47 protein-coding genes and 1 pseudogene are annotated in these 55,277 nt (G+C 69.4%); 20 read left to right on the top strand and 28 right to left on the bottom strand.

Annotation, left to right across the window (positions count from 1 at the left end):
* The first annotated feature begins 266 nt into the window (after positions 1-266).
* The 4 genes from LJE69_RS20290 to LJE69_RS20275 all read left to right on the top strand — a co-directional run bounded on the left by LJE69_RS20290 (position 267) and on the right by LJE69_RS20275 (position 5,217).
* A complete protein-coding gene (locus LJE69_RS20290; protein WP_296927883.1) occupies positions 267-1,271 on the top strand; it encodes a DUF72 domain-containing protein in 1,005 nt (334 codons plus the stop codon).
* Between the two features lie 179 nt (positions 1,272-1,450).
* A complete protein-coding gene (locus tag LJE69_RS20285; protein WP_296927882.1) occupies positions 1,451-2,497 on the top strand; it encodes a thioredoxin fold domain-containing protein in 1,047 nt (348 codons plus the stop codon).
* Positions 2,498-2,725: 228 nt separating this feature from the next.
* On the top strand, positions 2,726-4,720 hold the full coding sequence (gene ftsH / locus LJE69_RS20280; RefSeq protein ID WP_367114722.1) for an ATP-dependent zinc metalloprotease FtsH: 1,995 nt from the start codon (positions 2,726-2,728) through the stop codon (positions 4,718-4,720).
* A gap of 323 nt (positions 4,721-5,043) precedes the next feature.
* Positions 5,044-5,217: a hypothetical protein gene (locus tag LJE69_RS20275; RefSeq protein ID WP_296927881.1), complete on the top strand. Its 174-nt coding sequence runs from the start codon at positions 5,044-5,046 to the stop codon at positions 5,215-5,217.
* 114 nt (positions 5,218-5,331) lie between these two features.
* Here the strand turns inward: LJE69_RS20275 and LJE69_RS20270 are convergent, their stop codons facing one another.
* Entirely contained in the window at positions 5,332-5,583 is a 252-nt protein-coding gene (locus LJE69_RS20270) for an amidohydrolase family protein (protein ID WP_296927880.1), read from the bottom strand.
* A gap of 80 nt (positions 5,584-5,663) precedes the next feature.
* On the opposite strand from LJE69_RS20270, the gene LJE69_RS20265 reads away from it, so the two are divergent.
* From LJE69_RS20265 to LJE69_RS20250, 4 genes are all read left to right on the top strand, one after another.
* Positions 5,664-6,749: a mechanosensitive ion channel domain-containing protein gene (locus LJE69_RS20265; RefSeq protein ID WP_296927879.1), complete on the top strand. Its 1,086-nt coding sequence runs from the start codon at positions 5,664-5,666 to the stop codon at positions 6,747-6,749.
* A gap of 164 nt (positions 6,750-6,913) precedes the next feature.
* Entirely contained in the window at positions 6,914-7,606 is a 693-nt protein-coding gene (murU, locus tag LJE69_RS20260; protein ID WP_296927878.1) for an N-acetylmuramate alpha-1-phosphate uridylyltransferase MurU, read from the top strand.
* Positions 7,607-7,644: 38 nt separating this feature from the next.
* Positions 7,645-9,084: a glutamate-cysteine ligase family protein gene (locus tag LJE69_RS20255; protein ID WP_296927877.1), complete on the top strand. Its 1,440-nt coding sequence runs from the start codon at positions 7,645-7,647 to the stop codon at positions 9,082-9,084.
* Positions 9,085-9,462: 378 nt separating this feature from the next.
* Positions 9,463-10,536: a M14 family metallopeptidase gene (locus tag LJE69_RS20250; protein ID WP_367114721.1), complete on the top strand. Its 1,074-nt coding sequence runs from the start codon at positions 9,463-9,465 to the stop codon at positions 10,534-10,536.
* Here the strand turns inward: LJE69_RS20250 and LJE69_RS20245 are convergent.
* The 18 genes from LJE69_RS20245 to LJE69_RS20160 all read right to left on the bottom strand — a co-directional run bounded on the left by LJE69_RS20245 (position 10,469) and on the right by LJE69_RS20160 (position 30,522).
* Positions 10,469-10,942, bottom strand: coding sequence for a VanZ family protein (locus tag LJE69_RS20245; RefSeq protein WP_296927876.1), 474 nt, complete (start codon positions 10,940-10,942; stop codon positions 10,469-10,471). The two genes, LJE69_RS20250 and LJE69_RS20245, sit on opposite strands and share 68 nt — an antisense overlap.
* The gene (locus LJE69_RS20240) at positions 10,939-11,388 is read right to left on the bottom strand and encodes a YqaA family protein (RefSeq protein WP_296927875.1); all 450 of its coding nucleotides are present in this window, start codon (positions 11,386-11,388) and stop codon (positions 10,939-10,941) included. The genes LJE69_RS20245 and LJE69_RS20240 overlap by 4 nt, the downstream gene beginning before the upstream one ends.
* A gap of 51 nt (positions 11,389-11,439) precedes the next feature.
* A complete protein-coding gene (locus LJE69_RS20235) occupies positions 11,440-12,138 on the bottom strand; it encodes a gamma-glutamyl-gamma-aminobutyrate hydrolase family protein (protein WP_296927874.1) in 699 nt (232 codons plus the stop codon).
* On the bottom strand, positions 12,111-13,103 hold the full coding sequence (locus LJE69_RS20230; RefSeq protein WP_296927873.1) for an amidoligase family protein: 993 nt from the start codon (positions 13,101-13,103) through the stop codon (positions 12,111-12,113). The genes LJE69_RS20235 and LJE69_RS20230 overlap by 28 nt, the downstream gene beginning before the upstream one ends.
* Positions 13,104-13,200: 97 nt before the next feature.
* Positions 13,201-13,569, bottom strand: coding sequence for a DUF2237 domain-containing protein (locus tag LJE69_RS20225; RefSeq protein ID WP_296927872.1), 369 nt, complete (start codon positions 13,567-13,569; stop codon positions 13,201-13,203).
* A 104-nt stretch (positions 13,570-13,673) separates the two neighbouring features.
* The gene (locus tag LJE69_RS20220; protein ID WP_296927871.1) at positions 13,674-14,471 is read right to left on the bottom strand and encodes a 20S proteasome subunit A/B; all 798 of its coding nucleotides are present in this window, start codon (positions 14,469-14,471) and stop codon (positions 13,674-13,676) included.
* Between the two features lie 54 nt (positions 14,472-14,525).
* On the bottom strand, positions 14,526-14,915 hold the full coding sequence (locus tag LJE69_RS20215) for a DUF302 domain-containing protein (protein ID WP_296927870.1): 390 nt from the start codon (positions 14,913-14,915) through the stop codon (positions 14,526-14,528).
* A 418-nt stretch (positions 14,916-15,333) separates the two neighbouring features.
* On the bottom strand, positions 15,334-15,666 hold the full coding sequence (locus LJE69_RS20210) for a hypothetical protein (protein WP_296927869.1): 333 nt from the start codon (positions 15,664-15,666) through the stop codon (positions 15,334-15,336).
* A gap of 113 nt (positions 15,667-15,779) precedes the next feature.
* Positions 15,780-17,510: a nickel-dependent hydrogenase large subunit gene (locus tag LJE69_RS20205; RefSeq protein ID WP_296927868.1), complete on the bottom strand. Its 1,731-nt coding sequence runs from the start codon at positions 17,508-17,510 to the stop codon at positions 15,780-15,782.
* Positions 17,507-18,904 (bottom strand): (Fe-S)-binding protein, encoded by a 1,398-nt coding sequence (locus LJE69_RS20200; RefSeq protein ID WP_296927867.1) that lies wholly within the window; start codon positions 18,902-18,904, stop codon positions 17,507-17,509. Before LJE69_RS20200 ends, LJE69_RS20205 begins: the two co-directional genes overlap by 4 nt.
* The gene (locus LJE69_RS20195; protein ID WP_296927866.1) at positions 18,901-19,551 is read right to left on the bottom strand and encodes a nitrate reductase; all 651 of its coding nucleotides are present in this window, start codon (positions 19,549-19,551) and stop codon (positions 18,901-18,903) included. The genes LJE69_RS20200 and LJE69_RS20195 overlap by 4 nt, the downstream gene beginning before the upstream one ends.
* 156 nt (positions 19,552-19,707) lie before the next feature.
* On the bottom strand, positions 19,708-20,766 hold the full coding sequence (locus LJE69_RS20190; protein WP_296927865.1) for a hydrogenase small subunit: 1,059 nt from the start codon (positions 20,764-20,766) through the stop codon (positions 19,708-19,710).
* 1,408 nt (positions 20,767-22,174) lie between these two features.
* Positions 22,175-22,969, bottom strand: coding sequence for an ABC transporter ATP-binding protein (locus LJE69_RS20185; protein WP_296927864.1), 795 nt, complete (start codon positions 22,967-22,969; stop codon positions 22,175-22,177).
* The gene (locus LJE69_RS20180; RefSeq protein WP_296927863.1) at positions 22,966-24,855 is read right to left on the bottom strand and encodes a dipeptide/oligopeptide/nickel ABC transporter permease/ATP-binding protein; all 1,890 of its coding nucleotides are present in this window, start codon (positions 24,853-24,855) and stop codon (positions 22,966-22,968) included. The genes LJE69_RS20185 and LJE69_RS20180 overlap by 4 nt, the downstream gene beginning before the upstream one ends.
* Complete coding sequence (locus LJE69_RS20175) at positions 24,852-25,823, bottom strand: ABC transporter permease (RefSeq protein ID WP_296927862.1); 972 nt, start codon at positions 25,821-25,823, stop codon at positions 24,852-24,854. Before LJE69_RS20175 ends, LJE69_RS20180 begins: the two co-directional genes overlap by 4 nt.
* 21 nt (positions 25,824-25,844) lie before the next feature.
* Positions 25,845-27,131, bottom strand: coding sequence for an MFS transporter (locus tag LJE69_RS20170; RefSeq protein WP_296927861.1), 1,287 nt, complete (start codon positions 27,129-27,131; stop codon positions 25,845-25,847).
* 152 nt (positions 27,132-27,283) lie between these two features.
* On the bottom strand, positions 27,284-27,901 hold the full coding sequence (gene fixJ / locus LJE69_RS20165) for a response regulator FixJ (protein WP_296927860.1): 618 nt from the start codon (positions 27,899-27,901) through the stop codon (positions 27,284-27,286).
* Positions 27,898-30,522: an ATP-binding protein gene (locus LJE69_RS20160; protein ID WP_367114720.1), complete on the bottom strand. Its 2,625-nt coding sequence runs from the start codon at positions 30,520-30,522 to the stop codon at positions 27,898-27,900. Before LJE69_RS20160 ends, fixJ begins: the two co-directional genes overlap by 4 nt.
* Before the next feature lie 204 nt (positions 30,523-30,726).
* Here LJE69_RS20160 and LJE69_RS20155 point away from each other — a divergent pair, with 204 nt between their 5' ends.
* The 4 genes from LJE69_RS20155 (at position 30,727) to LJE69_RS20140 (ending at position 36,103) form a co-directional block, all read left to right on the top strand.
* Positions 30,727-31,260, top strand: coding sequence for an RDD family protein (locus LJE69_RS20155; protein WP_296927859.1), 534 nt, complete (start codon positions 30,727-30,729; stop codon positions 31,258-31,260).
* A 14-nt stretch (positions 31,261-31,274) separates the two neighbouring features.
* Complete coding sequence (locus LJE69_RS20150) at positions 31,275-31,913, top strand: MBL fold metallo-hydrolase (RefSeq protein ID WP_296927858.1); 639 nt, start codon at positions 31,275-31,277, stop codon at positions 31,911-31,913.
* Between the two features lie 106 nt (positions 31,914-32,019).
* A complete protein-coding gene (locus tag LJE69_RS20145) occupies positions 32,020-32,922 on the top strand; it encodes a hypothetical protein (protein WP_296927857.1) in 903 nt (300 codons plus the stop codon).
* A 322-nt stretch (positions 32,923-33,244) separates the two neighbouring features.
* Entirely contained in the window at positions 33,245-36,103 is a 2,859-nt protein-coding gene (locus LJE69_RS20140; RefSeq protein ID WP_296927856.1) for a DUF349 domain-containing protein, read from the top strand.
* A gap of 283 nt (positions 36,104-36,386) precedes the next feature.
* On the opposite strand, the gene LJE69_RS20135 is transcribed toward LJE69_RS20140, so the two are convergent.
* The 3 genes from LJE69_RS20135 to LJE69_RS20125 form a co-directional block, all read right to left on the bottom strand.
* Positions 36,387-36,662: a hypothetical protein gene (locus tag LJE69_RS20135; RefSeq protein ID WP_296927855.1), complete on the bottom strand. Its 276-nt coding sequence runs from the start codon at positions 36,660-36,662 to the stop codon at positions 36,387-36,389.
* 175 nt (positions 36,663-36,837) lie between these two features.
* A complete protein-coding gene (locus LJE69_RS20130; RefSeq protein WP_296927854.1) occupies positions 36,838-37,449 on the bottom strand; it encodes a thioredoxin family protein in 612 nt (203 codons plus the stop codon).
* 55 nt (positions 37,450-37,504) lie between these two features.
* Entirely contained in the window at positions 37,505-39,688 is a 2,184-nt protein-coding gene (locus tag LJE69_RS20125; protein ID WP_296927853.1) for a thioredoxin family protein, read from the bottom strand.
* Between the two features lie 860 nt (positions 39,689-40,548).
* On the opposite strand from LJE69_RS20125, the gene LJE69_RS20120 reads away from it, so the two are divergent.
* From LJE69_RS20120 to LJE69_RS20090, 7 genes are all read left to right on the top strand, one after another.
* Positions 40,549-41,340 (top strand): DUF2189 domain-containing protein, encoded by a 792-nt coding sequence (locus tag LJE69_RS20120; protein ID WP_296927852.1) that lies wholly within the window; start codon positions 40,549-40,551, stop codon positions 41,338-41,340.
* A 127-nt stretch (positions 41,341-41,467) separates the two neighbouring features.
* Positions 41,468-41,617: a hypothetical protein gene (locus tag LJE69_RS20115; RefSeq protein WP_296927851.1), complete on the top strand. Its 150-nt coding sequence runs from the start codon at positions 41,468-41,470 to the stop codon at positions 41,615-41,617.
* A gap of 68 nt (positions 41,618-41,685) precedes the next feature.
* The gene (locus tag LJE69_RS20110) at positions 41,686-41,937 is read left to right on the top strand and encodes a cysteine-rich CWC family protein (RefSeq protein ID WP_296927850.1); all 252 of its coding nucleotides are present in this window, start codon (positions 41,686-41,688) and stop codon (positions 41,935-41,937) included.
* A 268-nt stretch (positions 41,938-42,205) separates the two neighbouring features.
* Positions 42,206-43,603 (top strand): Si-specific NAD(P)(+) transhydrogenase, encoded by a 1,398-nt coding sequence (gene sthA, locus LJE69_RS20105; RefSeq protein WP_296927849.1) that lies wholly within the window; start codon positions 42,206-42,208, stop codon positions 43,601-43,603.
* Between the two features lie 50 nt (positions 43,604-43,653).
* Positions 43,654-44,004, top strand: coding sequence for a hypothetical protein (locus LJE69_RS20100; RefSeq protein ID WP_296927848.1), 351 nt, complete (start codon positions 43,654-43,656; stop codon positions 44,002-44,004).
* Positions 43,995-44,276, top strand: coding sequence for a type II toxin-antitoxin system RelE/ParE family toxin (locus tag LJE69_RS20095; protein WP_296927847.1), 282 nt, complete (start codon positions 43,995-43,997; stop codon positions 44,274-44,276). The genes LJE69_RS20100 and LJE69_RS20095 overlap by 10 nt, the downstream gene beginning before the upstream one ends.
* A gap of 194 nt (positions 44,277-44,470) precedes the next feature.
* Positions 44,471-50,581 (top strand): DUF3320 domain-containing protein, encoded by a 6,111-nt coding sequence (locus LJE69_RS20090; protein WP_296927846.1) that lies wholly within the window; start codon positions 44,471-44,473, stop codon positions 50,579-50,581.
* A gap of 990 nt (positions 50,582-51,571) precedes the next feature.
* Here the strand turns inward: LJE69_RS20090 and LJE69_RS20085 are convergent.
* Positions 51,572-51,874 (bottom strand): histidine kinase, encoded by a 303-nt coding sequence (locus tag LJE69_RS20085; protein ID WP_296927845.1) that lies wholly within the window; start codon positions 51,872-51,874, stop codon positions 51,572-51,574.
* A gap of 85 nt (positions 51,875-51,959) precedes the next feature.
* Here LJE69_RS20085 and LJE69_RS20080 point away from each other — a divergent pair, with 85 nt between their 5' ends.
* Positions 51,960-52,244, top strand: coding sequence for a hypothetical protein (locus LJE69_RS20080; RefSeq protein ID WP_296927844.1), 285 nt, complete (start codon positions 51,960-51,962; stop codon positions 52,242-52,244).
* A gap of 175 nt (positions 52,245-52,419) precedes the next feature.
* Here LJE69_RS20080 and LJE69_RS20075 read toward each other — a convergent pair whose 3' ends face one another.
* The 5 genes and pseudogenes from LJE69_RS20075 to LJE69_RS20060 all read right to left on the bottom strand — a co-directional run bounded on the left by LJE69_RS20075 (position 52,420) and on the right by LJE69_RS20060 (position 55,160).
* Positions 52,420-52,908, bottom strand: coding sequence for a formylglycine-generating enzyme family protein (locus LJE69_RS20075; RefSeq protein ID WP_296927843.1), 489 nt, complete (start codon positions 52,906-52,908; stop codon positions 52,420-52,422).
* Between the two features lie 73 nt (positions 52,909-52,981).
* Positions 52,982-53,206: pseudogene (locus tag LJE69_RS21045) on the bottom strand (formylglycine-generating enzyme family protein); the annotation flags it as partial.
* A complete protein-coding gene (locus LJE69_RS20070) occupies positions 53,203-53,601 on the bottom strand; it encodes an SUMF1/EgtB/PvdO family nonheme iron enzyme (RefSeq protein ID WP_296927842.1) in 399 nt (132 codons plus the stop codon). The gene LJE69_RS20070 and the pseudogene LJE69_RS21045, both read right to left, overlap by 4 nt.
* Before the next feature lie 10 nt (positions 53,602-53,611).
* Positions 53,612-54,661, bottom strand: coding sequence for a reverse transcriptase domain-containing protein (locus LJE69_RS20065; RefSeq protein ID WP_296927841.1), 1,050 nt, complete (start codon positions 54,659-54,661; stop codon positions 53,612-53,614).
* A complete protein-coding gene (locus LJE69_RS20060; RefSeq protein WP_296927840.1) occupies positions 54,651-55,160 on the bottom strand; it encodes an HRDC domain-containing protein in 510 nt (169 codons plus the stop codon). Before LJE69_RS20060 ends, LJE69_RS20065 begins: the two co-directional genes overlap by 11 nt.
* Positions 55,161-55,277 lie beyond the last annotated feature (117 nt).

Genomic DNA, 55,277 nt, shown 5'->3' with positions numbered 1-55,277 from the left:
CCGGCATCTTGCCGGCCACCGGGAGCGCCGACGTCTCGCCGGCATAGTCGATCGGCAGCGTACCGCTGGTTTAGGAGCATCGGGGTGCATTCGCGGTTTGGGGCGACTGAACAGGATGTTCCCGTCCCAGGGGCGAGACGCCCCTGGTCCCAGTTGCCGGCAGGATGCCGGCGCTCCCAGATGCCGGCGCTCCCGGTTGCGGCGCCGGGGCGGGGGAACAATCTCCGTGAGAAGCCCCCGCACCCGCGAGACTTCGAGCACCGCCCATGCCCTCTCAGCTCAGCCTGTTCGACACGGCCCTGCCTGCGCCCGCGGTGGATGACAATACTGGCGTTCGGCCCGGGCCATCCGCCGGCACGGTCGAGCCGGCAACCGCGCCGGCCGAGCTGGCCGCGCTCGCGGCGCAGTTGCCGCCGGGCCTCAGGCTCGGTACTTCCAGCTGGTCGTTCCCTGGCTGGGCCGGGCTGATCTACGCCGGCACAGCCACCAAGACCGTGCTGTCGCGGGACGGGCTGACGGCCTATGCACACCATCCCCTGCTCGGCACCGTCGGCGTGGACAGCGGCTTCTATGCACCGCTGGATGCCCGCCGGCTCGCCCGCTGGGCGCTGCAAGTGCCGGCGGATTTTCGCTTTCTGGTGAAGGCGCCGGCCGTGGTCACCCAGCGGTTCGTGCGCGAGCGCGACGGCCGTTGGCGGCACAATCCAACCTTCCTGGACGTGGAGACCGCGCTGCGGCAGGCGGTGGAACCCTACACGGCGGCATTGGGCGAGCGCGCCGGCGTGCTGTTGTTCCAGTTTCCGCCGCAAGGACGCAACACCAATCCACGGCGCTTCGCCGAGGACCTGTACCGCTTCCTGAAGCGCCTGCCCGCGGGGCCGGTGTATGCGGTGGAACCGCGCGATGCGGACCTGCTGACACCGGACCTCGCCGCCGCGCTGCATCACGGCGGCGCGGTGCCCTCCCTCGCCTGCCATCCGCGCCTGCCGGAGTTGACCGCGCAACGGGAGCTCTTCGCGGTGCAGCCGGCGACAGACCCGCTGGTGATCCGCTGGCTGCTGCGCCGCAACCGCGGTTACGACGAGGCGCGCGACCTGTACGACCCCTTCGACCGGCTTGCGGAGCCGGACCCGGACACCCGCCAGGCCATCGCCGCGCTCGTGTCCGCCGCGCTCGCCCAGGGACGGGAGGTCTTCGTCATCGTCAACAACAAGGCCGAGGGTTCCTCGCCGCTCAGCGTGATCGAGCTGGCGCAGGCGCTAGTGCGCTAGTGCTTCGACGCGGAAATTCCGAGACCCGGCTCCCTCGTTGTCGTTGTCGTTGTCGTTGTCGTAATCGGAGCCCTAAGGAACGATTTAAAAACGACTGAAACGTTGCGGAAGTAGGACACAACTTTCCCTGCGTTTAGTAACCTGCCCTGCCTGCAAGCTGCCCTGTTGGAGTTGATCCGATGCCCAACACGCTGCAAACCGTGCTTGGCTGCGCCCTCGCGCTCACCATCACCCTCGCCTCACCCATCGCCCTCGCTGCCGAGCCCGGCTTCGACGACACGACCATTGAGCAGATCCACTACCCGGACTGGTTCAAGGACAGCTTCCTCGATCTCCCGGACGATGCGGCCATGGCCGCGGACGCCAGCAAGCAGGGGCTGTTCCTGTTCTTTGCCACCCAGGGCTGCTCCTACTGCCACCTGTTCCTCGAAAAGAGCCTGGGCGATCCGGCCATCGCCGCGCGGCTGCGCGAGCACTTCGACGCGATCGGGCTGGAGATCTTCTCCGATGCCGAGCTGACGGACTTCGCGGGCAACTCGACACGAGTGAAAGCCTTTGCGGTGGCCGAGGGCGTGGAGTTCGCGCCGACCCTGCTGTTCTACGACACCTCGGGCGAGCCGTTGCTGAAGCTCACCGGCTATTACGGCCCGGAGCGCTTCCGGCAGGTACTGAGATATCTCATCGACGGCCATGACAAGGAGATGAGCCTGCACGACTACCTCCAGCAGCATAGCGGCGCCGCCGGCAACGCAGCGGCGGCCTGGAGCCTGCCGAAAGACCCGCTGTTCGAGCCGCCGCCCTACGCACTGGCCCGCAACCGGATGCCCGCGGAGCGACCCCTGCTGGTGATCTTCGAGGGGAAGGACTGCGGCGGCTGCGGACGCTTCCACCGTGAGGTGTTGGGGGACGACACCATTCGGGAGCGGCTCGCCGGCTTCGACGTCGTGCGCCTCGACGCCGACGACACCACCGCCCCGGTGCTGACACCCGCCGGCGCACGCACCACGCCCGGCGACTGGTACGCCGAGCTCGGGTTCACACAGCTCCCGGCGCTGGCCTTCTTCGCCGAGAACGGCCGCCAGGTGCTCACCACCGACGCCCTCGTGCTCCAGGGCCGCATGCAAAACAGCCTCGGCTTCGTCAGCGAGCGCGCCTATGAAAAGGGCTGGAACTACCAGCGCTACGCCCGCAGCCAGGCGCTGGCGCGCGCCCGCGCGGCGGAGTAGCCCGGCCCGCAGCCGTCGCGGCGGGGACGCCGCTCCCACATCAGCGCGGCGAGATGCGGCGGGCGCGTCGTGGGAGCGCCGTCCCCGGCGCGATAATACGCGCCCGATCGCGGCGGGGACGCCGCTTTGCCCTGATAGCGGGGCCGCCGCGGCGTCCTATGCTTTCGGTAAGGGCGCGCGCCGCCGCATGCCGCGCGCGCCACGCCACCGAACCGCGGGGACCCAGCTATGCCCGACCCCAAGCCGCCCGACGATCAACGGTCCTTATCCCAATTGACGGCCGACGGCGGCCCGCCGTGGCTCAAGTACGTCCTCGCCGGCATCGCGCTGCTGGTGATGGCGAGCGTGCTGGATCAATTCGCACCGCCACCGCCCAGGGCGCTCAGCTATACGGCCTTCAAGCAGGCGGTGCGCGAGGACCGGGTGGCGGAGGTGACCTTCACCGGCGATCAGATTCAGGGCCGTTTCCTGCCGGGCAAGGCGCCGGCGCCGCAGGTGGAGCCGGGTGAGGTTTCGGCGCCGGAGCCGATGGCGGAGCGCAGCCCCGACACCGGCGGAAGTGAGCCCGCCGGCGGCGTGGCATTCACCAGCCTCAAGCCGCAGGTGAGCGACCCGAAGCTGCTGGAACTGCTGGAGCAGCACCACGTCGAAGTCACCGCGGCACCGGCCGGCGAGGGCGACCTCGGCCACGCCCTGATCGCGATCATCCCGTGGATCCTGATCCTCGGCCTCTTCCTCTTCGTCAGCTACCGTATGCAGCAGAAGCTCATGGGCGGGGAGTCGGGCGGCCCGTTCGGCTTCGGCAAGTCCGGCGCCAAGCGCTTCCGCACCGAGGACGTCAAGGTGCGTCTCAACGACGTCGCCGGCCTCGCCAACGCCAAGGCGGACTTGGCCGAGATCATCGGCCACCTGGCCGACCCGCAGCGCTTCCACGCCCTCGGCGCCACGATCCCCAAGGGCGTGCTGCTGATCGGCCCGCCCGGCACCGGCAAGACGCTGCTCGCCCGCGCCGTGGCCGGCGAGGCGGGCGTGCCCTTCTTCAGCATCTCGGGGTCGGAGTTCGTGGAGATGTTCGTCGGCGTCGGCGCCGCCCGCGTGCGCGACCTGTTCGACTCCGCCAAGAAGTCCGCGCCCTGTGTGATCTTCATCGACGAGATCGACGCCGTCGGCCGCTCCCGCGGCGCCGGCCTTGGCGGCGGCCACGACGAGCGCGAGCAGACCCTGAACCAGATCCTGAGCGAGATGGACGGCTTCGAGCCCCACGAGGACGTGGTGGTGCTCGCCGCCACCAACCGCCCGGACGTGCTGGACGCGGCGCTGCTGCGCCCCGGGCGCTTCGACCGCAAGGTCTACCTGGAGCTGCCGGACCGTAAGGCGCGCCGCGCCATCCTGGACATCCACGCCCGCAAGATCCCGCTGGCGGACGACGTGGATCTGGACCTGGTCGCCGGGCGCACCATCGGCTTCTCGGGTGCCGACCTCGCCAACCTGGTCAACGAGGCGGCGCTCCTCGCCGGGCGCCGGCAGCAGCGGCAAGTGACCATGGATCTGTTCGCCGAGGCACGCGACAAGATCGTGCTGGGCGCCGAGCGCGAGCAGGCCATCGGCGACGACGAGCGCCGGCTCATCGCCGTACACGAGTCCGGCCATGCGCTCATGGCCTGGCTGCTGCCGCATACCGATCCGTTGGACAAGGTCACCATCATCCCCCGCGGCCAGGCGCTGGGCGTCACGGAGCAGATCCCGGAAGAGGAGCGCCACACCTACACGCAGAGCTACCTGCGCGATCGCATCGGCGTCATGCTCGGCGGGCGCATCGCCGAGCAGCTCGTGTTCGGCGAGGTCACCACCGGCGCCGAGTCGGACCTGGAAGAGGCCACCAAGCTCGCCCGGCACATGGTGAGCCGCTGGGGCATGAGCGAGGCCATCGGCCCGGTCGCCTTCCCGCGCGGGCACGAGCACGTGTTCCTCGGCCGCGAGCTGGCCGAGGCACCCGAGTTCAGCGACACCACGGCGCTGCGCATCGACGAAGAGATCAAGGCCCTGATCGTCGCCGTCGAGGCCGAGGCCACCGCGCTCATGCGCAAGCACCGCCCGGCGCTGGAGCGCCTGGCCGAGCGGCTGTTGGAGGCCGAAACCCTGGACCGCACCGAGATCGAGGCGCTGCTAAAGCAGGCCACCCAGGCGAACAGCAAAGCGCTGCGCGCCGCGGCCGTGTCATGACCCCACCGCCGTGAGCCCTACCGGTGAGGCGCAAGCCGAAGGCCCCGGAGCCCGCCGCCCCGGTGTGCCGGCTTCGGTGGTGATTTGGACTTCGCGCTGGGCCGCCGAAAGATGGAGACCGCCCTGCTGCCGCTGTGCTGCCGGCACCGGGGGCTGCGCATATTCCCTCGCCGGCCAACAGGTGCCGGAGGCGAGCGGGCTGATGGCGCCGCCAACCCTGCGCCGCGACCTCCCGCCGGACCCTCGACATCGCCGAGCAGCTCGCCGAACGCGACCCGGAGTCCGCGCAAGCGGTGCGGGGCGTCTGGATCGGATATCAGCGCATGGCCGTGATCGCCGAGCAGCGCGGCCAACCCGAGGCGGCCGACTGGTGGCAACGGGCGCTGGACCAGGCGCCCCGGATGCAGCGCGACGGCACCCTGGCCGAGCGGTACCAGGCACTCATCGACCACGCCCGCCGCGCCCTCGCCCGCGTCAAGGGCAAGGACCAGGGCTGACGCCGGCCCTCGACTGGCTTCCAGGCTCCAAAGACCGGGCAGACATTCGTCGACCGCCAGCCGGAGCGCGTCTCGGCGCAGGATGGGCAAAGCGCAACGTGCCCATCTTTCAGGCTAAGGCGCAACGGTGTTCTTATGGACTTTGCCGTCTTTCATGATCACCAGGAAGTTCCTGGCCGCATCCGCCACCAGCGACAGGTCGTCGAGGGGATTTCCGTCCACCAGCAGGAGATCAGCCAGCGCGCCCTCCTCGACCACGCCGAGCCTGCCGCAGTAGGGGCTGCGCGGACCCGAGAGCGCAAGCAGCTCGGCATTGTCCGCGGTGGCCATGCGCAGCGCCTTGGCCGGCGCATACCAGCGCGTCATGGCGGCGAGCTTGCGCCCTGGCGGGCGGCGTTCTTGGCATTGAACAGGATGTCGGTGCCCCAGGCCGTCTTGATGCCGAGTTGCTTGGCGAGTTGATAGGCGCGATCCGTACCGGCGTACATTTCCAGCTCCTTGCGTCGACTCGCCGAGCCGTCGGGAAAGGCCGAGGGCTGGTCGTCGATGAACGGCTGCAGGCTCCACCAGAGCAAGGGCACCGTGCCGGGGAGTTCCTGTTCAGCCCCGAAACCATCGCTGCCGCCCGCAACTACGCCGAGCTGGCGCGCGCGCTGCCGTACCTGCGCCCGCCGCGCATCGATGACGTACGCGATCTGACCGCGACCGCGCTCGGGTTCTCGGGCTGGATGCTGCCGCCGCGCTTGATGGAGCGGCTGCCGGCGTGGGCGCAGCAACCCGTCGCCGGACAGGTCGTTTGGAAATGGGGCATGCTGGTGGCGAGCCTTGCACTGGCGCTCACCGTGCTGAACCTGTTCGCCGACCGGCCCGTCCGCATCGGCGATCTGATCCGCTTCGATGAGCGCCATGGCGAGGGCTGGAATCCCGTCGGCCGGGTCGAGGCCATCGGCTTGCGCTCCACCAAGATCCGTCAGTTCGACCGCTCGCTGATCACCATCCCGAATGCCGATCTGGCCGAGCGCAATATCGTCAATCTCAGTGCCTGCGAGCGCTTCCTGCTGCACCAGCGCTTGGCGCTGCGCCACGAGACCAGCGCCGACCAGCTGCGCTGGCTGCTCGTCCAGCTGCGCGAGCTCTTGCACGGCCACCCGATGACCATCCACACCGCCGACGACCCGATCCGGGTGCGCTTTATCGGCTTTCGCGACCATGCCCTCAGCGTCGATCTGCGCGCCTATATCCGCACCACCGCCTATTCGGAATTCCTCGCCATTCAGGAAGACATCATGCTGCGGGTGATGGCGTGCGTGAAGCAGGCGGGCACAGCCTTTGCCTTGCCGGCACAGACGCTGTACATGACCCGCGACAACGCGCTCGATACGCCTGGGCGCGATGCCGCCGAGCAAAGCGTGCGCGAATGGGCGGCGGCCCACGCGCTGCCCTTTCCGGACATGGACGAGGCACACCGCAAGCGCATCACCGACACACTCGACTATCCGCCGGAGGGATCGCCGAGCGCAAAACGGGGGTAACGGTTGTGTTTGCGGCGGTTCGATGGCGCGTGTGAGGAGACACAGAACCGAGACGCGGCGCGGGTTGGAACGGGCTTCAGGCCGCCGTACGGGTCCGACGGCGCCGCGCGGTTCTGGTATGTTCCCTTTCACAGGGCCAGCGACTGACGGGGACGACCGCACCCATGAAGGCCATGATCCTCGCCGCCGGGCGCGGCAACCGCATGCGACCGCTGACGGACCACACGCCGAAGCCGCTGCTGATGGCGGGCGGACGGACGCTGATCGAGCACCAGATCGTGACGCTCGCCGCGGCAGGCTTCACCGAGCTGGTCATCAACCACGCGCACCTGGGCGAGCAGATCGAGGCGCACCTGGGCGATGGATCGCGGCACGGTGTCTCGATCCGGTACTCCGCGGAGGGCCATGGGAAGGCATTGGAAACGGGCGGCGGCATCTTCAAGGCGCTGCCGCTGCTCACCGACGGCAGCGCGCCCTTCCTGGTCACCAACGGCGATGTCTGGTGCGACTTCGACTACAGCCTGCTGTCCAACGGACAGGCCATCGCCGACGGCGACCTCGCGACCGTCGTGCTGGTGGACAACCCGGGCCACAACGCGACCGGCGACTTCGCGCTGGGGGCTGGCCGCGTCTCACGGGACGGGCTGCACAAGCACACCTTCGCCGGCATCGGCGTCTACCATCCGGACCTGTTCAGCAGCTGCGAGCCCGGCGCCTTTCCGCTGGCACCGTTGTTGTTCCGGGCCATGGACGCGGGCCGCGTCGGCGGGCTGCACCACGCCGGGCGCTGGCTCGACGTGGGGACGCCGGAGCGGCTCGCGGCCCTGGATCGACTGCTTTGCGAGGGGGCCGGCTGATGGCCGGTTGAACACCAACTGCGCGTTGGGGGCACGCCATGGGCCAGGACATCACCGACACCCGCTTCACCAGCGCCGACTTCGACGAGTTCGAGGCGCGGCTCAACGCGGAAACGGAGCTGCTCGCCAGATGGTTCGAGGACGACTGCTTCGCCGACACGCCGCGGGAGGGCGGCTTCGAGTTGGAGGCCTGGCTGGTGGATCGCCGCCACACGGCACCGGCGCCGGTCATCGAGGAGTTGCTCGCGGCTATAGACGACCCGCTGGTGGTGCCGGAGCTGGCGCAGTTCAACCTGGAGCTGAACGGCACCCCGGTGCGCCTGGCGGGCGACGCCCTGAGCCAGCTCGCCGCGGAGCTGACGAAAACGCTGATCCGGGTACGCGCCGCCGCTGCCAAGCTCGGCGCCAACGTGGTCACCTGCGGCATCCTGCCGACGCTGCGCCCGGAGCATCTCGTCGTGGCGCGGATGACGCCGCGCGAGCGCTACCGGGCGCTCAACGAGCAGATCCTGAGGCTGCGCGAGGGCGCGCCCATCTGGCTCGAGATCCACGGCGAGCAGCCGCTCACCATCGAGCAACAGGACGTGATGCTGGAGGCGGCGGCGACCTCGTTCCAGATCCATCTCAAGATGGGCGCCCGCGAGTCGGGGCGCATCTTCAACGCCGCCAAAATCCTGTCCGCGCCCATGGTGGCGCTCGCCGCCAACTCGCCCTTCCTGTTCGGCCGCGAGCTCTGGTGCGAGACCCGCATTCCGCTGTTCGAGCAGGCCGTCTCGGTGGGCGGCAGCCCGTTGCGCGAGCGGGTCAGCTTCGGCATCAACTATGCGCAGCAGACGGTGCTGGATGCCTTCCGCGCCAACATCCGCCGCTACCCGGTGCTGCTGCCGGACCTGATGGACGAGCCCATCGAGCGACTGGCGCACCTACGCCTGCACAACGGGACGATTTGGCGCTGGAACCGGCCGCTGATCGGCTTCGACGAACGCCCGGGGCATGACCCGGTCCCGCACCTGCGCCTGGAGCACCGCGTCGCCGCCGCGGGACCGAGCGTCGCGGACAACGTCGCCAACGCCGCCTTCTTCTTCGGCGCGGTGCATACCCTCGCCGCCGCCGAGGAGCCGCCGGAGCGGCGTATTTCCTTCCCGCAGGCGCGCACCAACTTCTACCTGGCAGCCGAGTATGGGCTGGATGCCGAGATCCGCTGGGACGACGTGCAGCGCGTGCCGCTGCCGGAGCTGATCCTCGAGCGCCTGCTGCCGCTCGCCCACGCCGGGCTCGAAGACCTCGGCATCGATCGTGCCGAGCGCGAGCACTGGCTCGGCATCATCGAGCAGCGCGTGCGTGTCAAGCGCACCGCCGCGCTCTGGCAGCGCGCCTGGGTGGCCCGCTACGGTCCGGACTGGGAGGGCCTCACAGAGGCCTACCTGGCGCGCCAGGCCACGGGTGTGCCGGTGCACGAATGGACGCTCGATCAATGAGGGGCTGGAGGCTAGTGCTTTGCTGCGGAAATTCCGAGACCGGGCTCCCTCGTGGTCGTGGTCGTAATCGAATATCCGGACGGTTGAAATCACGATTACGACAACGACAACGACAACGACCTGAGACGATCTCGGAACTTGTGCACTGGTGCACTAGCGCGTAGGTCGGGCCGACGCCAGGAAGCCCGACGATTGGGTGGTCGGGCGAGCGCGATGTCGGGCTTTGCTATCGCTCAGCCCGACTTACGGCGGATTCCTGCCCTGTCGCCAACCCGCGCCGCAACCGGCAGCCGGTCAATCCGAGTACCATCGACAGCGATCACCATCGCCCGCCGGCCTCCGCCCCGGGAGCCCGCACCACCACCAGAGAGCCAAGCCTTGTCTTTCGACGCCGACATGCCCGCCACCGCAGCCCCCGATTCACTCATCGAGCTGGACCACCTGCCGCCCGGCCTGCTCGACTGCGACGCCGCGACGCTGATCCGCCACCTGAACGGTCCGACCCTCATCCACCTGCCGGGCCAGCGTGAGCCGGCGCTGTTTCTGTCGGTGCTGATGCACGGCAACGAGACCGTGGGCTGGGAGGCAGTCCGCCGGCTGCTGCCGGACTTCGACGTGGGCGGCGGCGACCGCCCGCTGCCGCGGGCGCTGACCATCTTCATCGGCAACGTGCGCGCGGCCGCCGCCGGCGCGCGCCACCTGCCGGAGCAACCGGACTTCAACCGCGTCTGGCCGGGCTCGGAGCTGCCCGAGACGCCGATGCACGGCCTCATGCGGCAGGTGGTGGAGCGCATGGCCACGCGCGGGCTCTTCGCCAGCATCGATCTGCACAACAACACCGGCACCAATCCGCACTATGCCTGCGTCAACGTCGTCGACAATCGCTATCTGCACCTGGCGACGCTGTTCTCCCGCACCGTGGTTTATTTCACCCGCCCGCCCGGCGTGCAGTCCCTGGCCATGGCCCGGCTGTGCCCCGCGATCACCGTGGAGTGCGGCAAGGTCCGGGACCAGCGCGGCGTGGACCACGCGCTGGAGCTCATCGACGCCTGCCTGCACCTGGCGGACATACCCGAGACGCCGGTGCCGGCGCACGACATCGACCTCTTCCACACCGTGGCGCAGATGAAGGTGCCGGCGGACGTGGACTTTGCCTTCCCGCCGGCGCAGGCGCCGCTGGTGCTCTCGCCGACGCTGGATCACCTCAACTTCCGCGAGCTGCCGCCGGGTACCGCCTTCGCAAGCTGCCAAAGCGAGCAGCCGCCGCTCGATGTGCGCGACGAATGGGGCCGGGACGTGACCCGGCGCTACTTCGTCTGCGAGGACGGCGAGCTGCGCCTGCGGCTGCCGGTGATGCCCTCCATGCTCACCTGCGATGTGGACGTCATCCGCCAGGACTGCGTCGGCTATCTGCTGGAGCGCTACGACCAACACCTGCCCCCCCGCCGCTGAGTCCCGGCCCGCCCAAGCGAGCCCACAGCCAGAGCGCGGCGCGCTTGCCGGCCAGGTAGAGCGCCACGCCCAGCGCGTCGGCGGCGAAGTCCAGCACCGAGCCCTGCCGGTACGCGAGCTGCGCCTGCACCAGCTCGATCAATACCCCGTAGCCCAGCACCAGCGCGAGGCGCCAGGGCCTGGCGGCAGGCCCCGGCCAGCCCAGCTCCGACAGAACCGCCAGGACCGCAAAGGCCATTAGGTGGTTGGCCTTGTCCCAGCCGAAGCCCGTGGGGTCCGGCAGCGGGGCGAAGGCGAGGTAGGCGATGGCGAGCACGCAGGCCAGCAGGCCGAGCCGTGCGGCGCGCTGCACCAAGCGGACGATGGACAGCCGATACTTGGTCAATCCAGCATGCACGGCGCTCACGCAGACACCTCCTCCATCCCGGCCGCACCGAGGGTGTAGAGCACCAGCACCAGCGCATAGCGCCCGCCTTTGCCGGCAGCGGTCAGCAAAAAGAACAGCCAGAAGGGCGCGCGCATGAGTCCGGCGATGAAGGTGAGCGCATCGCCGCCCACGGGCAGCCAGGCCATGAGCAACGACCAGATGCCCCAGCGCGCGTACCAGCGCCGCGCCGGGCCGAGCTGCTCCGGCTTGAACGGAAACCATGGCCGGTCCTGCCAATGCATGAGCCAGCGGCCGAGCACGTAGTTGACCGCGGCGCCAAGCGTATTGCCGGCGGTGGCCCAGAGCCAGAGCAGCCAGGGATCATAACCGGCCGCCAAGAGCCCCACCAGCGCCAGCTCCGAATAGAACGGCAGGAGCGTCGCGGCGACGAAGGCCGCGGTGAAGAGACCGAGATAGCCTTCCATGATCACCCGGATCGCATGCCAGCCACGCGCCAGCGGCCGGCAGCGGCCATGTCACTCCGCCAGCGTCGCCCGCCGTACCCGCGCGGCCTCCACCAGCGCCCGGAACAGGCGCAACTGTGAGGGCTTGTAGAGCAGGAACTCCGGGTGCCACTGCACGCCGAGCAGGAAGGGGTGGCTCGGTTGCTCGACGGCCTGGACGATGTCGTCCAGATCACGCCCGGCCACTGCGAGGCCCTCGCCCAGCCGGTCGATGCCCTGGTTGTGCAGGCTGTTGATGCGGGTCTGGCGGGTGCGCAGCAGCACCTCCAGCCCGCTGCCGGCGGCGACGCACAGGGTCTTGAGGGGGAAGATGGTCCAGCGATTGGAGGTGCGCCGACGGCGCGAGCGCAGCTCCTGATAGAGCGAACCGCCGAGGCGCACGTTCAGCAACTGCGCGCCGCGGCAGATGCCCAGCAGCGGCAGGCCGAGTGCCAGGGCGCGGTCGATGACGTCGCTCTCCAGCCGATCGCGCGCGCGGTCGTAGCGCGGCTGCACCTCGGGCGCGGCGGCGTAGAGCACGGGGTCGACGTCGTGGCCGCCGGTGACGACCACGGCGTCCGGCTCCAGCTCCGGGCGCGGACGCGAGGGCGTGACGCTGACGGTGCGCGCTCCGGCGAGCCACAGCGCCAGCGTCACCAACCGCCGCGGCGCGTGCCCGCTGCGGTCGCCGCCGGTGACCGCGATCAGCGGAGCCGGTTGCGGTCCAGCCATTGCGCCGTTTCCGCAGCCCAGTCACCCACCAGCCGTTCGATGGGCTGCGCCAGAAAGGCAGCGTAGTCCTGGCACAGCGCATCCAGCAGCACCGGGTCAGCGGCCAGACGCTCCACCACCAGCCAGTCGACCCACGCGGTGCCGAGGTCCCAGCCGGGAACGTCGATCTCGCTGTTGGGCAGCCGGTAATGCAGCGTCGGGCGCGGCTTCACGCGGGCATCATCCACCTTGGCACGCACGCGCTCCGGGTCCAGATGCAGGAACAGCGGCAACAGGTCGAGGGCGCGGTTGCGGGTCGGGTTGTCCCGCAGGTAGTCATCGATGAGCGCGTCCAGGTTCGGCGCATAGCCGGCCGCCACCACCTTGCGCACGTAGCCCTTCGGGAAGGGCTCGGCGAAGAGCGTGAGCCGCCGGGTCAGGTCCACGCGGGCACGCTCGCGCAGCCACTCCTCCGCGCACAGGAAGGCCTGGAGGTACTTGCGGATGGTGTCGGCGTCCGTGTCCGGCAGCTCGGGGTTGAGCTGGAGGCCGAAGGCGTAGGCCAGTTCCCCACCCGTGCCGCGGGCACCGGCATCGCGCAAGCGCCCGATGAGGCCGTTGACGACGTCGAGCCGGTCCAGCGGCAGCGGCGGGCTCACCACCTCCACCGGCACGATGCGCTCGGCGATCATGCGCAGCACGTCCTCGGCGAGCTCCTCGGCCGCGTCCACCAACTCGCCGCCGTCGCGCTCGCGCCGGCCCAGCGTCTTCAGGAGCGTGAAGTCCAGCTCCACCTGCCAGTCGCCGGCCATGGCGCCGGCCACGTCGCCAGCAACGCTGCGCTCATAGCGGCTGATCGACCGGACGCTGCCGGACACGGCTTCCGCCACCAGGGCGGCGGTCTGGTCCAAGTCGAGACCACTGAGCTCGATCTCGACCCCCACCTGGCGCAGTCCGCCATCGGCACGTCGCGTGATCGGGGGCATGGGGAGGCTTTGACTCATTGCGATGTGCACTCGGCTGGCGAGCGCCCGGCCAGGCGTGCGGGCATCTCCGGCCCGCCCGCGCCGAGCGCCCGGACGGTCAGGAAAGGTCCACCGCGTGGCGTTTCAGGTCCGCCATGTCGCAGACGTCCAGCGCCCGCGCGTGTGTCGCCCGCAGGACCACCCGCGGCGCGCAGCCGGCCTCCAGGGCCTCCTGCCAGCGGGCGGCACAGAGACACCAGCGATCACCGGGCTTGAGACCGGGGAAATCGAACTCGGGCAGGGGCGTGATCAGGTCGTTGCCCCGAGCGTGGGAGTAGTCCAGGAACTCCTGGGTCACTCGCGCGCAGACGGTGTGCGAGCCCAGGTCCTGCGGACCCGTCTCGCAACGGCCGTTGCGGGTAAAGCCTGTGCGTGGATAGTCGGAACAGAGCTCCAGGGGCTCGCCGAGGACATTTTTTGCGGTCATGATTCGATGGCTGGGGGCGTTTGGCGTCTTTTCCAGATCGTCTCTTCCAAATGGGGTCCGGTCGCCGTTGGTCCAGCACCCGAACGGCACGCCGTACCCAGCACTCAGGTCGGACCCTGACTGCCGGAACCGTTCTCCCAGTCGAAGCGCGGAAGACCCTCAAAGGCCCGTTGGAGCCCCTGATCCCAGCTCTTCGACGCGGCGGCGAGCAGCGGCGCCTCCGTCTCCAGCTTGAGCCGATGGCTCAGGGCCAGCGCGTCGCGCGGATACAACGCCAGCTCGTACGGCGGGCCGACGGTGACATTGGAGCGCGCGGTGGCATCCAGCGACACCAGGCAGAGTCTGGCCGCGTCCTCCAGGCTCATCTCCGCGCGGGCGAGCCGGTCCAGCACGGGCTTGCCGTACTTGTTCTCGCCGATCTGCAGGTAGGGCGTCTCGGGCGAGGCCGCGAAGTAGTTGCCTTGCGGATAGATCATGTAGAGGCCCGGCGGCTGGCCTGCGATCTGCCCGCCGAGGATCAGCGTGGCCTGCGCGCTGATGCCCTGCTGCGCCAGCGCCGGGCCGTGCTGGCTCTGCACCGCGAGGCTGACCCGGCCCAGATAATCCGCAGCCTCGAACAGGTAGCTCACGTTGGCGAGCGTCGGATTGGCAAGCGCCGGCGCCTGGAACTGGTCTTGTTGGAACCCCTGCTGGGCGCGCGCCAAGTCCCGGCGGACGCGGTTCATGATCTCCTGCGTCGTCGCCAGATTGCCGGCGGAAAGCAGCACGAAGAGCCGGTCCGGCGCGGGCGTGAACAGGTGCAGCTTGGAATAGCTGGTGACGTAGTCGATGCCGGCGTTGGTCCGAGAATCCGACGCCAGCACGAGGCCGGCGTCGACGGCGACACCCAGGCAGTAGGTCATGTCCGGGCGTCCGGCCGGGACAGGCGCGCGGGCGCCGCTCGCGTTAGCGCCATGTCAGTCCTGAATCGCCTCCATGACGCGGTCCAGCTTCTCGCGCACGAAGGAAGCGAGTCCCGGCACCTGCGGATTCTCCACCAGGTCCAGCACGGACAGCGGGTTCATGAACAGCACGTGCACCGCGCCGTCGTCGTCCTCGCGGACGACGAAGTTGCAGGGCAGCAGTACCCCGATGTCGGGCTCGGCGATGATGGCCTTGTGGGCAAATTCAGGGTTGCAGGCGCCCAGGATACGGTAGGGCCGGTGGTCGACGCCGAGCTTGTTCTTCAGCGTCGCGGCAACGTCGATGTCACTCAGCACGCCGAAGCCCTCGGTCTTGAGTGCCGCGGTGACGCGCTCGATGGTCTCGTCGAAGCCGGTGCTTACTTTCGTCGAAACGCCATACATATTCACATCTCCTCTGGTTCCGGTTGATTGCTGTCGTGGCCGCGGCAATTCTACTGCCGTGGACCGCGCTCGGCGCGAGCCTATGATGGGTTGCCGGTGAGTTTGGATGGATAGGCGGGGCGCCGGTTCCTCGGCAGCGCCCGTATCGGATGGGGCCAGTGGATGAGGGGCGCAAAAATGCGTTCGGGGCAGCCGTAGCTGCCCCGAACGGCACTGCCGCGGTCGGAGGAGCGCGCCCGGGGCACACAACCCGGACGGAGCCCCTGCCTCCGCCAGCGCGGAACCGTGAGCCCCGGTGGCCAAGACGGCACCGCCGGAGCAATGGATTGGCCTCAGGGAGTCGACCTCAGGGTGCTGACCGCTGGGGGTTAACCTCAGCGGGCTTGCCGCCGGAAGGCCTGACCTCTGTCGATCGCCATCAGGCCATGGTCATATCGGCCGGCCGCCCGAAATACGGTCGGCGCTCTATGGCGTCGTCGCGGGCCTTCGGCTTGTCCTGGAGGTCGCAGCGCGGGGCATGCTCGAACAGCTCCAACCAGCTCTCCTCCGCCTGGCCGACGGCGTCGAGCAGGCACAAGGGCCCGGCGCAATTGATGGCGCCCTGTTGCCAGTCGCCAAGGTGCTTGCGTTGGCGCTTGAGATCGTTCGCACTGCGCCGGGCACAGTCCTCCGCGTTGATTTCATCCTGGTGCTTCTGCCGACACACGAACTCGCGCACGTGCAGCTCGGCCAAAATGGAAAGTGAAGTCATGGCGTTGAGTCCTCCTTTGGACGGTCGATCTGGATCGGGGTGGGCGGGCATTTGGTGTGTGTTGTACGCCCGCCCTGCTCCCGGCCCCGAGTCAGGGCACGTGATAGCGCCCGTTACTGGACATTCAGCGTCAGCACCTCCTCGCCGTTCGGGTCGGTCAGATGCACGGCACAGGCAATGCAGGGGTCGAAGCTGTGCACCGTGCGCAGGATCTCCAGCGGCTGTGCCGGGTCATGCAGCGTATGCCCGGCCAGCGCCGCCTCGTACGCCCCCTGCTGGTTCTGTGCGTCTCGAGGACCTGCATTCCAGGTGGTGGGCACCACCGCCTGGTAGTTGGCCACCTTGCCGTCTTCGATGACGATCCAGTGTCCGAGGGCACCGCGAGGGGCCTCCATGCGCCCGACACCCTGCGCCTTGCGCGGCCAGGTGGACGGGTCCCACAGCGCCTCGTTGAAGGTCTTGACGTCGCCCGACTTGATGTTGGCCTGCAGGTTGTCGTACCAGTCCTGCATGGCGTCCACCATGATGGACGTTTCCAGCGTGCGCGCGGCGGTGCGGCCCATGGTGGAGTACAGGGCATCCAGTGGCAGCTCCAGCTGTGCCAGGGTACCGTCCACCACCTCCTTGGTACGCGCATCACCGCTGGCGTAGAGCATCAGTACACGTGCCAGTGGGCCGACCTCCATAGGCTTGCCCTGCCAGCGCGGCGACTTGAGCCACGAGTACTGGTTGTCAACATCCAGCTCCGTGTATGGCGGCTCGGGCCCGGTGTAGGCGAGCTTGGTCTCGCCCTGGTAGGGATGCAGCCCTGCCTCCTTGCCGGCACCGTAGTCGTACCAGGCGTGGGCGACGAACTCCTGCACTTGGTCTTCCGCATCCAGGTCCACGGGCTCGATATGGCTCAGGTCCCGGTTCAGGATGACGCCGGCCGGGACCATGTAGGAGTCGCGGTCGCCATAGCCCTTGGCGGGGAAATCGCCGTAGGTCAGGAAGTTGCCGAGCCCCTCGCCCTGCTTGAACCAGTCCTTGTAGAAGCCGGCGATGGCGATGGTGTCCGGCACGTACACCTGGTGCACGAACTCCTGCATCTGCCCGATGATGTTGCGCACCCGCTCCAGGCCCACCACGTCCAGCGCGGTGCCGGCCTGGTTGCCGGACTCCAGGCTGATGGCGCAGGGCATGCCGCCGACGCAGAGGTTCGGATGCGGGTTCTTGCCGCCGAACACGGCGTGCAGCTCCGCCACGTCGCGCTGCCAGGCGAGCGCGTCCAGGTAGTGCGCCGTGGCCAGCAGGTTCACCTCCGGCGGCAGCTGGTAGCCGGGATGGCCCCAGTAGCCGTTGGCGAAGATGCCGAGTTGGCCGCCCTCGACGAAACCCTTGAGCTTCTTCTGCACGTCGGCGAAGTAGCCGGGCGAGGACTTGGCGTAGCTGCTGATGGACTGCGCCAGCTCCGAGGTCGCCTTCGGGTCCGCTTGCAGGGCCGAGACCACGTCCACCCAGTCCAGCGCGTGCAGGTGATAGAAGTGCATCACGTGGTCGTGCACGTACTGGGCGCCGATCATCAGGTTGCGGATCAGCTCCGCGTTGGGCGGAATCTCGTAGTTGAGCGCGGCCTCCACCGCGCGCACGCCGGCCATGCCATGCACGAGGGTGCACACCCCGCAGATGCGCTGCACTAGGGCCCAGACCTCGCGCGGGTCGCGGTCGAGGACGATGACCTCGAGGCCGCGCACGCTGGTGCCGGAAGAGTAGGCCTGCTCGATGGCGGGACCGTTCATCTTCGCCTCGATGCGAAGATGGCCCTCGATGCGGGTGACGGGATCGACTACAACACGTGCACTCATCGGGCGGCTCCTCTCGCGCTGGCATCAGCGCCCTTGGCATCATCGAGGTGGGCTGCAGTCAGCTCCACCAGGCTCTCGACCCGCTTGTCCCAGTGGTTCTTCTGGCGGCCGGACTCGAAGTTGAGCCGACAGCTCGCGCAGCTCACCACCACCGCCTCGGCACCGGTCTCGTTGACCTCCCGGATCTTGATCTTGAAGGACTCATCGCGGAGCTTGGTGGCGTCCTCGAGCAGGAAGATGCCCGCACCGCCACCGCAGCACCAGTTATATTCCTTGTTGTTGGGCATCTCCACGACATCGGCGTTCATGGCATTCAGTACCGCACGCGGCTCGTCGAACGCGCCGCCGCGGCGGCCGGTCTTGCACGGGTCGTGGAAGGTCACCCTGGCATCCAGGGGCGTCAGGTGCAGCTTGCCGGCCTTGGCCTGTTTGCCGAGGAACTCCGACATGTACATCATCTCGAACGGCAGGTCGCCGCTGCGTAGCATCGGATTCCAGCGCAGCGCCGGGTAGGCGTGGCCGCACTCGGCGATGACCATGGTCTTCGCCTTGATGCGCTCGGCAGCGGCGACGATCGGCTCCACCTGCTTGGCCCACAGGGACATGTCGCCTGAGAGCAGACCGAAGTTGGCGCTCTCGAAGCCGTCGGAGCAGATGGTCCAGTCCGCACCGATGTGGTTCATGATGCGGGCGGTGGCCAAGAGCCCGTTGCCGTTGGCCACCAGGTCCACGGCGGAGCTCAGCACCATGATCTCGGCGCTCTCCTTGTCCAGCGGGATGTCCACCCCGGTCTTCTCGCGGATGGTGTCGATCATCTTCCGCAGCGCCTCCGGCGAGGAGCCGAAGACCGTGCCATGATGCAGCTGCTCCATGCGCAGCGCGGCCAGCTCCGGCGGCACCAACTCGGCCTCGACCATGGCCGTGCGCATATGGTGCACCAGCGATGCGGTGTCGATGCCCATGGGGCAGACCATGGTGCAGCGCCCACACTCCGTGCAGGAGTCGTAGATGAGCTCGCGGGCCTCTTCGAAGTCCTTGAGCTTCACTGGCTTGCTGATCAGCTTGTACCACCAGCGCAGCGGGCTGATCTCGCGCTGATACACACGCCGGTAGAGGTCCATCTTGCGCATGGGCGCGTACTTGGCGTCCTGCATGGACTGGAAGTAATGGCAGGCGTTGGTGCACTGCCCGCAGTGGATGCAGCTCTCCAGCCACACCGCCTCGTCGGCATTGGTCTCTTCGATCAGCTTGTCGATGGCGCCCTTGAGGCGGCGGTCCTCCGACTTGGTGGGCTGCGGCGCCATCTCGCGCAGCATGCCGATCTGCGCCGCCAGGCCCTGGTAGACCTCCGCGAAGCTCGGAAAGACGGACGGCGTTGCGGTGGTGGCGCTCATATCCGGACCCCCTTGTGGGCGTAGGCCAGCCCGCTCTGGGCGCGGGAGAAGATGAACCAGAAGGCGTGCATCAGCTTGCTGAACGGCATGTAGGCGAACAGCAGCGCTGCGCTCAGGATGTGCAGCGCCAGCATGGTCTCGTAGCGCAGCCCCACGTGAGCGAAGGCCATCAGGCCAGTGAGCAGCGGCAGCGCGACGATGATCCAGGTCACGTAGTCGCCCAGGGTGGAGTTGTAGACCGCAGGGTTGCTCAGCCGGCGCAGAATGAGCGCGATCAGCGACGCCAGCGCGATAGTGCCGAGCGCCACACCGATGAAGTTCGGCAGACCGGGCCACGAGAGCCCCGTCAGGCTGGTGATGAACTCGATGTGCGGCACGATGGCGACTACCACCAACAAGGTTGAGATGTGGAAGACGTAGGCCATCACCGTCTGGTAGATGGTGGTGGTGGTGAACTCGCTGCTCGGCCACGCGCGGCTGAAGACCGTGCGATAGCCCTTGAAGTTGCCGAAGGCGTCACGCGGCCGTGACAGGTCTGCACCGCGGGTGAGCACCAGAACGCCCAGCAAGCGCAGGAAGATGCCAGCGACGAGGATGATCAGCGAGGCGTGTATCGCCGGGCCGCGGGCGAATTCGAGGAGACTCATCTGTTGTATTCCTCCGGTGGATGGCTTGTGTTTTGTCGTGTTGGCTCGTGTTCTGTTCTTGAGCTCTAACCCCTTGCTCTGACCCCTTGCCGTGCTCGCTTTGATCGCTTGCCGTGCCGCTTCCTCGGCCGGCAAGCCGAACGGCGCGCGCCCGCCTCAGCCCGCATCCTCCTCGTGCACATGCGCCTTCTTGCGCCGCGCCAGCACCGCGGCACCCGCACCGAGGGCCGCGCCAGCGAGGGCCGCCGCACCGAGCCTGGTGCCGTCGCCGAACTTGCCGGTGGCCACCGACTCGTAGACGCCGCCCATGTCCCAGAAGCCGGGCTCCGAGCAGCCGAGGCAGCCGTGGCCGGACTGGATCGGGAAGCTGACGCCATTGTTCCACTTCAGGTGCGCGCAGGCGTTGTAGGTCACCGGCGCCTTGCAGCCGAGCTTGTACAGGCACCAGCCCTTGCGCGCGCCCTCGTCGTCGAAGGTCTCGGCGAACTGGCCGCGGTCGTAGAACGGCCGGCGGTAGCAGCGGTCGTGGATGTTCTCGCCGAAGAAGGCGACGGGCCGGCCGAGGTGGTCGAGCTCCGGCAGCTTGCCGAGGGTCAGGTACTGGGCGATGACGCCGGTGATGGCGAGCGGCATTGGCGGGCAGCCCGGCACGTTGACGATGGGCTTGTCCTTGATGATGTGACCCACCGGCACCGCCTGGGTGGGATTCGGCTTGGCTACCGGGATGCCGCCGTAGGCGGAGCAGGTGCCGATGTTGATGACCGCGGCGGCGTTGGTGCAGGCATCTTCCAGCATCGCCTTGTTGCTGATGCCGGCCACGGTCGAGCAGTACTCCAGCATGGGCACGGAGCCGTCCACCAGCACCAGGTACTTGCCCGCATTCTCGCGCTCGGCCTCCTCGCGAGCGTGCTCGGCGGCTTCACCCGCGGCCGCCTGCAGGGTGTGGTGATAATCGAGCGAGATGAAATTGAACATCAGGTTCTCGATGGTCGGCGCATGCGAGCGCGTCAGCGCCTCGGTACACCCCGTGCACTCCTGGAAAGAGAGCCAGATCACCGACGGCCTGCGCGTCTCCGACAGGGCCTCTGCCATGGCCGTGGCGGTCCCGGCGGGCAGCGCCAGCAGAGACGCCGTGGTCGAGCAGAACTTCAGGAATGCTCGACGACTCACCCCCTGGCTGCGCAATACGTCGCCAAAGGTCGCTTCATAGGCCATCGGAGATCCTCCGCAATTGGTGTTGTCGTGTTCGGCCCCGTGCACACTCCGCAGACGGGGTTCTTGGGGCCGGTTTTCTTGGCGGCCACGCGTGTGCGCAAAGGCCGGCGCCGGTCTGACTTTTCGCAGTAAAAACAGACCGAAACGATCTACTAATTCGGTCATCCATGCCTTGCAAATAAATGTAAATGCAAACGAGCCATCGAATGTTGGCGTCCAAGAGACCTCTTGACGTACGTCAATCAGGGCAATGAAACGCGGCACCGGGCCGTCCCGCTTTTCCCACAAAACCTCGGTACTTTCAACTAGGAAAAACAGCAATGTACCGGGCGATTGACAATTGTCAATCGGGGTTTTTCATTAATTGGCAGTCCTGCTATTTAATTAATGAGGTAATTGGGCAATTAAGCAATTTACCAATTACCTGGGAATATGAGCAGGGGCGGCACGACCAAGCGAAACGGCGCTCGGTACGACCGGTATAATTCGCCCTTTTGCCTATTCGGCTTCATGAAAACCATGAGGGAGCCGCTTCGCCGCAACCGCCGGAGCGTTGCGGATCGTCGCGCTGGAGCAGATGAGACGACGGGCCGGCCGGCCCATCGGCGTTAAACGATGCCGCGGGGAAGGTGTTGGGCGGCCCGAGGAAGCGCTGAAATAGCTGATGTTTCCCACCGGCCGGTATGTCTAACCACGCTCAGTGCCGGTGAGACACGGCAAGTGCGGGCCTTCGGAAGCCGCGTTTTCGAGCGCCGCGCCGCGGATGGCCAGGATGGCCAATCAACGGTGTCTGCCCAAGGAATGCCGATTGTTGGGCGGGGGGAAGGGTCGGAGCTGGGGTCTGCGGGCTCCTGTCCGCAACGAAGAAACGCGAAACGCCGCCCCGGTTGCCCGGCGGCGGCGCTTCGTGGGCACGAAGGCCCCTGCCTGAACTGGTTGCCGGCCGCGAGCGGCCGCCGGCGCAGGCCGTGCGTCAGCTCAGCACGCCATACACGACGCCGAGAGCCACGGCGACGAGGACGAAGATGGAGATCATCTCACCAGCGTTCAGTTCTTTGAGGGCGGTCAGGTACTTCACAGCAAGCCTCCTAGGTCATCATGCGTTGCGACCAGGCGCCTCTTTAAGACGACTGACGGCAACATTGACATTGGTCACCACCCCGCGCCGACATCTACCACACCACCAGCCGGCGCCGGGCCGTTGATGCGGCTCGCGTCCCTGCAACAGGACCGTCTCCGCACCATGGCAAGTATTTTAGAATATGCGAATGTACCGCGCCATGAGAATTATCATGGGTCCAGGGGTTGTTTTGGGATCGAGTTCGGGTTTTCCGGAATAGATGTCCGCGGAATACGCACAACTCCGGCAAATCGACCGCCCACCTGACACGCCGCAGGATGGCCGGGCTCAGCCGATTCGCGGAACGGCGGCCAGCAGCCGCCGGGTGTAGGGCGCCTCGGGCCGACGCAGCAGTACGTCGCGCGGACCGGACTCGACAATGCGCCCGGCCTGCATGACGTGGATCTGCTCGCACAGCCGTTCCATGACGGCGAGGTCGTGGGAGATGAAGAGATAGGCGAGCCCATGGCGGGCACGCAAATCCGCCAGCAGATTCAGGATCTGCGCCTGCAGCGACACGTCCAGCGCCGACACCGGCTCGTCCAGGATCACCAGCCGGGGTGCACCGAGCAGCGCCCGAGCGATGGCAACCCGCTGCGCCTGCCCGCCGGAGAGTTGGTGCGGGAAGCGCCCGAGCAGCGCCGCCCCCACCCCGGTCTGCGCGCCGATCTCCTCGATGCGCGCACGCCGCCGGGCCCTGTCCATCCGGGTGAGCCCTTGCAGCGTGTCGTCCAGCGCAGCCCCTACCCTGCGGTGTGGATTCAGCGCGGTCATCGGATTCTGAAAGATGTACTGCACACCGCGCCGGTACTCCGCCCGCTCGGCACGGGAAAGCTGCATCAACGCCCGGCCGCACCAGCGAAGCCCACCCGCGCTGGCCGGCAACAGTCCGGCGGCGATGCGCGCGAGGGTGGTCTTACCGCTGCCGGACTCCCCAACCAGGCCAACGGCGGCGCCGGACTCGATGACGAGATCAACGCCGGCGACGGCGGTGAAACCTGCCCGATGCCCGAACGGCCACAGACGGTATCCGCCACCGTAGGTCTTGGAGACCGCCTCCAGGGCCAGCAGCGGCTCGCTCACGACGCCTCCTGAATCGGGAACAGGCAGCGCACCAGGCGATGCTCCCCCAGCGCGTCCAGTGCCGGCTCCACGGCCCGGCATTCCCGCTGTGCCCGCGGACAGCGCGGCGCGAAGCGGCAGCCGTCCACCCGCTCCCCGGGGGCCGGCGGCTCGCCCGCCAGCACCGCCAGCGGCTTGTCCGGGCGGCCCAGCTCCGGCGTCGCACCCAGCAGCGCGGCGCTGTAGGGGTGAGCCGGGCGATGCAGCAGGGCTGCCGCCGGCGCGTCCTCGACGATGCGCCCGGCGTACATCACCAGCACCCGCTCGCAGAGCTCCGCCACGAGTGCCAGATCGTGGCTGACGAACAGCAGCGCCCGCGCCTGCTCGTCACAGAGCCGGCGCAGCAGCGCGAGGATCTCCCGCTGCACGGTGACGTCCAGCGCCGTGGTGGCCTCGTCCGCGATGAGCAGGTCCGGGCCGTGCGCCAGGGCCAGCGCGATGGCGACGCGCTGGCGCTGGCCGCCGGAGAACTCGTGCGGGTAGCGCCGCATCAGGCCCGGCACGCCGTCGAGACCCACCATCCTGATCAGCTCGGCGGCCGTGTAGGCGGGTCCGGCGCCGTGGGCGCGCAGCGTCTCGTCCATCTGCACGCCGACGCGGAACAGCGGGTCCAGTGCCGTCAGTGGCTCCTGGGGCACATAGGCGATGCGCCGGCCGCGCAGATCGCGCAGGGCGGCGCCATCCAGAGCCATCAGCTCCCGCCCGGCGAGGCGGACCGATCCGACTTGCGAGGCCCCCTCCGGCAGCAGCCCCAGCAGCGACAGCGCCGTCAGCGTCTTACCGCAGCCGGACTCCCCCACGACGGCGACGCACTCGCCGGCATTCAGCCGGAAGCTCACGCCTGCCACCGCCGGCACCGGCCCCGCCGCACCGGCAAAGCGCACACCCAGATCCTGCACCGCCAGCAGTGAAGCGCCGCCTTCCAGTTGGCTCTGCAAACGGGCATCGGCGGGCGCCGGCGCCGAAAAGGACCGTCGCGGCGACCAGCGCGGGTCCAGCACGTCCCGGAGCCCATCGCCGAGCAGGTTGATGCTCACCACCAACAGCAGGATCAACAACCCCGGCAGCACCGCCACCAGTGGATAGGTGGTGAGAAACTCCCGCCCTTCGCCGAGCATGCTGCCGAGGTCGGCCGCGGGTGGCTGTGCGCCGAGGCCCAGGAAGCTCAGGCCCGCGGTCTCCAGCACCATCCAGCCGAGCGTGGTGGTCATCAGCAGCAACAGCGTCGGCGCCAGGTTCGGCAGCACCTCCCGCAGCACGATGCGCGGCTCGCCGTGCCCCGCCAAGCGGGCGGCGGCGATGTAGTCGCAATGGCGGATGTCCAACACCGTGCCGCGCACCGCGCGCGCGAAGAAGGGCACGTTGGCCACCGCGATGGCCAGCATCGCGTTGGCGAGCCCCGGCCCCAGCGCCGCGACAATGGCCAGCGCCAGCAACAGGTAGGGGAAGGCCATCAACACGTCGACGCCGCGCATCAGCAACCCGTCCAAGCGCCGCCCGCCCCAGGCCGCCGCCAGCCCCAGCACCGAGCCCACGGCCGCCGCCGTCAACGTCGCCAGCGCGCCCACGGCGATGCTGGTACGCGCCCCCCAGAGCAGGCGTGCGAGCAGGTCACGGCCCAGGTGATCGGTGCCAAGCAGGTGGCCGATGGCGAGCGGTGGCAGCATGCGCCGGGCCGGGTCGGTGAGCGCCGGGTCCGGCAGCGACAGCAGCGGCGCGGCGAGCACCGGCAACAACACCAGCGCCAATAGCGCGAGTCCGGCCAGGGCAGCGGGATGCCGACGCAGCCGGCGCGTCGCCACCGCCAGCGCCCCGGTGCCCGGCAGTGGCTGCGCGCCGCCGCTCACGCCGCCGCCGTGCGCCGATCCAGCGCGTGCTGGGCCAGGTCCGCGGCCAGGTTCACCATCACGTAAGCCGTCGCCAGCACCAGTACCCCGCCCTGCACCAGCAGCAGGTCCCGCGCGGCAATGGCGTCCACCAGCAGGCGGCCGAGCCCGGGCCACTGGAAGATGGTCTCGATGTAGACGGCGCCGCCCAGCACGAAGCCGGCCTGTAGGCCGATTACCGGCATCACCCGCGCCAGCACACCCTTGAGCACGTGCACCAGCAGGATGCGCCGCTCGGACAGGCCCCGTGCCCGGCACAGCCGGATGTGGTCCGCCGCCAGCACGTCCAGCGCCGCGCCCCGGCCAATGCGGCCGATGACGCCGGCGGCCACCAGCGCCAGGCTCAGGCTCGGCAGCAGCAGGTGGCGCAGCACGTCGAGCCACATGACGGCCGGCGCCGCATCGGTACCCACCAGCCAGGCCGTGGCCATGCCGCTCACCGGCAGCCAGCCGAGCCAAACCCCGAACAGCAGGATCAGCAGCAGGCCGAGCCAGAACGGCGGCAACGAGATACCGAGCAGCACCGCCAGGGTCACCAGCCGGTCCGTCGCGCGGTTGTGCCGAAGCGCCGCCACGAGCCCCGCGGCGAGCCCCAGCAGCGCCCCCAGCAGCAGCGCGGCGCCGGCCAGCAGCAGCGTCGGGCCGAGGCGCTCGAAGACCGCGTCCGCCACCGGCCGCTCCAACGACACGGAGCGGCCCATGTCGCCGTGCAACAGGCCGCCGAGCCAGCCGAGCCAGCGCAGCGGCCAGGGCTGGTCCAGATGCAGCGTCGCGCGCAGATCAGCCAGGCGCTCCGGCGTCGCATAGGGACCGAGGATGGCCAGCGCCGGGTCGCCCGGCACCAGGCTCATCACCGCGAACACCACCAGCGACACGCCCAGCAGCACCGGCACGAGCAGCAGCAGCCGCTTGGCGATGTAGCCGCTCATGCCGGCGGAGTTGGCCGGGGCTCAGGCTGCGTCGGTCGCGCCGGCCACCGCGGCTGCATCCGCATCCCGCCTGCCGCCGGCCACGTCCACCCGCCACAGCAGCAGGCCGCCCAGCAGGAACAACAGCAGGATCGGCAACAGCGACAGCCGCGGGTCACCGACCAGCACCGCCGTGGTGCCCACCAGGAACGGCCCCAGCACCGCCGCGAACTTGCCGACCATGTTGTAGAAGCCGAACAGCTCCGCCGTCTGTCCCGCCGGAATCAGACTCGCGAACAACGCCCGGCTCAGGGCCTGGATGCCGCCCTGCACCAGGCCGATGGCAACGGCGAGCGCATAGAAGTGCTCCACCCGAGTCATCTGCGTCGCCGCCAGCACCACCAGTGCATACACGCCGATCGCGCCGAGAATGGCCGGCTTCGGCCCGAAGCGCGTGCCGAGGCGGCCGAACACCAGCGCCGCCGGGAAGCCGACGAACTGGGTGATCAACAGCGCCGTCATCAGGCTCGAGGAAGGGAAGCCCAGGTCCAGCCCGTACTTGACGGCCATGAACACGATCGTGTCCACACCATCGATGTAGAACCAGTACGCCAGCAGGAACAGAAAGGTGTTGGGCAGGTGCCGGATGCGGCGGAACAGACTCGCGAGCTCGCGGAAGGCGCCGCGCACGGCCGGCCCCAGCGCGCGCCGCCCCAGCCCGGGACTCTCCGGCACCAGCAGTGCCAGCGGCAGCGTGAACACCGCCCACCAGAGCGCCGTGGCAAGGAAGGCCGCCTGCACCGCCGCACCCTGGTCGGCGAAGCCGAAGGTCGCAGGCGATAGCACCGTGGCCACGTTGCAGCCGAACAGCAGCCCACCCCCGAGGTAGCCCAGCGCATAGGCGAGCGACGAGGCGCGCTCGTAGTCTCCGGGGGCGGCGACGTCGGTGATCAGCGCATCGTTGAAGATGTTGCCGCCGAAGAATCCGAGCAGCCCGGCGAGGTACAGCAGCAAGGCCGCCTGCCAGTGGCCCGCGGCGAGCCAGTGGAGCGCGGCGGTGGCCAGCACGCCGACGAGTGTGAAACCGAGCAAAAAGCGCTTCTTGGCGCCGATCTGGTCCGCGAGCGCCCCGAGCGCCGGCGCCGACAGCACCAGGATCAGACTCGCGGCGCTGGAGGTGTAGCCGAGCCACTGCGTGCTCTGTGCCGCCGGCAGGTCCTTGGCCCAGAACTCGGCGAAGAACACCGGAAAGAAGCCCGCGATGACGACGGTGGCAAAAGCCGAGTTGGCCCAGTCGTAGAAGGACCAGGCAAGGGTTTGGCGGCGCATGATCGCGAATTGGTGCTATCAGGAGATCACCGATCTCGTTGCCCGGCAGCAAGCTCGAAGGGCCGAGCGCCAAAGGGCCAAGGGCCGGCGAGCGCCCTCGGAGCGCCCGGCGCTTGGCCCTAACCCCTCGGTCCGTCTCTGGTTGGCCTTTCTTATGGCGCCCCGCCTCCAGCAATCATCACCATCCGCACCAACTCCGCCAGCGAGTCCGCGCGCATCTTGTCCATGACGCGGGCGCGGTGCACCTCGACGGTCTTGGCGCTGACGCCGAGGGTCGTGGCGATCTCCTTGTTGGATCTGCCGTCGGTGACCATGCTCATCACCTGGTGCTCGCGCGGCGTCAGCTCCGCCATGCGCGCGGCGATGTCGGCGCGCTGGGCACGCAGCGCGCGCTGCTTCTCATCGTGCTGGAGCGCGTTGCGGATGCTGACGATGAGCGCCTCGTCGTCGAAGGGCTTTTCGATGAAGTCCACGGCGCCGTTCTTCATCGCCTTGACGGCCATGGAGACATCGCCGTGACCCGTGATGATGATCACCGGGATGCGGTACTCGCGCCGCGCCAGGTAGGCTTGCAGCTCCAGGCCGCTCATGCCGGGCATGCGCACGTCGAGCAGCAGGCAGCCGGCGCGGCCCGGGTAGTAGGCGTCCAGGAAGGCCTGCGCGGAATCATAGGTCTCCACCCGCATGCCCATGGACTCGATGAGCCACTGCAGGGAGCTGCGCATGGCCTGGTCGTCGTCGACGACGAAGACGGTCTCCTCCCGGCTCATCGGCCCGCCCCCGCCGCCAGCGGCGGCTCGATGGCTTCAGGCAGCTCGGCGCCGTTGAACGACGCCGCCCCCGCCAGCGGCAGGTGCACGTGGAACACGGTGCCCCTGCCCACCTCCGAATCGGCGCGGATCATGCCGTTGTGGTCGTCGACGATGGTCTGACTGATGGCGAGCCCCATGCCCATGCCGGTCTCCTTCGTGGTGTAGAACGGATTGAACAGGTGCGCCATGCGCTCCGGCGGGATGCCGGGGCCGTTGTCCGCGACCCCGACGATGGCCTCGCCCGCGCGCACCCGAGTGAAGATGGCCAGGTGGCGGTCGGCGGCGGAGCAGTCCTCGAGTGCATCCAGGGCGTTGCGCACCAGGTTCAGCAGCACCTGCTCGATCTGCACCAGGTCGACGTTCACCGGGATCTCGCCCTCGGTGAGGTCCAGCTCAATGCGCAGTTCCAGCTTGCTGGTCTCGAACTCCAGGAAGCCGCACACCTCCCGCACCAGATAATTGAGGTCCACGACGCTGCGGATGGGCGCCTGCTTACCCACCAGCGCGCGCAGCCGGCGGATGATCTCGCCGGCGCGCTGCGCCTGGGCGGAGATCTGCCGCATCGCCTCCACCAGCGGCGGTGTGTCGAGCATGCCGCCCTGCAGCCGCCGGCTCGCGCCTTTGGCGTAGTTGACGATGGCCGCGAGCGGCTGGTTCAGCTCGTGCGCCATGCCGGTGGCCACCTCGCCCATGGTGCTGAGCCGGCAGACGTGCACCAGCTCCGACTGGTGCTGGCGCGACTCCTGCTCTGCCCGGCGCACCGCGGTAATGTCGCGGGCATAGATGTTTACATAGGCGAGGTCCGTAATGGGCACGAACAACAGCGAGTAGATCTGCTCGCCCTGGTCGTCCTCGCGCTCGTGGTTCTGCCCCTCGGACAGCGCCGCCTGCACCTCGTCGATCCAGGCCGCCGGCAAGAACTGCCCGGGGCCGCTGGCCCAGGCGCCGGTGAGCAGCCGACTGGCCGGATTCGCGTAGACGATCAGCCCCTCCGCATTGACGCGGAGAATCGGGTTCGGGCTCTCGCTGGCGAAGCGCGCCAGGCTCTTGATCTCGCGCTCGGCCGCCTTGCGCTGCGTGGCATCGTGGATGTATAGGGTATATACGCGCTCGTCGTCGATATCGATGGGCACGATCGACATCTCCACCGGAAAGCGCCGGCCATCCACACGCCGCGCGCGCAGTTCACCACGCGCGTGCGGATGGTGGTCGAGCTGCCGCCGCGAGCGGGCCAACATGCCGACAAAGGCCGCGTGGTCCTCCGGGTCCAGGAAGCGCCGCGCGAAATCGCCGCCCGCCGCATCCTGCGGCACCAGGCCCAGCATGGCCTCGGCCGTGGGGTTGTAGTCGATGATGCGCCCGGACCCGTTCAAGGTCACGATGGCGTCCAGGGATGCCTCCATGATGGCCGCCTTCAGCGCCTCGGTCTCGCGCATCTCGTGGGCGTGGCGGCGGCTCATCTCCTCGCGCGCCTTGATCACCAGATTGGTGAAGTGCTGAATCCAGTCCTCCAGCAGCAGCAGCTGGTTGCCGCCGCGCTTGAAGTTGGGCTCCTCGATGTTGAGCGCCCGCTGCGAGAAGCGCGTCATGCGCGACAGCACCCGGTTCAGCCGCGCGGAGACAAGGTAGATCACCAGCGTGAACATCAGGATGAACACCAGTGCCGCGATGAGCCGCTGCCGGCGCTCGAAGCCCACCACCCGATCGGCCATCTTCTCGACGCTCGAGTTCGGGATGAAGGTGGCGAACAGCATGTTCCAGTTGGAGCCCTCGTACTCCGGCAGCGACGAGGATGTGACCACGTACCGGCGCTCCCACTGGTCGAGCTGGGTGCCCGGGATCAGCTCCGCGGGCTTATCGCTGGCGAGGATGCGCTGCTCGTCGGCGTCCACCAGCGCGACCGCCGAGTTGTCCGCCGACACACTGCCCTCGGAGGCGGCGAGGAAGTCGGCGTCGATGGGCACCACCACCACCAGGTGCCCCATGCCGTAGCCGCCGGAGTCCTCGACCCGGTCGCTCACCACCAGATAGGGTTGATCGCCGACGCGGGCGAACACGGTATGGACCTCGTCCCCGTCACCGATCCAACCCGGGCTCTCGGCCAGCAGCTCGTCCGGCAACGGGGCGTCGCCGGCCTGATAGATTTCGCGCACCTGGCCGCGGGTATCCATCAGGAGCACGTGACTGGGGGCGAGCAGCGCGTTGCGGCCGAAGAAATCCGGCAGCCAGAAGGGCCGGAACTTCTGGTACACGACGGGCTTGACGTTGTCCTCGGGGAACCAGAACAGTGGCTCCAGGTATTGCGCGAGCCGCCGGTGGTTGGCCAGCAGCTGCGCGGTTGCGGCATAGTTGGCCATGTACTGATCGAAGCGCAGCAGGCTCTCGCGCGAGCGCAGGTCCAGCCGTGCGGTGAGCTCCTTGCTGATGATCTTCTCCACCGCCCGGCTCTGCACCTGGTCCAGCACGCCCCAGACCGCGAGCCCGGCAACAAGGCCGATCAGGATCGCAATCAGCGGCATCGGCAGGTGCCGCAGCAGCCGATACACCGCTGGTTTGACAGAGATTCTGGGGAGTTTCACGATGGCTGCCCGGGGCGCCGTTCCGACCCCTTAGTCTAGCCGATGCCGCCCGGCCGATGCCCAGCGAGTGCACGGATCGAGGCCACAGACCGACATCGGCGCCCGCCGGCGCGAGCCTGGGAAGGGCACCGCAGGACCGCCCGCCGCGGCCTTCGGTGCAGCAAATCAATGACAATGAGATTGATTCTCCCGCACACTAACGCAATGATCGACTCTGCAACAAACCTCTCGACGGCCGGCGCCACGGCGCCCGTGGCCGATGCCGGCCCGGGCCCGAGCAACACCCGCGACGACACCCGCGCCCCCGGCCTTGCGCGCCGGCTCGCCACCATGCTCTACGACCTGCTGTTGGTGTCCAGCGTCGTGTTCGTAGCCGCCGCGCTGTTCTACACCGGCTTCACGCTCGTCACCGGCAGCGAGTCCATCACCGGCGCCGCGCGTACGCTGTTCCAGATCTACCTGCTGGCGGTAATCGTCGGCTATTACGTCTACTTCTGGACCGGCGGCCGGCAGACCCTCGGCATGCGCTCCTGGCGGACTCGCTTGGTGCGCGCCGATGGCGGTCCGCTGAGCGCCGCCGACGCGCTGCGCCGGCTTGCGCTGGCGGCACTGACCCTGCTGCCCCTCGGCGCCGGGCTGCTGTGGGTCCTGTTCGACCGGGACCGCCTCGCCTGGTACGACCGCCTGTCGCGCACCCGCCCCGTGGTGCCGGCCAGACCCGGCCATCAGGGCGGCTGAGGCGCTGCACCGCAATGGACTATCGCATCATCCCCGTGACGCCGTTCCGGCAGAACTGCACGCTCCTGCGCTGCCCGCAGACACGCGCCACGGCCATCGTCGACCCCGGCGGCGAGCCCGAGCGCATCATCGCGGCGCTGAACCAGATGGATGCCGAGCCGGCCATGATCCTGCTCACGCATGGCCACCTCGACCACGTCGGCGCCGCGCCGCCACTGGCCCGGCGGCTCGGCCTGCCCATCATCGGCCCGCACCCGGACGACGCCTTCTGGTTCGATGCACTGCCGCAGCAGGCGCAACTGTTCGGCTTTCCATCGCAACCGGCCTTCCGCCCGGACCGTTGGCTCGACGACGCCGAGACCATCGACCTCGGCCACCGGCAGCTCGAGGTTCTGCACTGCCCCGGGCACACGCCCGGCCACGTGGTGCTGTTCGACGCCGATGCCCGGCTCGCCCAAGTGGGGGACGTGCTGTTCGCCGGCGGCATCGGCCGCACCGACTTCCCGCGCGGCAGCCACGCACAACTGATCAACTCCATCCGCGAGCGGCTATTTCCGCTCGGCGACGACGTGCGCTTCATCCCCGGCCATGGGCCCATGAGCACCTTCGGAGAGGAACGCCGCACAAACCCCTTCATCGGCACGCACGGCTAGCACATCGGCTGACACCCCAGCGCCGCCTGCGCATGTCCGCCAGCGACATGGTGCGGGATTGGCCCGAGGGGTCCATACTGGAGTAAAGACCAAGCCGAGAACGTAGATGCCCAAGACCGACTGGAGCGAGCGCAACGCGCCCACGCCACGCCAGCCCTGGCGAATGCCGCCGCATGCGGCCACCGACGGCGAGCACGCCGGCGACGTCGGCAAGTCCAAGCGCACCGCGCGCGCCCGCAATCAGAATCAGCCCCCCGCCGGCAAGCCGAAGAAGCACTTCGTCGAGCCCTACCCCTATACCGCGGAGCAGCGCAAGACCGTTTCCGAGGCGCTTGCCGACTGCGGGCTCGGCGACGCCACGGCGCGCGAGATCTTCATCGGCGCCATCGCCTACGACCTCGCGGTACTGAAGGCGGCGCTGGCCACTCGGACCGAGCCTCAATCCGTGGCGGAGCCCCCCCCGGCCGCGGCCAAGATCGCCGAGCGACAACCGCTGGCGACGCGAAGCGGCTCCCAGGCCGAGCGCCAACTCGCCGAGCGGGCGCAGGCGCTGCTGCAGGCACTCGATGCCCTGGACGAGCCGGCGTGCGCCGCCCTGCTGTCCGCCCTCACGGGCTCGGACCCGTTTCGGCGCGACTACGGACCGGCCTACCTGGGGGCCTTGCAGGTCGAGGTCAGCCGCATCGCCCGCGCGGCCGCGGCGATCGCCGGCGCGACCACCGGGGATGCCGGGCCCAGCGAGCCGGCCCGCGGCGAGCCTGAACCGACACCGCCACGGCGCAAGCCAGCAACGGCCCGTGGCAAGCGGTCCGCGCCGGCCGCCGACGAAAAGAGCGCCCTCGGCTTCATCCGCCATGCCGCGTCGGTCTACGAACAGTGCTTCGATGCCGGTCCCGACCCGGCGCCGGACGCCGCTTTCGCCCGGATGCTGAAGGCCGTCGCCGCCGCCACGGACATCGCCATCCCCACCGACAGTCAGCTGCTCCGGCGTGCACTGGAGCAACGCTGAGCGGGAACTTCCACGCGCCAGAGACTGGACAGCTATTCGGCGTACGTTGGGTTGGCGCAGCGTAACCCGACGTTGGGTGTCGGTAAGCCATTGATTGTCTGGTTACGCTATCGCCAACCCGACCTACGATCCGCTCGATTTCGGCATTGCGACCGAAACGTGCCCAATCGCGCCAGGGCGGGCACTGACAACCCATCACCGCCGCCCGGCCGACCGCTGCCGCGACATCGATCCGGCGCCGCGCGGCGCGGTTCAGATGGCTCCATCCCAACGGCCCCGGCTCCGCTACAATTGACTGCTTTGCGTCGCCGCCGGTCCGCCGATGTTCTTCAAGCAACTCCTGGACAAGACCCGCAGTCGCCGCGTGCCCGACGCGGCCGAGCTCATCGAGGCCGCCCGCAGCGCCCCTGACGTCGCGGCGCGCCGCGACGCCTGCCGCGCCCTGGTGCAGCTCGACGTGCTGTGGGCCGTCGCCAGCGACGATACCGACCCGGGCGTCCGCGACCTCGCCGGTGCCCGCTTTCGCAGGCTCCTGTGCGGACTCGACGAGCAGGCGCCGCCCCTCGCCGAGCGCAGCGCCCTGGTGGCCGGGCTCGACGACGCCGCCCTGCTCGCGCATGTCGCCCAGCACGGTGTCGAGCCGGAGCTGCGCCGCGGCGCCATCGACCGCCTGCATGACCCCTTGCTGCTCGCCGCCTGCGCCATCGACGACCCACGCGCGACCAACCGCCAGGCCGCCGCCGAGCGTATTCACGACCGCGCCGCGCTGGAAGCGGTGCAGAAGCGCATCGGCAACCGCGACAAGGGCGTCTACCGCCTGGTCAAGGAGCGGCTCCGAGCCATCACCGAGGCCGAAGAGCGCCCGCAACGTCTGCGCGCCGAGGCAGACGCCGTCTGCGAGAAGCTCGCGCGCCTGGGCCGTTTCGACAACTGGACCCAGGACCAGGCCCTGTTGCAGCATCTCGACCGTGAGTGGGAGCAGATCGCGGCCGAACTCGGCGCCGAGCTGGATGCAGAGCGCCGGGAGCGCCGCCAGCAATTGCGCGACGACTTCCGCGCCCGCTACGACGCCTACGCCCGCGCGCACGCGGCACAGCTCGACGCGGAGCGGGCGCGCGCCGCCGCTGCGGCACAGCGTGCGGACCTGATCCAGGCGTTGCACGCCTGCACGGAGCTCGACGACGCCGACGCCTTCGGCGCGCGCCTCGCGGACATCGAGCGCGACTGGCAGGCCGCCGATCCGGGTGCGGCCACGGCCGAGCAGCGGCGCACCTACGGCGAAGCCCTGGCCGCGGCCCGCACCCACGGCGAGCGACTCGGCACCGAGCGCCGGCGGCACCAGGCCGCGGAGCAACTGCGCCGTGATGCCGAACAGGCACTCGCGGACGGCGAGCTGGATCAACGCCGCGTGCAGGCCTGCACGCGGCGCCTGGAAACCCTGGAGGCCGCGGGCACCGTGCCCGAGGCTACCCGAGCGGCCGTGGCCGGGCTCGGCGCGCGGTTCAAGAAACATCGCGAGCAAGTGCGGCGCAAGCTGGACACGCTGCCGGAGCGCCTGACCGAGCTGGAGGGTTACCTCGCCGACGGGCGGCTCAGGCAGGCCGAACCGATCTATCAGAGCATCCGGGCGACCCTGGAGCAGGCGCACGACGCCGGACTGCCCGCCGCCGATAGCGCTGATACCGAGACCCGGCTGAAGGGCCTCGCCCCGCAGCTCAAGGAGCTGCAACGCTGGCGTCGCTGGGGCACCGATACCCACCGGCAAGCGCTGTGCGAGGAGATCGAGCGCCTCGCCGCTGACACCGGGCACGAGTTGGAGCCCCTCGCCAACCGGCTCGCGGAGCTGCAGGACGCGTGGCGCGCGCTGGACCGCAGCGGCACACCGGCACACGAGGCGCTCTGGCAAAGTTTCCGCGCGGCGGCAGATACCATCCGCGAGCGCTGCCGGCCCTTCTACGAAGCCCAATCCAAGATCCGCGCCGCCACCCGCGAGCAGCGCCAGGCCCTGTGCGAGCGGCTGGAAGCCTTCCTGGAGCAGGTCGACTGGGAGCGCATGGACTGGAAGAAGGCCATGCGCGCCGAGCGCGAGATGCGCCGCGCCTGGGCCGCGCTCGGCCCCGAGGCCGGCGCCACCGGCGGCGGGCGTCGCGGCGGGCAACGCCCGCTGGAGGGTCGCTTCCGCAAGTCGCTGCGCCGCCTGGACGAGGCGCTCGATGCGGAGCGCGCGCGCAACCTCGCCGAGCGCCGCGAGCTCATCAGCCAAATGCAGGTGCTCGCCGACGAGCCCGACCTGCGCGCCGCCATGGAATCCGCCAAGGCCCTGCAACGCCGCTGGCACCCCACGGTCACCGGCCGTAAGCGCGACGAGAACGCCCTCTGGCAGGAGTTTCGGGCCGCCGCGGACGTCGTCTTCTCCCGTCGCAACGCCGAGCAGAATGCCCGCCACGCGGAGCTGAACGCCAACCTGGCGACACGGTCGAGCATCTGCGAGGCCCTGGCCAAAGTCGCCGAGCAGGCCGAAGACGCCGAGGCCCTGCGGGCGGCGCTGCGCGAGCAGCAACGCCAATGGCACGATACCGATGCGCTGCCGCTGCCCAAGCCCGCCATCCAGGCGCTGCGCCGGCGCTGGCGGGAGACCCTGGACGCCGCGGAACGCCGGCTCGATGCGCTGGCCGCGCAGGCGCGCTGGTCGGCGCTGGACAACATCCGCCGGCGCGCCGACTGGTGCGACACCACCGCACAACGCTTGGCGCAGGCCGACGCGGGCGCCACCGACCAGGCCGCTTTGCGTGCCGAGTGGCAGGCATTGCCCAACCTCGACGACGGCGACCTCGTCGAGCGCCTGGACCAGGGGCTGGCGCTGATCCTCGCCGCCGCCGGCGGCGACGCAGATGCGCTGGACGGGCTGCGAGCGCAGATGCAGCGGGCCAAGCAGCAGCGCGAAGACCTTTGCCTGCGCCTGGAGATCGCCGCCGGCGTGAGCTCACCGCCCGAGCTGGAAAGCGCGCGCATGGCGCTACAGGTGCAACGCCTTAAGGCGCGCATGGGCCACGGCGAGGATGGCACGCACGTCGAGGACGTTTGGACGCTCTTGCGGGAGTGGTACCTGCTGGCACCCGCGGCGACAGCGCCGGACCTGGAGGCACGCCACGAGGGCGTGCGGCAGGCGTTGCGGCCTTGAGAGCCTGCGGCGCTTGCGTGCGCCGCGTCACCCGGTCAGGGGCATTCGCCTCGGCTGAGACACCGGCCGGTGGCTCGCTGCGGAAATTCCGAGGCCGGGCTCCCTCGTGGTCGTGGTCGTAATCGAATATCCGGAAGGTTGCGACCACGATGACGACAACGACAACGTACTGAGACGGTCTTGGGACTTGCGCAGTGTTGAGCCATTCGCCCCCGGGTGGTGCACACGGAACGCAGGGAGCCGTCGGTGCGTCCCGTGTGCGACACGGCCTGGTCCGGTACCGTCAGCTCCGCACGGCACCGGCGCGGGTTGCGTCGGGTACTTCCTGGAGCTCGCCCGTCTTGACGTCGTAGATGTAGCCGTAGATGGGGATATCGCCCGGCACCAGCGGATGGTTGCGGATGCGGGTCACGTCCTCCACGACGCTCTGGGCATTGTCGGCTATGGTCAGCCAATCGATGTATTTGCCCTCGGTGGAGCCGGGGCCGTTACCGGAATCGTGCCACCCCGATGCATCCACAGTGGCCGTCTTCAGGCTACTGGCCAAGAGACCGCGCATGACCTCGGTGCCCTGTCAGGTCGGTTCTTGGTCTGGCGGCGACGCCCAGGTGACGACGCCACGCAGTGGGATGGGGACGATGAGGGCGCAATCCGAGCAGCGGGGGCGGTTTTGGATTGCTCGCGCCGCTGCGGGCAAGCGCCCTGCCTCGGCAACCGCCGGCCATCCCCTCGGCTCAATACTTGACCGAGCAGCCGTAGGGCCGCGTTACCGGCATGCCCACCGGCCGGCCGGCGGCGCGGTCCGCCATGGCCAGGCGCACGTAGTTCCGGGCGCCTTCGACGTCGGCGAGATCCGTGCTGGGCCTGTCGTCGATGCCGCCCATGTAGACCAGGATGCCCTGCTCGTCGATGATGAACATGTGCGGCGTTGTGCGCGCGCCATAGGCCCTGCCAATGGTGCCTCGGGGATCCAGCAGCACGGCCGTCGGCGCCGCGTCACGCGACTTCGTCAGCGCATCCGCTTCGGCCGGACTCACGTTCCCCTGCTTGCCGGGCGCGGAGGAGATCACCGACAACCACACGTAGCCGGCGGCGGTGGCAGCCTTCTGCAGCGCCTGCATGTTGCCGGACCCGTAATGCTTCCGCACGTAAGGGCAGTCGTGGTTGGTCCACTCCAGGATCACCGGCTGGCCCGCGAGCCGCGCGAGATCCCAGGTCTTGCCGGTGGTGTCGGTGCCGGTGAAGGCCGGCGCCGGCTTGCCCACCTCGGGTGCAGCGGCGGCGGGCAGCGCGAGCAACAGGGTCGTCAGTGCGATTAGGGTGGCGATGCCGGGCAGTCGGAGCATAGTACGACCTCGTCGGGTTGGGTTGGCGACAGTCTTGCGGCGGTGCGCCGGGCGGTCAGCCGGCGCCGATGCGGTCAAGCACGACGGTCTCGGTCAGCACCTGCGGCAGCACGCGCGGCTCGCCGCCGGGCGGATAGAACACGTAGATGGGCACGCCATTGCGCCCGAATCCCGCCAGATAATCGGTGATGGCGGCGTCGCGGTTGGTCCAGTCGCCCTTGAGGTACAGAACATCCTGCTCGGCGAAGGCGCGGGCGACGGCGGCCCGGCGCAGCGCCACGCGCTCGTTCACCAGGCAGGTGATGCACCACGCGGCGGTCATGTTGACGAACACGGGGCGGCCGTCGGCCCGGGCCGCGGCCAGCTTGGCGGCTGAATAGGGCTCCGCCGCAAGCGCGGACCGCGCGGCGGCCGGCCGCGAGACGGTGCCGGCGTCCGTGCGATCCCCCGTCGCCTGCATGGCGCCGACGCCGAGCCAGAGTGCCGCGGCCAGACCGAGCACCGCCGCGCCGGCACCCACGCGCGGCCAGGGTGCGCGGGCGGTGCGCGTGCGCTCCTGCACCCATAGCGCGAAGGCGAGCACCAGTGCGCCCGTGAGCGCACGGGCGAGGCCCGAGGGACCGCTCTGCACGGCCAGCACCCAGAGCAGCCAGGCGGCGGTCGCGAACATCGGGAAGGCCAGCGCCTGCTTCAGCGTCTCCATCCAGGGGCCGGGGCGCGGCAGCGCGCGCGCCAGCCGCGGCCACGAGGCGAGCAGCAAGAAGGGCAGCGCCATGCCGAGCCCGAGGGCCAGCACGACAGCGAGCGCCCCGGGCCAAGGCACGGTCATCGCGTAGCCCAGCGCGGCACCCATGAAGGGCGCGGTGCACGGCGCCGCCACCAGCGCGGCCAGCGCGCCGGTGGCGAAGGCGCCCTTGTGGCCCGTCTGCTGGTCCGTACCGCCGCCGATGCCCATCAGACTGGTGCCGAGCGTGAAGGCGCCGGCCAGGCTCATGCCCAGCACCAGGAACAGATAGGCCATCAGGGTCACGAACAGCGGCGACTGCAACTGGAAGCCCCAGCCAACGGCGGTGCCGGCGGCGCGCAGCACCAGCAGCAGCAGGCCCAGCCCGAGGAAGAACACGAGCACACCGCTGGCATAGGCGAGGCCGTGCAGCGCCCGCGCGCGGAACCGGGCACCACCCTGCCCGGCCAGTCCGAGCGCCTTGATGGCCAGCACCGGGAACACGCAGGGCATCAGGTTCAGCAGCAGACCGCCCAGCAGCGCGAAGCCGAGCGCCAGCGCCAGGCCGCGGACAACGCCGGCGCCGCTCGTCTGCGGCAGCGCCGGCAAGGCTTTGGCAGCGTCGTCCCCTGGCCTGGCGCCAGGCTTGGTACCGGCGTCGATGCGCAGGCCGATGTCCGCCCCGCCGCCGCGGATCTTCAGCAGCCCCGTGGCCGGCGCCGACGCGGCGACCTCGCCGGGCACCAGGTCCAGCGACAGAACGTCGGCGCCGTCCACGTCCGACAGCGTCCAGCCCTGCCCGGCAGCATGGCTGACGAGGCCCCATTCATATGGAAAAAAATAGACCTCGTCGATGCGACCCGGCAGCGCCGCCGCCGGCACGCGAAGCGTCAGCGCGTCCTCGCCGCGGTCGAGCGTCGCGGCGACGACACCGGCGCGTGGGAGCCTTTCACGGGCGGACTCGAACAGCCGCACCGTATGCACATGCGAGGGGCCTGCCGATGGGTCGATCGCCGTCGCCAGCGTCAGCTCGAAGTGGCCCCGCTCCGGGATGCAGGCCTCGTCGCACACCAGCCAGGTGGCCTCCGCGGCAACGCGGACGGGCTCGCCCGCCGGCCAGCCCGCGGGCACCGAGAGCGCCACCAGATGCACGGCCCGGCCCGAGTAGCCGTAGTTCACCAGCGGTCCGACGGGAATCGGCTCGGGCAGCGGCCAGCGGATGGGTCCCGCCGTGACCCCGTCGGGGAGGTGCCAGCGGATGCGCGGCGGCTCGCCGGAGTCGCCCGGGTTGCGCCAATAGGTGTGCCAGTGCGGCCGAATGTCCAGCACCAGCGCGAGATCGAGCGCCCCGCCCGGCGCTACGCTGGACCGCTCGGCCAGCAGCCGGGCGTGGACATTCTCGGTGATGACGGGGCCAGACGCGGCCGGGTCGTCGAAGACAGCGGCGTCGATGGACGGCCCGGCGATCGACGCCGGCACCGCCGCCAGCCAACCCGCCAACAGCAGACCTGGCATCGTCAGCCGCCAAGCGCGCATCGCCAGCACGCGCATCGAGACCGGGACTGCAAGGTGCGACATCAGTGCCGGCGGCGCCGGGCGCTGGGCTGCCGCTGGGAGCTCAGCACAGGGCGCACCATCAGCACAGGGCGCACCAAACGATGTCACGCGCACGGAAGGCTCTATTGCGTGTTGCTGTCTCGATCATGGCAACCTAGTGCAGCGTTTCTCCCAACTTTGCTTTCGTTGTCGTTGTCGAGTATCCGATTACGACCACGACCACAACCACGAGCACGAGCACGAGCACGAGCACGAGCACGAGCAGAGTGTTCCACCAGGTTCCTCGACTCTCCGGCCCCCACCTGGGTTGACGCCTGCAAAATTGGCTGAAACGGGGCACTAGGCGCCCCGAACACACCCTCGCAACACACCCTCGCAGCCGCGGTTATGCGGCTACGCCGCTCCCCGATCAAGCGCCGGGCGGCGATGCCAGCGCGCAAGGGCCGGCTGCTGCCGACAGGCAAATCCGCACAAACGCGCGATCATATAGCGGTAAGTTACTAGACGTACACCGTTTATCCCCCGATTGCACGCCGTTGCATCGGGTTGCGTTTTATCAATTTTTTATGCACTCTCCGCTTGCCTTGGATTGGATTTGTCGATAGACAGCCTTGCCGTTTTGGCATCGACACCAGACGACGCTGCGTCCACCCGGCGGCTCGACGCTCGAGCGCCGGCGCATCGGGCAAAGCCAAGCACGACAACACGTAAGCGAAACCATCAGGGGGCTCGCGGGACGCCACGGCCGCGTTCTGCAAGATCTCGCTGCCCGCCCTGAACAGACTTGCTGAACAGACCGTCCTCGGGAGGACACTGCCATGACCGAAACCATCGTTGCCGAGCAGCACGCGCGGCCGGAAGCCATCCGCGTCAACCGCGTCACCCTCGACCAGCCCTGGGAGTGGCTGGACAAGGGCTGGCACGACATGATCAGTGCGCGCCGCTACAGCCTCACCTACGGCGCCGTCATCGTGCTGCTTAGTGGGCTCATCACCCTCGGCTTCATGGTCGAGGGGCTCACCTTCATGGTGCCCTTCATGATCGCCGGCTTCTTCCTGCTGGCACCGATCATCGGCCTCGGGCTGTACCAGATGAGCGCACACCTGGAACGGGGCGAGCCCCTCCACTTCTGCCACTTCCTGGAGGCCTGGCGGCACAACCAGGGGCAGCTCGGTGTCATCACCGCCGCGCTCATGATCATCATGCAGCTGTGGATCATGGCCAACTTCGTGCTCTTTGCGCTGCTCTACGACGGCATGGACCCGCCGCTAGAGAACTTCGTCGGGACCGTCTTCCTGTCCGGCGAGCACAACACCTTCGCCTTCGCGAGCATCACCGTCGGGTTCGTGCTCGCCTGGGTCGCCTACGCCATCAGCGCCATCTCGGTGCCCATGCTGATGGACCGCAACGTGGACGGCTTCACCGCCATCCGCACCAGCGTCACGGCCGTGGTGCAGAACTGGCAGGCCATGACCCTGTGGGCCGCGCTCATCGTCATGTTCATCGCGCTCGGCCTCATGTCCTTCTACATCGGGCTGTTCATCGCCATGCCGCTGGTGGGCCATGCTACCTGGCATGCCTATCGGGATATCGTGCCGCACGACGATTGACGGCTTCGGCCGCCGCAGCCTTGGTCATAACTCCGTCGAGAGCCATGACCCCGTGGGAGCGGCGTCCCCGCCGCGATTGGACGCTCGTCGCGCCGAGGACGGCGCTCCCACGGCGGCGGACGAACTCATGATCGCCGCCGCCTCTCGCCGCCGGCCATGGACGGGCCGGCGGCGAGCGGGTCAATCGGGCACGGTGTTGTTGAAGGTGCTCGATTCCGAATTCGGTCCCGATCCCGATTTCGATCCCGATTTCGATCCGGGCATTGAATTGGCTTGAATCGACCTCGCGGCACCGTCAGCTTCTCGGCACCACAGATTCCACGTGCGCAAGCCCACGGGTGACCGATGAGCGACATGACCCAACCCGATCCTGCCGAGCTGACGTCCGGCCCCAAGACCTGCGCCCGCTGCGGCGCAACCTTCGTTTGCAAAGTAGACGACTTGCCTCACTGCCAGTGCGTCGGCGTCAGCCTGTCGCCGGACCTGCTGACCAAGCTGCATGACACCTACAGCGACTGCCTCTGCTCACGCTGCCTGAAGGAGCTCGCCGGCAAGGAGCGCGACGGCGACGTGACGCTCACCGAAGGCGCCATCTGACGGCGCCACTCCAGCCGGGCGGGCGCGTCGCCCATCACCGCCGACTCGGTGCAGCGCCGCGGGCAGGCCGTCGCGTGGACGAGGCCTAAAGACGGTGAAAGGATTGCCCGCAACCCCGAAAGCGAGCGGATCGTAGGCCGGGTTAACGGGGCACTAGAGTGGACCACCGGCGCCGGCATCCGCCGCATCGGCCCTTCTCGCCCGGGGCCAGAGCCGCTCCGACGCTGTGATAACCTGCCCCTTTGAGTGCCCGGGGTGAACAAAGGCCATGGCAGTACGCGCGTTCGACAGCATCATCATCGGCGCCGGGCCCGCCGGCGAGGGAGCGGCCATGAAGCTCGCCAAGGCGGGCCAGCGGGTCGCCGTCGTCGAGGCCCACAACCAGGTGGGCGGCGGCTGCACGCACTGGGGCACCATCCCGAGTAAGGCGCTGCGCCACTCCATCCAGATGCTGGCGGACTACCGCCGCAACCCGCTCTTCCACCACACCCTGGACCAGGTGGACGTGGAGTTTCCTGACCTGCTGCGCGCCGCGGACGCGGTCATCGACCACCAGGTGCGCACCCGCTACCGCTACTATCAGCGCAACCGCGTCGAGGTCGTCTTTGGCCGGGCACGCTTCGCGGATGCCCACGGCGTCGACGTCACGCGCCCGGACGGCGCCCGCGAGACGCTCACGGCCAAGCACATCGTCATCGCCACCGGCTCCAGCCCCTATCACCCACCGGACGTAGACTTCGGTCACCCACGGGTGCTCGACAGCGACTCCATCCTGGGGCTCCAGCACACGCCGCGCAGCATGACCATCTACGGCGCCGGGGTCATCGGTTGCGAGTACGCGTCCATCATGAGCTACCTGGACGTGAAGGTGAACCTGGTCAACACCCGCGACCGGCTGCTCAGCTTCCTGGACGACGAGATCACCGACGCCCTCTCCTACCACCTGCGCGAACAGGGCGTCATCATCCGCCACGACGAAACCTACGAGCAGGTGGAGCCCACCGACGACGGCGTCGTGCTGCACTGCCGCTCCGGCAAGAAGCTCAAGACCGACGTGCTGCTCTGGGCCAACGGGCGCAGCGGCAACACCGCGGACATGGGACTGGACGCCATCGGGCTCGAGCCCAACAAGCGCGGCCAACTGGAGGTCAACGACAGCTACCAGACGGCGCTGGCGCACATCTATGCCGTCGGCGACGTCGCCGGCCCGCCGGCGCTCGCCAGCGCCAGCTACGATCAGGGCCGCTTCGTCGGGGCCCACATCGCCGACGGCGAGTGCGACTGGAAGCTCATCGAGGAATTCCCTACCGGCATCTACACGGTGCCGGAGATCAGCTCCGTCGGCCGCACCGAGCGCGAGCTCACCGCCGACCAAATCCCCTACGAGGTCGCCCAGGCCAACTTCAAGGCCATCGCCCGCGCCCACATCACCGGCCACACCGTCGGCATGCTGAAGATCCTGTTCCACCGCGAGACGCTGGAGATCCTCGGCATCCACTGCTTCGGCGAGCAGGCCTCGGAGATCATCCACATCGGCCAGGCCATCATGCGCCAGCCGCCGCCCGCCAACACCATCCAGTACTTCGCCGAGACCACCTTCAACTACCCCACCATGGCGGAGGCCTACCGCGTCGCGGCGCTGAACGGGCTGAATCGGTTGTTCTAGCGGCAGCGGGATGTTAGGTTGCGCTCATCGCAACCCGAGGAGGATGCTCAGTGTCCACGACCATCGGTCTCAAGCTCGACGACGAAACCCGAGCCCGCCTCCAGCGGCTCGGCGAGTCCCGTGATCGCTCGCCGCACTGGCTGATGAAAACGGCCATCGTCGCTTTCCTCGACCGCGAGGAGCGCATCGAGCGGGAGCGGCTGGAGGACGAGCAGCGCTGGCAGCACTGGGTCGAGACCGGCGCCCACATCGATCATGACGACATGGTCGCCTGGCTGGACGGACTCGGCGCACACGCCGACCGCGTGGCGGGCCAACGCTATGCCGCGGACAGCGGCGCGGAAACCCGATCCGGTCAGCCCCGCTCCGCTGTCGCCGACGAGCCCGGCGAATGGCGCTGATCTGGCTGCCGGAAGCCAAGGCCGACATCCAGCGCCTGTTCGACTTCCTGGTCGACGTCAATCCAGCCGCCGCCGGCAAGGCGGTTCGCGCCATCCGCGACGGCGCCAACCGGCTCCACGGCCACCCCCACCTCGGCCGCCCGATGGACGACGGCCTGCGCCGCGAGCTGTTCCTGCCCTTCGCCGGCGGCGCCTACATCCTGCGCTACCGCCTGGAGGGCGACACGGTCGTCATCGTCCGCGTCGGGCACGGGCGGGAGCAGCGGGACTGAGTGTCACGAGGCAGCGGCCGCGCGATGTCGCGAGGCACGCGGCGCGCACGGGTTGCCGCCCACCGACCCCGGGGCTACCATCAGAGCGCATCGTGTGCGGCATTGCCGCCGCGACCACGGCTCGTCGTTGACAAGGCGCGTATCGGCTGGCCAACAACGGCCGCGCACTCACTCGCCCATGGAACCCACTGTCAATGACTGACCAAGCCGGTCCCCAGCCCGTGTCTCAGCCCACCCTGTCCATCGACTGCGCAGCGCGCATCACCTTCGCCTCGGCGCAGAACGCGGTACCCATGCTGCGCGCCATCGAGATCCATCACGACGGCGACGCCCCGCTGCACGACCTGACGCTGGCATTGCAGGCACGGCCGCCCTTCTGCCGCGCAAAGCGCTGGCATATCGACCACATTCCGCCGGGCGGCAAACTGTCCGTCGGCGACCGCGAGCTGACCCTGGATTTGGACTTTCTGGCCCGCCTCAACGAGGCGGAACAGGGCCAGCTCATCTGCACCCTGAACCGCGACGAGGCAGCGATCGCCGAGCAGGTGGTGCCGGTGGAGATCCTGGCCCGCGACCAATGGGGCGGTCTCGGCGACATGGCCCAGTTGCTCGCCGCCTTCGTCCTGCCGAACGACCCGGCGGTGGCGCCGCTCCTCAAGACCGCCTCGCGGCTGCTGGAACAAGCCGGTCATTCGGGCGCGCTCGACGGCTACCAGACCGGCGACCCCGCCCGCGCCTACATGCTCACGGCCGCCATCTGGTCGGCGGTGACGGGTCTGGGGCTCACCTACGCCGAGCCACCGGCGTCGTTTGAGCGGACGGGACAGAAGGTCCGCGACCCGGGGCGCATCGCAGACGAGGGTCTCGCCACCTGTCTCGACAGCGCGCTGCTGTTTGCCGCCGCAATCGAAGCGGCCGGCTTGCACCCGGTGGTGATCTTCACGGCGGGCCACGCCTTCGCGGGCGTGTGGCTGGTGAACCGCACCTTCACCTCGGTGACAGAGCCGGACATCACCGAGCTGCGCAAGGCCATCGCCGGCCACGAGTTGCTGGTCTTCGAGACCACACTGGCGACCCAACGCCCGGTCGCGGGCTTCGAGCAGGCGGTGGAGCGCGGCAAGATCCAGCTCGACGAGGCCCGCGAGGCCAGCTTCGACCAGGCCATCGACATCAGCCGCGCGCGCGCCGCCCGCATTCGCCCGCTGGCGAGCCACCGCGAGCGCCAGGCGCAGGCCATCGCTGCCACCGCCGAGGTCGCACCCGCCACCCTGCCGCAGGCACCGGACTTCGGCCTGCTGCCCGGCGAGCAGACCGAGGAGCTGCCGGCTACGCCCCAGGGCCGCATCGAGCGCTGGCAGCGCAAGCTGCTGGACCTCTCGCTGCGCAACCGACTGCTCAACTTCGCCGACACCAAGCAGACTGTACCCTTCGTCTGCCCGGACGTGCCCCGACTGGAAGACCTGCTGGCCGCGGGCAAGAAGCTCCGCATCATCTCGCTGCCGGACGAGAACCCCATCGGCCAGCGCGACGCGGAATTGCACCGGGAGCAGACCGGCGAAGACATCACGCGAGCCTTCGCGCTTGCGGCACTGGACCGCGGCGAGGTCTGCGTATCGCTCGGCGGGCGCGACATGGCAGCGCGGCTAACGACCCTGTTCCGCAAGGCCAAGAGCGATCTCGCCGAGGGCGGCACCAACACCCTCTTCCTCGCGGCCGGCTTTCTGCGCTGGAAGAAGCGCGCCGAAGATGAGCGAGTTTATCGCGCCCCTTTGCTGCTGCTGCCGGTCAAGCTGGAGCGGCGCTCCTCGCAGTCGGTGTTCTTCCTGTCGCACCACGAGGACGACGTGCGCATCAACGCCACGCTGCTCCAGTTCCTCGAGCGCGACTTCGGTCTCCGCATCCCGCTGCAGGACGGCGAGCTCCCCACCGACGACCACGGCATCGACCTGCCGCGCACCTTCGCGATGCTGCGCCACGCGGTGCGCGACGTGCCCGGCTTCGAGGTGGTGGAGGAGCTGGCGCTGTCCACGTTCTCATTCGCCAAGTACCTGATGTGGAAGGACCTGGTGGACCGTACCGACAGCCTGCGCCAGAACCGGCTGGTGCGCCACCTGATCGACTCTCCAGAGACCCCCTTCGCCGTCGGCAATGGCGACTTTCCGGAGCCCAAGGACATCGACCGCCGGCACTCACCGGCGGAGCTGGTGACCCCGCTGCCGGCGGACAGCTCACAGCTCGCGGCCGTGGTGGCAGCGAGCCAGGGGCACGACTTCGTCGTCATCGGTCCGCCCGGCACCGGCAAGAGCCAGACCATCGCGAACATGATCGCCCACTGTCTGGCACACGGGAAAAGCGTGCTGTTCGTGGCCGAAAAATCCGCCGCGCTCGATGTGGTCTACCGGCGCCTGCGGCATTACGGTCTGGCGGACGCCTGCCTGGAGCTGCACTCCAGCAAGGCGGACCGCCGCTCCGTGATCCGTCAGCTCGGCGACGCCTGGGACCGCGCCGCGGAGGACGCGCGCCAGGAATGGGTCCGCATCACCGATCAGCTCGAGGTGCATCGCAACCAGCTCATGGCCTACGTCGAGGCCCTGCACGCCCCCGGCACACAGGGCTTCAGCGTATTCGAGGCCATCGGCCAGGTGGTCGGCAAGAAGCCCGCCTGCGAGCTGCGCTTCGCATCCCACGACGCCCACGATGCCGACAGCTTCCGGGCGCTGGAGGCGCTCGCTGCCGCGGCGGGGCGCACCTACCCGGTAATTGCGGAATGCCACGGGCTGGACTTCGTCACCCGCGACGACTGGTCCTTCGGCTGGCAGACGGAGCTTGCGTCGCGAGTGGGCGCGCTGCAAGCCGCGGCGCAAGCGCTCGCCGCCGCGGCCGAGGCACTCGCACGGACGCTCGGCCTGCCACCCGACCAGGCGTATCCGCGCCAACGCCTCCATGCACTCTCGCGCTTCACCGCCATCGCGGAGAAAACCGCCGGGCAGGAATTCCACATCGCGCTGCAACCGTCCGTCTCGGAGCTGCGGACCGGATTCGAGACGCTCGCCAGCAATCTGGACGCACTGCACCAGCACCGCCGGCAACTCGCCGCCGACTACCCGGATGCCGAGATCCCGCGCATCCCCGTCGACACCCTGGAGCAGGACTGGCGCGAGGCCGGCACCCGCTTCTGGCCCTTCTCGACAATGCGCCGGCGGCGCGTGCGCAAGCTGCTCCAAACCTACGCGAGCGCCGGCACGGCCAACCCGGCGACGGACCTGGCGCCGCTGCGCAGCATCCAGGCCGCCGTCGGTGCCATTGCGGCCAGCCCCCTCGCGGCACTGCCCGTCTTCAACGGTCCGAACACCGACATCGGCAACCTGCGCGGCTACTTGGCCGACGTCGGCGAGCTACGCGCCGCCATCAGCGGCCTGCTGGCCCTGAACCCGAACCGAGCGACACTGAAAGCCACGCTGGCATCGCTGCTGACGCCGAGCGGCGATGCGTCGCCTGCCAATCCCGCGCTGCGGGACTTCGCAGCCGCCACCATCCGCTTCGACGCGGCCCGGGACACGCTAGCCGAACACACCGGCGGCACCCCGGCCGACGACAGCCTGCATGCGCTGCAACAGGCCCTCGATACCCTGCGCGAGCAGCAGCACAGGCTCCAGGACTGGACCAAGTGGAGCGCCGTCCGCCGCCAGGCCATCGAGCGCGGCCTGGAGCCGCTGATCACCGCGCTGGAAGACGGGCGCATCAGCGAAGCGGCCGCCGCCTTCCGCACCGCCTATCTGCACTGGTGGCTGCCGCTCGCCCTCGACGCGAGCCCGGTGCTGCGCGGCTTCGCCCACTGGGAGCACGAGGACCGCATCGCCCGCTTCCGCGCGCTGGACGACGCCATGCAGCGCCTCGCCTCCGCCCAGGTGCGCCACGCGGTGGCCCACGACCTGCCGCCGCGCGACGGCGTCGCCCGCCGCTCCGAGCTCGGCACCCTGCGCCACCAGCTCGGCCTGCAGCGCCCAAGCATCTCCATTCGCCGACTCATCGCGGAGATGCCGGAGAGCTTCACCCAGCTCACGCCCTGCGTGCTGATGTCGCCGCTGTCCGTCGCGCAGTACCTCCCGCCGGACCATGCCCAATTCGACATGATCGTCTTCGACGAAGCCTCGCAGATCACCACCTGGGACGCCGTCGGCGCCATCGCCCGCGGCACCCAGTCCATCATCGTCGGCGACCCCAAGCAGCTGCCGCCCACCAACTTCTTCGGCCGCAGCAATGACGACGAAGACGCAGAACTTGAGGTCTTCGAAAAGGACCTGCCCAGCATCCTCGACGAGGCCGCCGCCGCGGGCCTGCGCACGCACCAGCTCGACTGGCACTATCGCAGCCGCGACGAGGCACTGATCGCCTTCTCCAACCACCACTACTACGGCAACCGGCTGATCACCTTCCCGTCGCCGAGCACCGGCGCCGACGCGCTGGTCCGGCACCGGGTGGACGGCGTCTACGCCCGCGGCAGCGGCCGCACCAACGCCGTCGAGGCCCGGGCCGTCGTGGACCTCGTCCAGCAGCGGCTGACCGCGTGGCTGAGCCTGCCCGAGACCGAGCGGCCGACGCTCGGCGTCATCACCTTCAACGCCCAGCAGCAGGAGCTGATCCTCGACCTGCTCGACGCCGCCCGCCGCGACACCCCGGCGCTGGACTGGTTCTTCGACGACGAGCGCGAGGAGCCCGTCATCGTCAAGAATCTGGAGAACATCCAGGGCGACGAGCGCGACGTCATGCTCTTCTCCATCACCTTCGGCCCGGACCAGGCCGGCAAGATGACCATGAACTTCGGCGCCGTGAACGGCAACGGCGGCGAGCGGCGCCTCAACGTCGCCATCACCCGCGCCCGCGCCGAGCTGCACGTCGTCACGTCCTTCGACGCCGACCAGATCGACCTGACCCGCACCAAGGCCCTCGGCGTCGCGCATCTGAAAGGCTTCCTCGACTACGCCGCCCGCGGCCCCATCGCCCTGCCGGCCATGGACCGGGGCTCCGTCGGCCCCGCCGAGAGTCCGTTCGAGGAGGCCGTCGCCGACGCGCTGCGCCAGCGCGGCTGGGAGGTCCGCACCCAGATCGGCGTCTCCGGCTTCCGTATCGATCTCGGCATCGTCCACCCCGACCGCGCCGGCGCCTACCTGGCCGGCATCGAATGTGACGGCGCCACCTACCACAGCGCCGCCTCGGTGCGCGACCGCGACCGCATCCGCGAAGAAGTGCTGCGCAACCTCGGCTGGGAGATCCTGCGCATCTGGTCCACCGACTGGTTCCGGCAGCCGGTCGATGCCCGCGAGCGGGTGGATGGACGGTTGCGGGAGCTACTGCATGCGACGCGGGCGCGGCTGGAGGCGGAACGGCAGGCGGCGAAGGCGGCCTCCGGGTTAGATCAGGCGGACGCCGCCGCTGCGCCGGCCGGCGACGAGCTGGCGCCCGGCACTGCCACCGGCACTGCAACTAGCGCCGCGGATCGAGCCCTAGCCGAAGCCCCAACCGACAGCACCCCTCCCGCGCCTGGCGAAGAACCCCCACAGCCCGGCGCTCACGAGGACCGCCGGCGTCCCGCCGGCCACTGGGACCGCCGGCGTCTCGCCGGCCACCGGGAGCGCCGGCGTCCCGCCGGCGAATCCGACCGGCCGCCCGATGAAGAAGCCACGTCGGACCCTGCCGCGATCTCGAGCCCCGCCGAAGCGCTCATCGCACGCAACACTGGCGACACGGTTGCACCATCACCGGCGCACACCAGCCACCAGAATGCCGGCACCACCAACCAGCATGCCTACACCACGCCACCGCTCCCGCGCCCGGACCCGGACCGCTTCTACGCCCCCGACTACACCCCGACCCTGGAGCAGATCATCGCCGGCGTCGTCCAGCGCGATGGCCCCATCCGCGACGACCTCCTGGCCCGCGTCGTCTGCCGCGAGCACGGCTGGCAGCGCGCGGGCCGCCGCATCCGCGAGCGCATCCTCGACTGCCTCGGCGACAACGCGGTCCACACCGACGGCGACCGCGCCTTCATCTGGGCGCCCGGCACCTACGCGCCGCGCATCGCGTTTCGGCACGAACTGGAGCGGGGCGTATGGGAGGTGCCGAGCGAAGAGATGCTTGGGCTGATTGCGGCGCATCCGGAGTTGGCGGCAGCCGAGGATGCGGCGCGGGAGCTGGCGCGGTTGATGGGTATTGCGCGGGTCTCGGAGGAAGCCCGGGCGTTCTTGGAGGCCTGTTTGGCACGCTTTTCGACGGAATTCGGGCCAGGTGATACGCCGGCTCCATAATGACTCCGTCCGCGCCCGTGGGAGCGCCGTCCCCGGCGCGACAGGCATCCCCACGAATTGCGCCACGCCAGGCCGCTCGCCATCCGCACAGCCCCTTGAGAGCGCCGGCTTCCAGCCGGCTCGCCGCGCGCCCGGCTCGACGCCGGGTACGCGGCGTCAGGGCGCCGATACGCATGCAAGCCTCTGTCGAGGGGACAGATGGCTTGGAGACACCTCGGGTGTCCGTCCCACTTGAACGCAACCAACTATTCGCGGGCGAGGGCGCTCCGCCGACCGTCCCTCCCCCCACGTTGCCGCCGACTGCGCTGACGCCAGGGTGCAGCCGCGCCGTTGGCATGGCTCGCGGCGCACCGGCCGGTGGCACCCGGCTCCCGGCTCCCGGCAGCAGCGTCTTGCGAGACGCGCTCACGAGCAGACGAAAGGCGGCGCCGCGTCAGCGGCCGAGCAGATCGCGCAGTGCGCCGATCTGGCGCCGGGGCGCACGTCAGCCCGACGGCAGCAGGAGCGCCGCATCAGCGGAGGTCTCGCGGTCAAGCGACGGGGGCAGCAGCAGCATCGGCTGGGGCGGGCGAGCAGGAACCGAACACCAGCCGCGACATGCGCAACATCAGCACAGCACCAGTAGGCACGGACTCGCGAGCGAGCCGCTAACAGCACTCAACGCGGGCTGAGGTCGGTCAGGGGTCAGCGGTCGCGGGACGTGTCTCAATCCCCTTCATAACGGGTCAGCGGCCGGACCCCCTCGCCGAAAAATTAGTCCTTCAAATTCAAGCGGTTGATGTGTCTCCAAAAGCATACAGTTGTTGCCCCGAAAAGTTAGCTTCCAGCGTGACGCATTTCCCTGTCCTTTTGCGCAGTGGCGCGGGGTCCCAGCGCCCATGCCGCTCGGCGCGGTCACATGAAGTGTAATGCGCTGGGCGCGTGGGTCAAGACTCGGCTCTGCGCCGTTGATAACCGGGGGTGGGACGCGGCCGGGCGTCGGCGCTTGTCTCAGTGCACCAGCGCCGGCCGACGCTCATCGGCACACAGCCGCGCCAGCAGCTCGCCCCGCCCCACCAGCGCCAGCATCAGGGCGACGTCAAGCGGCTGGGCGCACCAGCCGTCCGCGTCGCGCGGGCATTCGGCCCAGGCGGCGCCGAAGCCGCCAAGCCCGTAGCGCTGGGCCTGGGGGTCGTCGAGCGGGGGGAAGTCGGCGGCGGCCGTTGAGCCGTGGAAGACGGCAATGCCGGCGGTGAGCCAGTCATTGGCCTCGGGCGTGGTGGGCGCGGGGATGTCGGCGCCGGGGTATTGCATGACGGGGTGCCGGGGTGGGCTCGCGGCTTGGGTCTGTGACCCGCGCATGCTACGGGGCACCTGCTCCCACCGCCATGGCGATTCGATGACGCTACCCCGCTTGCCCGATGAGCCGCTACGCCAGCCGCCGGGCAATCTGCCCGCGGACTTCCCGCCGGAGCGGTTCGACCTGGTGGCGTTCTGCGAGGGCTGCGGGCACTCGGCGGTGCTGCGCCGCGCAGCGTTGCCGCCGGGGCTGACGGTGCAGGAGATCCCGCCGTGGCTCAGGTGCTCGGCGTGCGGGCGGCGGCCGGGGCTGCTGCGGATCGTCTACACGGGCGCGGGTGGGTTTGCGCACTCGGGGGTGGCGGTGATTGCGGGGATGGGGTGAGGCGGCGCGGGACCACGCTGCCGCGGCACCGGCACAGCGGCATCTCCGCCGGCCGTCCTGGCGCCCGCTCCGCGCTGCGAGCGGGCGCCGGTCCGGCCCGATCCGCTCCGCGTGCCGGACCCGCGCCCGCTCGCAGCGCTCCGCTCGTCCTGACCTGACCTGGCCTGGCCTGAGCTCACGACTGAACTCGGGCGCAACGGAAGCCGAGGTCGCCGCTGCGGACGTCGGGGGGCCTGGTGAGGCGGTACGCGGAACGGCAGTACCGCGCGTCGCCGTACCAGGACCCGCCGCGGATGACCCGGCCCGCGCGGTCTTCGGATGGCCCGACCGGGTCGAGCTTCCAGTCGGCGTCATAGCGTCGCCGCCCGTCGGCACACCATTCCCAGACATTGCCGAGCATGTCGTACAGGCCCCAGGGGTTCGGGCGCTTGCGCCCGACCGGATGGGTGCCGGCCTTCCCCTCGGGATACTGCATGTCGGTGAGCCAACTGCGCTCCGCACCGTTGGCCAACTCGAAGCCGACGCTGCTGTTGCCGCCGTACCATGCGATGGGGTCCAGCGCCGGGGCGTTGGCGTCGCCAGAGATCTCCATCGGACCGGTGTAAAGGGCCGCGTCGGTGCCGGCGCGGCAGGCGTATTCCCATTGCGCCTCGCTGGGCAGCACCAGCCCGAGGCCGGGCTTGCCACAGGGCCTGGGTGCAGGGCGTGTCGAACAGCCAGAAGCCCTGGCTGGTGTAGACGGCGTGGTGGGGGCCTTCGTTGTCGAAGCGGCCGCGCTCGTCCTCCGGCGAGCCCATCTCGAACCGCCCCGGCGGAATCCAGCGCAGGCGTTGCGTCACCTCGGCGAGGGTGAAGGCAACGAAGACGCCGCGGCGGTCCTCGCCCCATTCGCTCGCCCAGGCCGGCGGGCAGCCGGTGACCAGGGGGTGCCAGGACGGGTCGATGCGCAGAGGGGGTGTCATCGCGGGTTGCTCGCGTATGGAAGGCGCCCCGCCGGCGAGTGCTCGCCCGTCTGCGCCGCAGTGCCGGCGGCTGCCGGGCACCGGTGGGATGCGCTGCTGCGCGGGCGCGGGCTACGAACGCACCGGGGGGCTTTGGGTTTTGCGACCACCCGCAAGGCGCCCGGAGGGCTTCCGGATTGCTCCCCGACGGCTTGGCGGGGCGGTCGCCGGGCGACGGTCTGTTCAGGTCCGCGCCGTCTGGCGCAGTCGTGAGCTCGGGCGCAACGGAAGCCGAGGTTGTTGTTGCGGTTGTCGGGTTGCCTGGTGTTGCGGTACGCGGAACGGCAGTTCTGCGCGTTGTCGTTCCAGGACCCGCCGCGGATGACCCGGTCCGCGCCGTTGGCGACCGTCGCCACCGCGCCGACGTTACAACGCCGCGAGCGGCCCGGCAAGGGGCGTGCGGCGCAACTGCTCGCGGCGCCAGTCGCCGGCAGCGGCGTGCAGGGTGATGCCCAGCGCGGCGCTGTACCCGGCCTGGAGGCCGAGGGCGTCGATCACGCCTTCGGCATAGAGCCGCTCCCAGTGGCGGCGGCGCCCGGCATAGCGATGCCTGCGCCGGCGCGAGAGCAGCAGGCGTCCGGGCAGCACGCGGTAGCCGCAGAGCATCACGCCGCCGGCGGTGCGCCCGACGAACGCCGGCTGCTTGACCGTCAGGTGGAGCGCGTCACCACAGTAAGCCCGGGCCGCGACAAGCGCCGCACGCGCCTCGGCGCGGCTGTCGCCCCACCAGACCAGGTCGTCCATGTAGCGCACCAGTCCGCGCACTCGGCATTGCTCCAGCAGCAGCCGGTCGAGCCCGCCGAGGTAAAAGTTGGCGAACTGCTGCGAGGTCAGCGCACCGATGGGGAGCCCGCGGCCCGGGGCGTCGGCGTCGGCGTGGGCGTGGGCGTGGGCGTGGGCGTGGGCGTCGATGATGCGCCCGAGCAGGGCGAGCAGGCCGGGGTCCCTGAGCTTGCGCGCGAGCAGCGCCTTGAGGATGCTGTGGTCGATGCTCGCGAAATACGCGCCGATGTCGATCTTGCACCACCAGGGCCAACGCCGGGCGTGGTGCTGCGCGCGCCGCACCGCGGCGAGGGTGCCCTTGCCGGTACGGCAGGCGTAGGTGTCGTCCACCAGGGCGCGGTCCAGCACCGGGCCGACATGGGCCATGATCGCCTGGTGCAGCACGCGCTCGCGGAAGCATGGCGCATGGATGGTACGCGGCTTTGGGTCGTGGATGCGGAAGCGACGGCCGCGTCCAACCGCCACGGTCCCCGCCAGGATGTCCGCCCGCAGTCGGGCGAGCTCGCCCTCCAGATCGGCCGCGAAGTGCTGCACCTCCGCCCGGTGGCGCTTGCCGAGGGCCGCGCGGTAGAAGGCTTCAGCGAGGTTGTGCCAGTCGGCGACCTCGCCCAAGGTGACGGCGCTACGGCGCACTTCCGCCACCCTCCCCGGGGCTTGCCGCAGCGGCGGGGGCAGCCGTCGCCCGCGCCGCGGCCAAGGCGTCGAGGAAGGTCCGCCCGTACTTGTCGATGCGTGCCGCGCCGATGCCTTGGATTTCGCCGAGATCGGCCAGGCTTGTGGCGGGCCGCGTCACGATGGCGGCGAGCTGTTCGTTGGTGAAGAGGTTGTAGGGCGGCACGCCCTCGCGCTCGGCGAGCTCCTTGCGCAGGGTGCGCAACTGCGCGTAGATCGCAAAGTCCGCTTCGCTCAACACCTCCCGGAAGTCCACCTTGCCGCGCTTGGGGGCCGCCGCCGTGTCGGTGGCGCTGCCGGCGGCCTCGTAGCCGACGCAGATGGCCCAGAGCAGGGTGCCGCCGTCCTGCCCGAGGTGCCGGTCGACCGAGAGGATGCGTTGGCTGCCGAGGAAGCGGTTCAGCTCATCGGCGGCGGCTTCGCCGCCGACGACGGGTATGGTGAAGAAACGCAGTTGCATGGGCTGCCGCCTTCAGTTCGGTTGCCGAGGTCGCCGCGCACGGGCGTCCGGTGCCCCGCTCCGCGATGCGAGCGGCTCCGGGTCCGGCCCGATCCGCGCCGCGGGCCGGACCCGGAC

The organism is Thiohalocapsa sp. (assembly GCF_022340605.1).
Classification (GTDB): domain Bacteria; phylum Pseudomonadota; class Gammaproteobacteria; order Chromatiales; family Chromatiaceae; genus Thiohalocapsa.
Note: the sequence above shows the minus strand (reverse complement) of the source record. Positions and strands in the feature narration are given on the sequence as shown.

Coding starts and splice junctions, on each gene's coding strand:
- LJE69_RS20125 (WP_296927853.1), bottom strand. CDS start 39,688: ATGCCAGGTCTGCTGTTGGCGGGTTGGCTGGCGGCGGTGCCGGCGTCG.
- LJE69_RS20275 (WP_296927881.1), top strand. CDS start 5,044: ATGGCCGTGATCGCCGAGCAGCGCGGCCAACCCGAGGCGGCCGACTGG.
- LJE69_RS20145 (WP_296927857.1), top strand. CDS start 32,020: ATGCCCAAGACCGACTGGAGCGAGCGCAACGCGCCCACGCCACGCCAG.
- LJE69_RS20255 (WP_296927877.1), top strand. CDS start 7,645: ATGGGCCAGGACATCACCGACACCCGCTTCACCAGCGCCGACTTCGAC.
- LJE69_RS20120 (WP_296927852.1), top strand. CDS start 40,549: ATGACCGAAACCATCGTTGCCGAGCAGCACGCGCGGCCGGAAGCCATC.
- LJE69_RS20240 (WP_296927875.1), bottom strand. CDS start 11,388: ATGGAAGGCTATCTCGGTCTCTTCACCGCGGCCTTCGTCGCCGCGACG.
- LJE69_RS20290 (WP_296927883.1), top strand. CDS start 267: ATGCCCTCTCAGCTCAGCCTGTTCGACACGGCCCTGCCTGCGCCCGCG.
- LJE69_RS20095 (WP_296927847.1), top strand. CDS start 43,995: ATGGCGCTGATCTGGCTGCCGGAAGCCAAGGCCGACATCCAGCGCCTG.
- LJE69_RS20225 (WP_296927872.1), bottom strand. CDS start 13,569: ATGACCGCAAAAAATGTCCTCGGCGAGCCCCTGGAGCTCTGTTCCGAC.
- sthA (WP_296927849.1), top strand. CDS start 42,206: ATGGCAGTACGCGCGTTCGACAGCATCATCATCGGCGCCGGGCCCGCC.
- LJE69_RS20200 (WP_296927867.1), bottom strand. CDS start 18,904: ATGAGCGCCACCACCGCAACGCCGTCCGTCTTTCCGAGCTTCGCGGAG.
- LJE69_RS20175 (WP_296927862.1), bottom strand. CDS start 25,823: ATGAGCGGCTACATCGCCAAGCGGCTGCTGCTGCTCGTGCCGGTGCTG.
- LJE69_RS20155 (WP_296927859.1), top strand. CDS start 30,727: ATGATCGACTCTGCAACAAACCTCTCGACGGCCGGCGCCACGGCGCCC.
- LJE69_RS20215 (WP_296927870.1), bottom strand. CDS start 14,915: ATGTATGGCGTTTCGACGAAAGTAAGCACCGGCTTCGACGAGACCATC.
- LJE69_RS20205 (WP_296927868.1), bottom strand. CDS start 17,510: ATGAGTGCACGTGTTGTAGTCGATCCCGTCACCCGCATCGAGGGCCAT.
- LJE69_RS20140 (WP_296927856.1), top strand. CDS start 33,245: ATGTTCTTCAAGCAACTCCTGGACAAGACCCGCAGTCGCCGCGTGCCC.
- LJE69_RS20080 (WP_296927844.1), top strand. CDS start 51,960: ATGACGCTACCCCGCTTGCCCGATGAGCCGCTACGCCAGCCGCCGGGC.
- LJE69_RS20220 (WP_296927871.1), bottom strand. CDS start 14,471: ATGACCTACTGCCTGGGTGTCGCCGTCGACGCCGGCCTCGTGCTGGCG.
- LJE69_RS20115 (WP_296927851.1), top strand. CDS start 41,468: ATGATCGCCGCCGCCTCTCGCCGCCGGCCATGGACGGGCCGGCGGCGA.
- LJE69_RS20190 (WP_296927865.1), bottom strand. CDS start 20,766: ATGGCCTATGAAGCGACCTTTGGCGACGTATTGCGCAGCCAGGGGGTG.
- LJE69_RS20235 (WP_296927874.1), bottom strand. CDS start 12,138: ATGGCTGGACCGCAACCGGCTCCGCTGATCGCGGTCACCGGCGGCGAC.
- LJE69_RS20130 (WP_296927854.1), bottom strand. CDS start 37,449: ATGCTCCGACTGCCCGGCATCGCCACCCTAATCGCACTGACGACCCTG.
- LJE69_RS20135 (WP_296927855.1), bottom strand. CDS start 36,662: ATGCGCGGTCTCTTGGCCAGTAGCCTGAAGACGGCCACTGTGGATGCA.
- LJE69_RS20270 (WP_296927880.1), bottom strand. CDS start 5,583: ATGACGCGCTGGTATGCGCCGGCCAAGGCGCTGCGCATGGCCACCGCG.
- ftsH (WP_367114722.1), top strand. CDS start 2,726: ATGCCCGACCCCAAGCCGCCCGACGATCAACGGTCCTTATCCCAATTG.
- murU (WP_296927878.1), top strand. CDS start 6,914: ATGAAGGCCATGATCCTCGCCGCCGGGCGCGGCAACCGCATGCGACCG.
- LJE69_RS20085 (WP_296927845.1), bottom strand. CDS start 51,874: ATGCAATACCCCGGCGCCGACATCCCCGCGCCCACCACGCCCGAGGCC.
- LJE69_RS20195 (WP_296927866.1), bottom strand. CDS start 19,551: ATGAGTCTCCTCGAATTCGCCCGCGGCCCGGCGATACACGCCTCGCTG.
- LJE69_RS20110 (WP_296927850.1), top strand. CDS start 41,686: ATGAGCGACATGACCCAACCCGATCCTGCCGAGCTGACGTCCGGCCCC.
- LJE69_RS20230 (WP_296927873.1), bottom strand. CDS start 13,103: ATGCCCCCGATCACGCGACGTGCCGATGGCGGACTGCGCCAGGTGGGG.
- fixJ (WP_296927860.1), bottom strand. CDS start 27,901: ATGAGCCGGGAGGAGACCGTCTTCGTCGTCGACGACGACCAGGCCATG.
- LJE69_RS20285 (WP_296927882.1), top strand. CDS start 1,451: ATGCCCAACACGCTGCAAACCGTGCTTGGCTGCGCCCTCGCGCTCACC.
- LJE69_RS20060 (WP_296927840.1), bottom strand. CDS start 55,160: ATGCAACTGCGTTTCTTCACCATACCCGTCGTCGGCGGCGAAGCCGCC.
- LJE69_RS20150 (WP_296927858.1), top strand. CDS start 31,275: ATGGACTATCGCATCATCCCCGTGACGCCGTTCCGGCAGAACTGCACG.
- LJE69_RS20170 (WP_296927861.1), bottom strand. CDS start 27,131: ATGCGCCGCCAAACCCTTGCCTGGTCCTTCTACGACTGGGCCAACTCG.
- LJE69_RS20210 (WP_296927869.1), bottom strand. CDS start 15,666: ATGACTTCACTTTCCATTTTGGCCGAGCTGCACGTGCGCGAGTTCGTG.
- LJE69_RS20090 (WP_296927846.1), top strand. CDS start 44,471: ATGACTGACCAAGCCGGTCCCCAGCCCGTGTCTCAGCCCACCCTGTCC.